The sequence below is a fragment of the Sporolactobacillus nakayamae genome (assembly GCF_900113325.1).
Lineage (GTDB): Bacteria > Bacillota > Bacilli > Bacillales > Sporolactobacillaceae > Sporolactobacillus > Sporolactobacillus nakayamae.
Window position 1 is genome coordinate 1 of record NZ_FOOY01000011.1, and the last position, 57671, is coordinate 57671.

General features: G+C 44.3%; 55 protein-coding genes, 1 pseudogene and 1 riboswitch (1 of these 57 running past the window's edge). Of the genes and pseudogenes, 45 read left to right on the forward strand and 11 right to left on the reverse strand.

The annotated features are described in order from the left end of the window. The first annotated feature begins 262 nt into the window (after window positions 1–262). From BM003_RS08590 to BM003_RS08635, 10 genes are all read left to right on the forward strand, one after another. Entirely contained in the window at window positions 263–958 is a 696-nt protein-coding gene (locus BM003_RS08590; protein WP_093672350.1) for an AzlC family ABC transporter permease, read from the forward strand. Beyond that, a complete protein-coding gene (locus BM003_RS08595; protein ID WP_093672129.1) occupies window positions 951–1268 on the forward strand; it encodes an AzlD domain-containing protein in 318 nt (105 codons plus the stop codon). Before BM003_RS08590 ends, BM003_RS08595 begins: the two co-directional genes overlap by 8 nt. Before the next feature lie 95 nt (window positions 1269–1363). Beyond that, complete coding sequence (locus tag BM003_RS17620) at window positions 1364–1480, forward strand: putative metal homeostasis protein (protein WP_093672131.1); 117 nt, start codon at window positions 1364–1366, stop codon at window positions 1478–1480. A gap of 31 nt (window positions 1481–1511) precedes the next feature. Continuing rightward, the gene (rpmF, locus tag BM003_RS08605) at window positions 1512–1688 is read left to right on the forward strand and encodes a 50S ribosomal protein L32 (protein ID WP_093672133.1); all 177 of its coding nucleotides are present in this window, start codon (window positions 1512–1514) and stop codon (window positions 1686–1688) included. Between the two features lie 151 nt (window positions 1689–1839). Continuing rightward, window positions 1840–4653, forward strand: coding sequence for a sigma-54-dependent transcriptional regulator (locus BM003_RS08610; RefSeq protein WP_177184720.1), 2814 nt, complete (start codon window positions 1840–1842; stop codon window positions 4651–4653). Between the two features lie 234 nt (window positions 4654–4887). Further along, window positions 4888–5337, forward strand: coding sequence for a PTS sugar transporter subunit IIA (locus tag BM003_RS08615; protein ID WP_093672137.1), 450 nt, complete (start codon window positions 4888–4890; stop codon window positions 5335–5337). Continuing rightward, complete coding sequence (locus BM003_RS08620; RefSeq protein ID WP_093672139.1) at window positions 5334–5825, forward strand: PTS sugar transporter subunit IIB; 492 nt, start codon at window positions 5334–5336, stop codon at window positions 5823–5825. Before BM003_RS08615 ends, BM003_RS08620 begins: the two co-directional genes overlap by 4 nt. A gap of 28 nt (window positions 5826–5853) precedes the next feature. Then, the gene (locus BM003_RS08625) at window positions 5854–6654 is read left to right on the forward strand and encodes a PTS mannose/fructose/sorbose transporter subunit IIC (RefSeq protein WP_093672141.1); all 801 of its coding nucleotides are present in this window, start codon (window positions 5854–5856) and stop codon (window positions 6652–6654) included. Between the two features lie 14 nt (window positions 6655–6668). Further along, entirely contained in the window at window positions 6669–7505 is an 837-nt protein-coding gene (locus BM003_RS08630) for a PTS system mannose/fructose/sorbose family transporter subunit IID (RefSeq protein WP_093672143.1), read from the forward strand. 77 nt (window positions 7506–7582) lie between these two features. Beyond that, window positions 7583–7960, forward strand: a complete 378-nt coding sequence (locus BM003_RS08635) for a hypothetical protein (RefSeq protein WP_093672145.1) — start codon at window positions 7583–7585, stop codon at window positions 7958–7960. A 133-nt stretch (window positions 7961–8093) separates the two neighbouring features. Here BM003_RS08635 and BM003_RS08640 read toward each other — a convergent pair whose 3' ends face one another. Continuing rightward, the gene (locus BM003_RS08640; RefSeq protein WP_177184721.1) at window positions 8094–9251 is read right to left on the reverse strand and encodes a PucR family transcriptional regulator; all 1158 of its coding nucleotides are present in this window, start codon (window positions 9249–9251) and stop codon (window positions 8094–8096) included. Window positions 9252–9476: 225 nt separating this feature from the next. Here BM003_RS08640 and codA point away from each other — a divergent pair, with 225 nt between their 5' ends. The 4 genes from codA to BM003_RS08660 all read left to right on the forward strand — a co-directional run bounded on the left by codA (window position 9477) and on the right by BM003_RS08660 (window position 15009). Further along, window positions 9477–10748 carry a cytosine deaminase gene (codA, locus tag BM003_RS08645; RefSeq protein ID WP_093672149.1) on the forward strand — a complete coding sequence of 424 codons (1272 nt, stop codon included), beginning with the start codon at window positions 9477–9479 and terminating at the stop codon, window positions 10746–10748. Beyond that, entirely contained in the window at window positions 10745–12154 is a 1410-nt protein-coding gene (locus BM003_RS08650) for a cytosine permease (protein ID WP_093672151.1), read from the forward strand. The genes codA and BM003_RS08650 overlap by 4 nt, the downstream gene beginning before the upstream one ends. 643 nt (window positions 12155–12797) lie before the next feature. After that, window positions 12798–14009: an MFS transporter gene (locus BM003_RS08655; protein ID WP_245734171.1), complete on the forward strand. Its 1212-nt coding sequence runs from the start codon at window positions 12798–12800 to the stop codon at window positions 14007–14009. A gap of 88 nt (window positions 14010–14097) precedes the next feature. Then, window positions 14098–15009, forward strand: a complete 912-nt coding sequence (locus tag BM003_RS08660) for a bifunctional helix-turn-helix transcriptional regulator/GNAT family N-acetyltransferase (RefSeq protein ID WP_177184722.1) — start codon at window positions 14098–14100, stop codon at window positions 15007–15009. Between the two features lie 9 nt (window positions 15010–15018). Here BM003_RS08660 and BM003_RS08665 read toward each other — a convergent pair whose 3' ends face one another. Continuing rightward, window positions 15019–15339 (reverse strand): helix-turn-helix domain-containing protein, encoded by a 321-nt coding sequence (locus BM003_RS08665; protein ID WP_093672157.1) that lies wholly within the window; start codon window positions 15337–15339, stop codon window positions 15019–15021. A gap of 119 nt (window positions 15340–15458) precedes the next feature. Here BM003_RS08665 and BM003_RS08670 point away from each other — a divergent pair, with 119 nt between their 5' ends. From BM003_RS08670 to BM003_RS08760, 19 genes are all read left to right on the forward strand, one after another. Further along, window positions 15459–16448 (forward strand): asparaginase, encoded by a 990-nt coding sequence (locus BM003_RS08670; protein WP_093672159.1) that lies wholly within the window; start codon window positions 15459–15461, stop codon window positions 16446–16448. A 55-nt stretch (window positions 16449–16503) separates the two neighbouring features. Next, on the forward strand, window positions 16504–17325 hold the full coding sequence (locus BM003_RS08675) for a YitT family protein (RefSeq protein WP_281242888.1): 822 nt from the start codon (window positions 16504–16506) through the stop codon (window positions 17323–17325). Window positions 17326–17907: 582 nt separating this feature from the next. Next, entirely contained in the window at window positions 17908–18141 is a 234-nt protein-coding gene (locus BM003_RS08680) for a glutaredoxin family protein (RefSeq protein WP_093672163.1), read from the forward strand. Window positions 18142–18319: 178 nt separating this feature from the next. Next, window positions 18320–20788, forward strand: a complete 2469-nt coding sequence (locus BM003_RS08685) for an FAD-dependent oxidoreductase (RefSeq protein ID WP_093672165.1) — start codon at window positions 18320–18322, stop codon at window positions 20786–20788. Window positions 20789–20940: 152 nt separating this feature from the next. After that, window positions 20941–21204 carry a metal-sensitive transcriptional regulator gene (locus BM003_RS08690; RefSeq protein ID WP_093672167.1) on the forward strand — a complete coding sequence of 88 codons (264 nt, stop codon included), beginning with the start codon at window positions 20941–20943 and terminating at the stop codon, window positions 21202–21204. Between the two features lie 46 nt (window positions 21205–21250). Then, window positions 21251–21571 carry a rhodanese-like domain-containing protein gene (locus BM003_RS08695; protein WP_093672169.1) on the forward strand — a complete coding sequence of 107 codons (321 nt, stop codon included), beginning with the start codon at window positions 21251–21253 and terminating at the stop codon, window positions 21569–21571. Between the two features lie 89 nt (window positions 21572–21660). Then, window positions 21661–21981 (forward strand): rhodanese-like domain-containing protein, encoded by a 321-nt coding sequence (locus BM003_RS08700; protein WP_093672171.1) that lies wholly within the window; start codon window positions 21661–21663, stop codon window positions 21979–21981. Continuing rightward, window positions 21978–23627 (forward strand): FAD-dependent oxidoreductase, encoded by a 1650-nt coding sequence (locus BM003_RS08705; protein WP_093672173.1) that lies wholly within the window; start codon window positions 21978–21980, stop codon window positions 23625–23627. The genes BM003_RS08700 and BM003_RS08705 overlap by 4 nt, the downstream gene beginning before the upstream one ends. A 260-nt stretch (window positions 23628–23887) precedes the next feature. Beyond that, window positions 23888–24691, forward strand: a complete 804-nt coding sequence (lgt, locus tag BM003_RS08710; protein WP_245734173.1) for a prolipoprotein diacylglyceryl transferase — start codon at window positions 23888–23890, stop codon at window positions 24689–24691. A gap of 305 nt (window positions 24692–24996) precedes the next feature. Further along, a complete protein-coding gene (locus BM003_RS08715) occupies window positions 24997–26559 on the forward strand; it encodes a ClC family H(+)/Cl(-) exchange transporter (RefSeq protein ID WP_093672177.1) in 1563 nt (520 codons plus the stop codon). A 32-nt stretch (window positions 26560–26591) separates the two neighbouring features. Beyond that, a riboswitch (Fluoride riboswitch) is annotated at window positions 26592–26658 on the forward strand. An 81-nt stretch (window positions 26659–26739) separates the two neighbouring features. Further along, a complete protein-coding gene (locus BM003_RS08720; protein ID WP_093672179.1) occupies window positions 26740–27357 on the forward strand; it encodes a DUF190 domain-containing protein in 618 nt (205 codons plus the stop codon). A gap of 28 nt (window positions 27358–27385) precedes the next feature. Continuing rightward, on the forward strand, window positions 27386–27787 hold the full coding sequence (gene crcB, locus BM003_RS08725) for a fluoride efflux transporter CrcB (protein ID WP_093672181.1): 402 nt from the start codon (window positions 27386–27388) through the stop codon (window positions 27785–27787). After that, window positions 27777–28148 (forward strand): fluoride efflux transporter FluC, encoded by a 372-nt coding sequence (locus BM003_RS08730; RefSeq protein ID WP_093672183.1) that lies wholly within the window; start codon window positions 27777–27779, stop codon window positions 28146–28148. The genes crcB and BM003_RS08730 overlap by 11 nt, the downstream gene beginning before the upstream one ends. 474 nt (window positions 28149–28622) lie before the next feature. Further along, a complete protein-coding gene (locus BM003_RS08735) occupies window positions 28623–29429 on the forward strand; it encodes an SDR family oxidoreductase (protein WP_093672185.1) in 807 nt (268 codons plus the stop codon). A 43-nt stretch (window positions 29430–29472) separates the two neighbouring features. Further along, on the forward strand, window positions 29473–31389 hold the full coding sequence (locus BM003_RS08740; protein ID WP_093672187.1) for a BglG family transcription antiterminator: 1917 nt from the start codon (window positions 29473–29475) through the stop codon (window positions 31387–31389). A gap of 20 nt (window positions 31390–31409) precedes the next feature. Further along, window positions 31410–31880 (forward strand): transcriptional regulator GutM, encoded by a 471-nt coding sequence (locus BM003_RS08745; RefSeq protein ID WP_093672189.1) that lies wholly within the window; start codon window positions 31410–31412, stop codon window positions 31878–31880. A gap of 5 nt (window positions 31881–31885) precedes the next feature. Next, window positions 31886–32440 (forward strand): PTS glucitol/sorbitol transporter subunit IIC, encoded by a 555-nt coding sequence (gene srlA, locus BM003_RS08750; RefSeq protein ID WP_093672191.1) that lies wholly within the window; start codon window positions 31886–31888, stop codon window positions 32438–32440. Window positions 32441–32453: 13 nt separating this feature from the next. Then, window positions 32454–33461 carry a PTS glucitol/sorbitol transporter subunit IIB gene (srlE, locus tag BM003_RS08755; protein ID WP_093672193.1) on the forward strand — a complete coding sequence of 336 codons (1008 nt, stop codon included), beginning with the start codon at window positions 32454–32456 and terminating at the stop codon, window positions 33459–33461. A 32-nt stretch (window positions 33462–33493) separates the two neighbouring features. Next, window positions 33494–33886 (forward strand): PTS glucitol/sorbitol transporter subunit IIA, encoded by a 393-nt coding sequence (locus tag BM003_RS08760; RefSeq protein WP_093672195.1) that lies wholly within the window; start codon window positions 33494–33496, stop codon window positions 33884–33886. Between the two features lie 864 nt (window positions 33887–34750). Here the strand turns inward: BM003_RS08760 and BM003_RS08765 are convergent. The 5 genes from BM003_RS08765 to BM003_RS08785 all read right to left on the reverse strand — a co-directional run bounded on the left by BM003_RS08765 (window position 34751) and on the right by BM003_RS08785 (window position 38617). Then, window positions 34751–35845 carry a metallophosphoesterase gene (locus BM003_RS08765; RefSeq protein WP_093672197.1) on the reverse strand — a complete coding sequence of 365 codons (1095 nt, stop codon included), beginning with the start codon at window positions 35843–35845 and terminating at the stop codon, window positions 34751–34753. Between the two features lie 165 nt (window positions 35846–36010). Continuing rightward, window positions 36011–36454: a ferritin family protein gene (locus BM003_RS08770; protein WP_177184723.1), complete on the reverse strand. Its 444-nt coding sequence runs from the start codon at window positions 36452–36454 to the stop codon at window positions 36011–36013. Window positions 36455–36544: 90 nt separating this feature from the next. After that, window positions 36545–37582 (reverse strand): DUF5808 domain-containing protein, encoded by a 1038-nt coding sequence (locus BM003_RS08775; protein WP_093672201.1) that lies wholly within the window; start codon window positions 37580–37582, stop codon window positions 36545–36547. Further along, window positions 37579–37968, reverse strand: coding sequence for a GntR family transcriptional regulator (locus BM003_RS08780; RefSeq protein WP_093672203.1), 390 nt, complete (start codon window positions 37966–37968; stop codon window positions 37579–37581). Before BM003_RS08780 ends, BM003_RS08775 begins: the two co-directional genes overlap by 4 nt. Before the next feature lie 298 nt (window positions 37969–38266). Next, window positions 38267–38617, reverse strand: coding sequence for a winged helix-turn-helix transcriptional regulator (locus BM003_RS08785; RefSeq protein ID WP_093672205.1), 351 nt, complete (start codon window positions 38615–38617; stop codon window positions 38267–38269). A gap of 118 nt (window positions 38618–38735) precedes the next feature. On the opposite strand from BM003_RS08785, the gene BM003_RS08790 reads away from it, so the two are divergent. Beyond that, complete coding sequence (locus BM003_RS08790) at window positions 38736–39755, forward strand: zinc-binding alcohol dehydrogenase family protein (protein WP_093672207.1); 1020 nt, start codon at window positions 38736–38738, stop codon at window positions 39753–39755. Window positions 39756–40104: 349 nt separating this feature from the next. Beyond that, window positions 40105–43134 carry an efflux RND transporter permease subunit gene (locus BM003_RS08795; RefSeq protein ID WP_093672209.1) on the forward strand — a complete coding sequence of 1010 codons (3030 nt, stop codon included), beginning with the start codon at window positions 40105–40107 and terminating at the stop codon, window positions 43132–43134. 144 nt (window positions 43135–43278) lie between these two features. On the opposite strand, the gene BM003_RS08800 is transcribed toward BM003_RS08795, so the two are convergent. Beyond that, window positions 43279–43920, reverse strand: coding sequence for a DUF421 domain-containing protein (locus BM003_RS08800; RefSeq protein ID WP_093672211.1), 642 nt, complete (start codon window positions 43918–43920; stop codon window positions 43279–43281). A gap of 155 nt (window positions 43921–44075) precedes the next feature. On the opposite strand from BM003_RS08800, the gene BM003_RS08805 reads away from it, so the two are divergent. The 8 genes and pseudogenes from BM003_RS08805 (at window position 44076) to aac(6') (ending at window position 53781) form a co-directional block, all read left to right on the forward strand. Beyond that, window positions 44076–44996 carry a ketopantoate reductase family protein gene (locus BM003_RS08805; RefSeq protein WP_093672212.1) on the forward strand — a complete coding sequence of 307 codons (921 nt, stop codon included), beginning with the start codon at window positions 44076–44078 and terminating at the stop codon, window positions 44994–44996. A gap of 91 nt (window positions 44997–45087) precedes the next feature. Beyond that, window positions 45088–46140, forward strand: coding sequence for a DUF1835 domain-containing protein (locus BM003_RS08810; protein WP_093672214.1), 1053 nt, complete (start codon window positions 45088–45090; stop codon window positions 46138–46140). Continuing rightward, window positions 46133–47161 carry an NADH:flavin oxidoreductase/NADH oxidase gene (locus BM003_RS08815; protein WP_093672216.1) on the forward strand — a complete coding sequence of 343 codons (1029 nt, stop codon included), beginning with the start codon at window positions 46133–46135 and terminating at the stop codon, window positions 47159–47161. Before BM003_RS08810 ends, BM003_RS08815 begins: the two co-directional genes overlap by 8 nt. A 330-nt stretch (window positions 47162–47491) precedes the next feature. Then, window positions 47492–48967, forward strand: coding sequence for an MDR family MFS transporter (locus BM003_RS08820; protein WP_093672218.1), 1476 nt, complete (start codon window positions 47492–47494; stop codon window positions 48965–48967). Between the two features lie 38 nt (window positions 48968–49005). Next, complete coding sequence (locus BM003_RS08825; protein ID WP_093672220.1) at window positions 49006–49608, forward strand: DUF4811 domain-containing protein; 603 nt, start codon at window positions 49006–49008, stop codon at window positions 49606–49608. A 560-nt stretch (window positions 49609–50168) separates the two neighbouring features. Next, on the forward strand, window positions 50169–51635 hold the full coding sequence (locus tag BM003_RS08835; protein ID WP_093672224.1) for an MDR family MFS transporter: 1467 nt from the start codon (window positions 50169–50171) through the stop codon (window positions 51633–51635). A gap of 146 nt (window positions 51636–51781) precedes the next feature. Further along, window positions 51782–53145, forward strand: a pseudogene (locus BM003_RS08840) (amino acid permease). A 198-nt stretch (window positions 53146–53343) separates the two neighbouring features. Further along, complete coding sequence (aac(6'), locus tag BM003_RS08845; RefSeq protein WP_177184724.1) at window positions 53344–53781, forward strand: aminoglycoside 6'-N-acetyltransferase; 438 nt, start codon at window positions 53344–53346, stop codon at window positions 53779–53781. Window positions 53782–53822: 41 nt separating this feature from the next. On the opposite strand, the gene BM003_RS08850 is transcribed toward aac(6'), so the two are convergent. Then, on the reverse strand, window positions 53823–54446 hold the full coding sequence (locus BM003_RS08850; protein WP_093672228.1) for a cupin domain-containing protein: 624 nt from the start codon (window positions 54444–54446) through the stop codon (window positions 53823–53825). A 79-nt stretch (window positions 54447–54525) separates the two neighbouring features. Then, the gene (locus BM003_RS08855) at window positions 54526–55404 is read right to left on the reverse strand and encodes a cation diffusion facilitator family transporter (protein WP_093672230.1); all 879 of its coding nucleotides are present in this window, start codon (window positions 55402–55404) and stop codon (window positions 54526–54528) included. 133 nt (window positions 55405–55537) lie between these two features. Here BM003_RS08855 and BM003_RS08860 point away from each other — a divergent pair, with 133 nt between their 5' ends. Both BM003_RS08860 and trpB read left to right on the forward strand, forming a co-directional pair. Beyond that, window positions 55538–55924 carry a DUF2500 domain-containing protein gene (locus tag BM003_RS08860; RefSeq protein ID WP_218143235.1) on the forward strand — a complete coding sequence of 129 codons (387 nt, stop codon included), beginning with the start codon at window positions 55538–55540 and terminating at the stop codon, window positions 55922–55924. Between the two features lie 140 nt (window positions 55925–56064). Continuing rightward, complete coding sequence (trpB, locus tag BM003_RS08865) at window positions 56065–57240, forward strand: tryptophan synthase subunit beta (protein ID WP_093672232.1); 1176 nt, start codon at window positions 56065–56067, stop codon at window positions 57238–57240. Window positions 57241–57619: 379 nt separating this feature from the next. Here trpB and BM003_RS08870 read toward each other — a convergent pair whose 3' ends face one another. Beyond that, a protein-coding gene (locus BM003_RS08870) for an AAA family ATPase (RefSeq protein ID WP_218143236.1) crosses the window boundary here: on the reverse strand, window positions 57620–57671 show its end. It continues 452 nt past the right edge of the window; only the last 52 of its 504 coding nucleotides appear in the window; its start codon lies off the right edge, out of view — the gene reads right to left on this strand; the stop codon is at window positions 57620–57622.

The window sequence follows — 57671 nt, forward strand, 5'->3', positions numbered from 1 at the left end:
TCAATTGAGGGCTGAATAAAAGCTAAGAACCGTCGGAACGACGGGGTTCGCCTGCTCAAAGAAATGAGCCGCTACCCAATGATAAGTCGTGTTGGGCAAGCTTATTGTTCGCAGGAACTTTTGATTGAGAGATCAGAAGCCCGCGACTTTAGTCGTGGGAGGTTCACGTGGTGATTATATTATAATGTACAATAAGTTAATTTTAGTATACTATTTTCAGATAATATTCACACGGAAAAAATAGAGAAGCGAGGGAATGAAGATGCTTCATCGAAAAAAGTCGGCGTTGAAAACAGCGGGCGCGGAGGCACTGCCGCTGGCTATTGCGATTGCTGCCTATGGCATGTCCTATGGTGTTCTTGCCACGCAAGTGAACTTTACTTTGCTTACGACCGTTGCTATGTCTGTGTTTGTGTTTTCCGGATCTGCTCAGTTGGTTGCAGTGGCAATGCTGGCCGGTGGGGCAGGGACAGCGAGCGTTCTGCTGACCGTTATTTTACTGAATCTGCGCAACCTTCTTTATGGAGCGGCATTATCGGAGGGGCTTGCACCCGCGAAAAAATGGACACGCCTGCTCGCTTTCGGTATATCGGATGAGCCGTTTGTCTTAGCGAGCGCGCGCTTCAAGAAAGTCGGCCCGGATCCTTTTTATTTCGCTGTCGTTGCCGGTATCTTTTACATTGCGTGGATCCTTGCGGCACTGTTCGGAGCGCTCATCGGCAATCAGCTTGATCCGCAGAAATGGGGTCTTGATCTCGCTTTTCCGGCAACGTTCGCGGCACTGCTTGTACCCGGATTGAAGGGAAAACCGGTCATTGGGACAGCGCTCGCCGCGGTGGTTATTGCGCTTGTCCTTGAATTTATTAAACCGGGGAATGAGCTCACGATTATTATGACCGGTCTTTTCGCACCGCTCGTCGGACTCTATTTACATAAAAGGGGGCGTGCGCATGCTTAATCAGTGGCTTTTGATCGGTGCGCTTGCGCTCGTCACCTATTTGTCTCGTGTGATCGGACTTGAATTTATGTCGCGCTGGAAAATGAATGCGACGCTTCGTCTGTATTTCACCTATGTCCCGATCGCAATTATTTCGGCACTGCTCGTGAAACAGATCGTGCTGCCCGTTCATGGCGGCTTAACTCTATCGATTCCTGTTTTACTCAGCTGCATCGGCACGGCTGCCATGATCCTGCTGACGAAACGTTTTTTGCCATCTGTAATGATCGGTGTACTGATCGGCGTGCTGTTCCGATATTTTTTTTCCTAATAAGCTATGGTTTAAGCTCAATCTATTGTGTTTTGGCTAAACGTACGTTAATATAAATCGTAACAATTACGATTTATATTAAGGAGGAACCTGTCATGGCAAACAAAACTAAACTTTCGAGTGCGCGCAGGGAACTGAAAAGTCCAAACAAAAAGACGCATCGACGCGCGCTCAAAATGATTAAGCAAATGAAACACTTGAAAAAAGGATGACCCCTTTAACGAATACTTGGGAGGTTTCAGCATGGCTGTACCAAAACGGAGAACATCGACGACACGAAGAAACAAGCGTAGAACGAACAAAGGCTTGAGTGTCCCGCCGCTTTCGCGTGATCCGCAAACAGGTGACTATCACCTTTCCCACCGCGTTGGTAAAGACGGTATGTATAAAGGCGAACAAGTGATTGAACAGAAAAAATAAGAGCACGCCAAGTAGAAAAGACGACCTGTATCTTCATTTTTGACGATACGGATCGTTTTTTCTTTTTACAAAAATTCGCATGAAAGCGTTTTTATTATATAATGAAGGAAAACATGTCAATCATGAAGAATTATTTAGAGAGGTGAACCCAATGGGACGGCGACGTGAAAGAATTTATAGTGAATTAGCCAAACGATGCGCTCAGTTTGATAAAAAGGCGCTTATGGAAACCTCAGGAATCACAGCTTCCGACCTTGCCGAGGTTCTTGACATCATGCGAAGCAATGTCAGTTCAGAACTGAATGAGCTGGTCAGAGAAAAGCGTGTCATCAAGTTTGTTACTCGCCCGGTACTGTACGTGCCGGCTGAACTCATACGATCACAATTTGGCGATGTGGTTAGAGAGTATGAGGTAAAGGCTGCTTCTCTCAAGGAATTATTGAATCAAGAGAACACTCATGATAAAAATGAGGATCCCTTTTCACATCTTATTGGTGCAGATAAAAGCTTAAAAAACAGCGTGAAGCAGGCAAAATCGGCGATTGTCTATCCGCCGAGAGGTTTGCATACGCTGATTCTTGGTCCCACAGGTTCCGGGAAGACGCTGTTTGCACATATGATGTATAATTATGCGCAATCCATCGGCCGAATCAATGAGAAAGCACCGTTTGTCGATTTTAACTGTGCGGATTATTACAATAATCCGCAGCTGCTGATTGGGCAGCTGTTCGGTTATATAAAAGGTGCGTTTACAGGTGCGGCACGTGATCAGGATGGAATAGTTGCCAAGGCAGACGGAGGAATTTTATTTCTTGATGAAATTCACCGTCTGCCCCCGGAAGGACAGGAAATGCTGTTCTATTTTATGGATACCGGCCGCTACAGTAAATTAGGCGAGACGGGGAATAAGCGAGAGGCACATGTTCTGATTATCGGGGCGACGACTGCTGATCCGGAATCGGCACTGCTGCAAACCTTCTTGAGACGAGTACCGGTCATGATCAACATTCCGAACTTCCAAAGCAGAAGTATAAGCGAGCAAATAGAGCTGACTAAATTCCTGCTTTCCAGAGAAGCACATCGCACAAGCCATAAGTTTCATGTAAGCTCCGATGTGATCAAGGCACTGATCGGCAGCGTCACCTTTGGAAATATCGGTCAGCTGAAATCGAATGTGCAGCTGATCTGCGCGCAAGGATTTCTCGACAGTATGAATAACGACTTTGTCCAGCTTGATGCAAAAATGCTGCCGGCGGAAATGCAGGAAGGCTTGCATCGAATCTCGCATCAGCCTCAAATCAACCAGCAACTGAATAAACAGCTCCCGCTATTTCTCATTGTAACCGGAAGCAAGGATCCATTGCTTACTGACATCGATCAGTATGAACCGCCTTTTGATTTATACAAAATGATTTCGGGAAAATACGATTCACTGACACAAGAAGGCTTGTCCACGCACGATGTGCGCAAGTTTATTGCCGAGGATATTAAAGATCAGGTAAAGAAATTTTATCAGAAGACAGCGAAAGATATGTTGACGGCGGTTGTGGATCAACGGATTCTGGGACTCTCGAAAGATCTGGAGGCAATCTGCACACAGGTACTTGGCGAACACTTAAGTAGTCAATTTGTTTCCCTATTATCTGTCCACCTTTCTTCATTTCTTGAGCATCCGTTGCGCAAAATTGACTGTTCTCCCGATGTGAAGCAGACGATGTTTACCTATGCGCAAAAGGATTATGAGGCGGCAGGAAATATAGCAAAACTAATTGATGAGCGGCTTCATGTGGAACTGCCTGAGGTAGAGATTATTTATATTGCTTTTCTGCTTGGTTCGTTCGTTGAACTGTCGCAGCAGCGCAATGTCGGTATCGTTGTTGCAGCGCATGGTCCGCATACGGCAAGCTCAATGGTAAGCGTTGTAAAAGAATTGATGGGGGATTATCCGATTGAAGCCGTGGACATGCCGCTCAGCTTGAATTTCGGCGATATCTTTGAAAACATTATTCAAGCTGTTCAATCCGTTGATCAAGGTGCGGGCGTCTTAATGATGGTCGATATGGGATCGCTTTACTATTTTGAAGAAAAAATTGCGCATGGTGCAAAGGTACGTGTCAAAGCGATCGATATGGTATCGACACCGATGATTCTGGACGCAGTTAAAAACGCCAACTACCTGCATATGGACTTAAAAGGAATTGTTGATTCACTCTTCAAACTGCGTCAAACGGTTGGCATGGAACGACAAACGACGAACAGTCTGCGTCAAAAAGCCATTTTGACCATCTGCACGACAGGAAGCGGTATCGCAAAGCGAATTAAAAATATTGTCAGCATGTATATTCGCAATATTACGGATGAAGAAATCAGTGTGATTCCCATCTCTATTGAAGGACTATATGACGTAGCACAGAGAATGCAGACGAAATATGATATTGTTGCGAGTATCGGCGCGAAGAACCCCAAGCTTGAAGGTGTTCCTTATATTACCCTGTCTCAATTTGTCGGCGGCGAAGGACAAGAAATACTCCAATCTATTTTAGCGGGGAAATCTCTGCCAATTAAGGATAATCCATCGCATGTTATTGTTAAAGGCGTTTGTGAAGACAGTTTGCAGGATATGCTGATGTATCTTAACCCAAGACGAGCAGTCGCAGCCATTCTTGAATTTAATGATGCAGTAGAAAAAGCGCTGCATCTTCATTTTAAAAATGCGACGCAGATCCGCATCATCATGCATTTGGCCTTCGCACTCGAACGTGAGGTTGCACACACACCGTTGAAATATGAAGGCGAGCTGAGCAGCGAAAAGAAACAGCTGTTTCATCAACTGGAGAAAACGCTAGAAGTGCTCAACTTCAAATTAAATATTCAACTGAGTGAAGGCGAATTTTATTATTTTATTGATATGTTGATTGATGAATTGGGGAAAAACGTATTATTTGCTCGTACTTCACAAATCTAGTGTGTTATTTTGAGTACCGTTCAAAACACAGTGTGTTGTTTTCGACGATTTCAATGATTAGTGAGTTATGAAACAGAACAGTGTATTATTTTTGAAATTTAGTGTGTTGGTTTTTGGAAGCATAATAGAAAAAACGTTTATCAGAGCCTATTTACGGCTCTTTTTTTTTAAAACACAAAATTGGCACGATACTTGCTTATATAAAAGTGTACAGAGAGAAAGGAGGAGAAAAAAGTGGTCGCAATCGTTATTGCTACACATGGAGATCTTTCAGATGCGTTAATGGGCACTGCTAAGATGATCTTCGGAAATATTGAAAATGTTGCTCAGGTCACATTTAAACCAGGGGAAGGTATTGAAAATCTGCTCGACAAATATCAGGCAGCCAGTGAAAGCTTGGAAGATGATCACATTCTGTTCCTTGTCGACCTGTTTGGTGGGAGCCCTTACAACGCGGCGAGCCGCTTTGTTGCAAGAAAGGAAAATATGGATATTGTAACCGGCGTTAACCTTCCGATGTTTGTGGAAGTTCTCGGTAAACGCTTGGCCGGCGGAACGCTTGAGGAACTCGTACAAACAGCCAAGACTGCCGGAGCGGACGGTATTAAATCATTCAAAGAAATTTTTTCACATCAAACATTAGCAAATAGTGCCAAAGAAGACGAGGGAGATGAGTTAGGATGAAAATTAAATGGTTACGTATTGACTCACGATTAATTCACGGACAGGTGGCAAACAACTGGGTAAACCATGTGGGTGCCGGAACGATCATTGCAGCAAATGACAGCGCTGCCAAAGATGATTTGAGAAAAACTTTGCTTCTGCAGGTAGCTCCGGGACGAACAAAGTCCTATGTCATGACGATTGATAAAACAGCGCGCTGCTATAAGAATCCATCCTATGAAAATTTGGATGTACTGCTGGTTGTTGAAACGCCTAAAGATGTACTTCGCCTGATGGATGCTGGTGTGGAAGTCACTCAGGTGAATGTCGGAGGAATTACCTTTAAAGAGGGCATGACGTTAATCTCTGAAGCAGTATCGGTCAGCCCGGAAGACGTTGAAGCGTTTAAAGAGTTAGACAAACGTGGTGTTAAGCTGATTCTTCAACAATTGCCGAACACAAACGCGTCTGACTTTATGAATCGGCTGAAAAGCAAAAATCTATTATAAAAACAAAATAGAGGGAGGGTTTTAGACTATGAATACCATGCAATTTATTTTAGTTATTCTTGTAGCACTTATCTGCGGGATGGCGAGTGTGCTCGATGAGCGCCAATTCCACCGCCCAATTGTCGCATGTACACTCATTGGACTCGTTTTAGGAGATTTGCATACCGGTATTATTCTAGGTGGTAGTCTTGAATTGATCGCACTCGGCTGGATGAACGTTGGTGCCGCAATGGCGCCGGACGCAGCACTAGCCTCAACAATTTCAGCAATCGTTGTTATTGTCGGTCACCAATCCATTGGTGAAGGAATTGCGATTGCTGTACCGCTTGCTGCAGCAGGCCAAGTATTAACCATTTTTGTTCGTACGATTACTGTGTTCTTCCAACATCAAGCCGATCACTTTGCGGCTGAGGCAAATTTTCGAGGGGTTGAATGGTGTCATATAGGAGGCTTGTTCCTGCAGGGCTTACGTGTTGCCATTCCAACTGGAGCAGTAGCTGCAATTGCCGGAACTAGTCTTGTCAGCCAGTGGCTGGATGCCATTCCTCCGGTCGTTACACACGGCCTGCAGGTTTCCGGCGGATTCATTGTTGTTGTCGGGTACGCGATGGTTATTAACATGATGAAGGCACGTTCGCTGATGCCATTCTTCTTCATTGGGTTTACCCTTGCTACATTTATGACAGGCATCAACCTTGTTGGTCTCGGTATTCTCGGTGCATGTGCCGCGGTTGTCTATGTTCAGTTGAACCCGGACTTCCATGACTCAATTAAAGCTCCAGCTGCTGCCACAAATGTCGGATCCGATGACGACGATGTATTAGGATAAGGAGGGTGAAAAAAATGACAGAAGTGAAAAAAGTAGAATCGTTAACGAAAAAAGATATCATCAGTACTTATTTTCGAAGCACATTTATGCTAGGTTCCTTCAACTTCGAACGTATGCAAGCGATTGGTGTCGCGGTGACAATGATTCCGGCGATCAAACGCTTTTACCATAAAAAAGAAGATCAGGCCGCTGCGTTGAAGCGTCACCTTGAATTCTTCAACACGACGCCATGGCCGGCATCAGCAATCTTTGGTGTTACCGCTGCTATGGAACAAAAAAAGGCAGAAGGCGGCGACATTGATGAAGCCGCAATTACCAACGTAAAAATCGGTTTGATGGGACCGCTCGCCGGTATCGGTGATCCAATTTTTTGGGGAACTGCGCGCCCGATCCTTGCAGCTCTTGGCGCTTCGCTTGCTATGAGCGGAAGTATTCTCGGACCGCTGCTCTTTTTCTTCGGAATTAACATCATCCGTATGTTGACGAGATGGTACGGATTTAAGGTCGGTTATACTCAAGGTACGGACATTGTTCAAGACGTTGCCGGCAACCGTCTTAAGAAATTAACGCAAATGGCTTCTGTACTTGGTTTGTTCGTCATGGGATCACTGGTATCAAAATGGACCAGCATTAAAATGCCGCTTGTTCTTGTATCGTACAAACAAGCAGGGAAAGTCGTTGACACAACCATGCAGGGGATTTTAGATTCACTGCTTCCAGGTCTTGTTGCCTTACTGATGACTTTCGGCTGCATGTGGCTGCTCAAGCACAAAGTCAATGCGATCTGGATCATCTTCGGTATGTTTGCAATCGGTATTCTCGGATACTGGGCTGGTATCTTCGGACTGTAAGATGGCTGATACGGTTGCGCGTCACTTGTGCATGATTCATTCATAACTTTTTTGTAAATCGGCTAGGAGGGATTTCGATGTTTAACAGCTTGAAAGCATTTCTACATCCAAACAATAGACCTGAAGGCTATGTGTACAGTTCTTCAAAGTGGGTGACGATCCTAATGGTGATCGGTATCCTGCTCTACACAATCACTGACGGGTGGGGGACCTTGGTCGCCTTATCGCTTGCGGTCGCCTTACTGATCGGACGATACATGCTGGCCAAACAAGCTGCAGGAGATTTTCTTGATATGCACCAAGCCAAAAAAGGCTACGCGAAAACAAGAAATAAAGATTATCTGCGCTTTATTAAAGCCCGCGGCGAGCAGATGCTCAATGACAACAAGGTACTCACGAAAGCTGCCAAGGAAGAAATTCATCAACTTCTAGCCTATGCAGAAAAATATCTCTGATTCTTGCAGCCGGTGACGCTGCCAATATAAGAATAAAAAACGTGAAGGAGCTTAGGTTCCTTCGCGTTTTTGTTTAAACCATGTGAGGTTGGAGAATATGCATAAAAAACGAAAATAAGTTAAATTATTGATGTCACTGTGTATCAAGTCTATTAGAATAAAATTGTCTGGTGAGTAGAGCTGTAGTCAAATTATAAATATCCTGAGGGTCTTTAAAATTACAATTCAGTAATTCCTCTATTTTTTCGATCCGATAGGTCAATGTGTTTCGATGAATAAATAGCAGCTCAGACGCACTTTTATAATTGCAATTTGATTTTAAAAAGCATTCTATTGTTTCCAACAATGCTGTTTGATGTTTTTGATCATATAAAATAATAGGTTCTAAAATATTTGAGAAATACTCATTTAAAGAGTCCAATCTACATTGTGCGAAAAGTTTAATGATACCGCTATTACGATATGAACAAATCGTTTGATTGTTTAATTGTCCTGCCCATAGGGCACACTTTGCTTCCATAACAGACTGGTTTAGGGAGGATTTTAAGGATAATTTATTACTATAACCAATAAATATGGTTGAATTATTGTGAGTTTTAACACGAAAATAACGAATGATATTTAAGAAAAATGTATGATCAATATTTGTATCTAGTTCTGCCAGAAAATAAATTAAACAGCCACTAATTGCGAATAAACCGGTTCTTAAGAAATTTTCTGAAATGAACTTTGCATAACTATGTGTCTGTTCATTTTTTGAACGGCCATTAATAATAATCAAAACATAATGATCGAATTTAGGTAAATGGATTTCACTAATTATTTCCCCAATAGTTCTATCTTTCTTATTTAGCTCTTTAATCATTTTTTCAAATAAACCGCGATCAATTTTGTTATCTTTATTATTTGCGTAGAGATAATCGGAAATGCTTTTTGTGACGTGAATCATTGGGATATCCCACGGCATGGAGAACAGCGGAATAGCAAACTTATTGCAAGCTGCAATTACTGAATTTGGTATTACTGGAATGTAATCTGGACTTGGAAGAATAATTATTCCGGAAATGTTACTAATATAGCATTTATAGATAAATTGTTTTAGACTATTTTCATTCATCTTCATACCTACACCGGTCATAAATAGAATCTCAGATCCTTGAACCCATTTTTCTACATCAAGATTTTGACATATATAGGGCCATCGGACCTGTCGATTTAATCCACTTTTCCCCGCAAGAAAATCAATTTTATTAAATGCTTCAATGCGCATAATATCCTTCACAGTAACCATAATCATTATCATCTCCTTGTATCCTATCCTAATTTAAATGACTTAGCTCAAAAATTTATGTGATATTAGTTATCATAACACGTTCAATTTTAAGCATAGGGGATACTATGCATCATTCATAACGAAATGGGTTAAAAATTGTAACATGATACTAAAGAAAAATATTTTTATAAATATTAGACTATTTATAAAATAATAAACAATAATTTGATAGGAGTTGAAAAAATGATTATTAAAAACTGTCGTTTAAGGAAAAAGAACGGTTTATGGGACATTGAAATTGAAAATGGCATTTTTTCAAAAATTTATACAGCTGGCAGCAACAAAGTGATTAATAATCATAGTGAAATTGTTGATCTTGGCGGAAAACTTGTTACCGCCCCTTTTGTAGAACCGCATATTCATTTAGATTATGTTTTTACGGCAGGGTATCCTCGGAATAATGAAACAGGAAGTTTGTTTGAAGCAATTCAAATTTGGGCAGATCGTAAAAAGCTGAAACCATTTACGAAGAAAGAAATAAAGGAAAATGCATGGAAAGCATTACGGTTATTAATTAAAAATGGGATCCAATTTGTGCGCACACATGTTGATATTTGTGATAAAAGTTTATTGGCATTAGAAGCCATTAAAGAAGTTCAAATAGAAGCCAAAGATATAATTAAGATTGAAATTGTCGCATTTCCTCAACAAGGTATCTATGGATACCCGGATGGAGAAAAGCTTCTTGAAGAAGCAATTCTACACGGTGCAGATGTAATTGGGGGTATCCCACATTATGAAATCACTAGAGAATATGGACTAAAGTCTCTCCGAAAAATCTTTGATCTTGCCATAAAATATGATAAAAAAATTGATGTCCATTGTGATGAAATTGATGATGAACAATCTCGTTTTATAGAAACACTAGCTGCAAATGCCTATGTAAATGGTTTAGGATCAAGAGTGACAGCTAGTCATACAACGGCAATGCACTCCTATAATAATGCCTATTGCTATAAATTATTTTCACTTCTGAAGAAATCGAATATTAACTTTATTTCCTGCCCAACTGAAAGTATTCATCTTCAAGGAAGATTTGATAGTTATCCAAAACGTAGAGGAATTACTCGGGTTAAGGAGCTGCATGATTGTGGATTAAACGTCTGTTTTGCAGAGGATTCGATCATGGATCCTTGGTATCCTGCCGGTTCTGGAAATATTATGAGAATTCTTGATATGGGACTGCATGTTTGTCAAATGATGGGCCATGAAGAAATCGCTAAATCTTTGGATTTAATTACAGATAATGGTGCGAAGACGCTGGGTATTGAAAGCGAGTATGGATTGGATGAAGGAAAACCAGCAAGTTTCATTGTAATAGATGATGAAAACGAATTTGATGCAGTACGTATGCTTAGTCCTGTCATTTTGTCTGTGCATAAAGGGAAGATTATTTATCATAGGCAACAGCACAAAATGCTGAAGATCAATGGTATGGAGGAGGTCACAATATGAGCGATAAAAAGATTATTGAATATTCAGCACTTGACCCTGTTCCAAAGAATCGTCGTACAATGAATTTTTTTGACATGCTGGCTACTTGGACGGGTGCCAATGCTAACAATGGGACTTGGTATGTTGGAGGGGTAGTTGGCGCTGCAGGATTCGGCGGTGCACTTATTGTTACTCTTGTTTCCAATCCGATTGCATATTTATTAATGGCGATTATTGGGTTTATGGGTTATAAAATCGGAACTTCAACAATGTCATTGGTACGCCCATCTCTTGGGATAAGAGGAAGCTATATTTTATCTATTTTTAATGCCTTACAGTACATTGGTTGGACAGCAATAAATACATTTTTGGCTGCAATTTCCATTAGCTTTATTCTGAGTGAACTAATCCAGGCTCCACCATATGGAGCATCCGGTGGTAATAAAACAATGCTTATTGGAATAGTCATTATGACTATTTTACATTTCTTATCCATAATGATGGGTCACAAGTCTGTAAAATTTGTAGAAAGAATTGGTATGGTTCTTATCTTAATTCTTGGTGTATGGGAGATGGTTGCGGTACTCAGTCAAGTTTCACTAGAACAAATCATACATTGGCAGCCTAAAGAAACATCACATATGCCAATAGGAACGGCAATGGACACCATGGCTGCATTCAGTCTTGGCTGGATTCCAGTCATTGCTGACTTTACACGCTATACAAAAAGAAAGGTGGATGCCACAATTGCACCACTGGTTGGCGCAAATATAGGATTGTTCTGGTTTGTTTTTGTCGGACTGGTTTCAACCATCGGAACAGCTTTGTCCACAGGTGTGTATGATCCGAATAATTCAGATCCGAGTACCATTGCAAGTAAGTTAGGACTTGGTGTCATTGCATTTCTAATTATAATATTTACAAGTACAACAGCAAATGCCATTGATTTAATGGGTGCGGGTATATCCATAACTAACTTGAATAAAAAGTTTAAATCCATACCAGCATTGTTTATTTCTACAATCTTGGCTGGAATACTTACTGTTGTACCCCTATATTTTGGCAATTTCCTTGGCGCTTTTGAAACGCTGCTCAATTATATCAATATGGTTTTTGGCCCTATTTTCGGAATTATGATTGTTGATTTCTTTTTACTAAAGAAGATAGACTATTGTGTAGAGGAGCTTGATAAAAAAGGTGGAAAATACTGGTATTTTCATGGATTCAATCTCGCATCTGTATTTTCTTGGGGTATCTGTATTGGATTTTATTTGATAGGAAATCGAATCGGACTATTCTCATCAACAATTGGTGTGACCTTTCCAACCATTGCACTGTCAGCAATTTTATACTATGTTATATCTAAATGTGTAAATAAATTTTCAAGTAATACCAAACAAGAGGGTATGTCTTTGGAAAATAAATAATTCGACTGCACTATGGATCTTTCTGAAGTTTACTAAGGAAAACTTATTTATTGTTTGTCATAATTACGACACAAAATCAATTTGTTTATAAGTCGTACTGCTCATTCTTCATTTTCAATTTTTTATTGGAAAAATGAGCAAGTGTACGACTTGTTTTTATTAGGAGCAGTTGATTTTCGTTGCTCGAGTAGTTGTTAATCAATTTATTAGGTGCAATTATTGATTTGATTTCTTTGGAATATGAATGGAATTTAGAAAAAATAAATGAGAGCAGAGCACTAATCCAATATATTTAGTGAAGAGCCAAAGTTATGAATGGTATCTTCCGCTTATAGATATAATTAAAGCGAAGAGTACAGTTTAAACCAACGTTTACTTAAACTCTAGCCTTGTCTGTATGATTCATGCGCGGTATGATGAAAATAATTGAAATTTGGAGGTGAGAAAGGTTTATGAAGCTGACTTTATCCTGTGTGCGCACATTGATTGCTGCTAAAAACGGGAGATTTGCGCCCTTTTTTAAGCAGCGATTGCGGGATAAAGCATGATCAATGTTCACTTTTGAAGATCAGGGCCAAATCAGGCGGGTGGGTTCACCAACATGCCGCAATCGCAAAAACACGAGCGATGCGGAGGATGGATCATGAACGACCTGATAAAAAATAAAAATTTTGTTTCACTCTTTTTTGGACGATTAATCTCCAATATCGGTGATAGTCTCTATTATATCGCTGCGATGTGGCTTGCCTATAATTTGGGCGGCTCCGCTTTCTACTCGGGGCTTGCCGGCTTTTTGACGCTCCTCCCGGAATGTCTCTCCTTTTTAGTTGGTCCAATTGTGGATCGGATGAATCTGAAAAAAGTGCTCGTCATTCCTTCGCTTTTTCAAGGGATGCTTCTTTTGCTTGTCCCCACTCTATACATGACTCATTTACTTACGGTTACCGGTGTGCTGATCATCATGCCCTTGATCGCTTTAATTGATTTATTTCCTTATCCTGCCGAAGGCGCGCTGATTCCAAGATTGGTGAAGAAAGAGCAACTGGTTGCGGCAAATAGTGCGATGAGCTTTTCCTATCAGGGAACGGATCTGATCTTCAGTATGTGCGGCGGCTTTCTGATTTTGTTCACCGGCGCGGTGAATCTGTATCTTATTGACACGTTTACTTTCTTTATTGCGGCAGCATTTTTTGCGACCATACGTTTAAAGGTGTCGAATCAAATAGCACAGCCTTCATTTAATTTTTCGTCTTACCGGGCGGATTTGGCTGCTGGGTTTCGCTTTGTAATGCAACCTTTGAATCTCAGCCTGTTGCTGCCGCTTTTGGGTATAAACTTTTTCTTAAGTGCCGTACTCGCGGCCCTGCCGTCGTTCGCAAATCAGCTAGGCGGCCCGGGGAAATATGGAATTCTGCTCACCTGTTACACATTGGGATTTTTGCTTGGAACGCTGACCTCATCCTTTATATCTCGAAAAATGACGATGGGTAAAGCGCTGATTTTCGGCTATGCCTGGTCCGGTATCTTGTGGCTGCTTGCTGCATGGGCAGCGGATCGTTTCTTTGTGCTTTGCTGCGTCTTTATTGTTCTGGCTAATTTCCCGGTCGGGGCAACGAATATCCTGTTCACTACCTTTTTTCAAGTGATGCCGCCTCAGGACATGATCGGACGTGTGTCTGCGGTTATTGAAACGCTGATTGCAGCCGCAATGCCGCTCGGAGCATTGTTCGGCGGCACAATCGCAGCTTGGCTTGGCAGTACGCCTCTGTTTCTCCTTCAGGGTGGGGTTGTTCTGGTCACGTCACTGGTTTGGATAGTGAATAAGAAGTTGCGGCAGATTCCACGATTGGAGTAAGGCGATGGATGACGAACAAGGGTTTATAGATAATTAGTTGACAAAGTCAATTAATTATCCTATATTACTGATCAAGGAGGGCATGGCAATGATCAGTCACAAAATAAAAACTAAAATCAGAACATTTAATCGATTTTATACAAATGTACTTGGATTGCTTGATCGGCACATTTTATCCAGTGCCTTTTCACTGACGGAGGCTCGGGTTCTGCTTGAAATTCAACTGATGCCGCAGTGTACCGCCAAGAAGATTATCGAAAAATTGACCATTGATGCAGGCTATTTAAGTCGTATTCTCAATACATTTGAACGCAAAGATTGGATCGTACGAGAAAATGATTCAAATGATCGGCGCAGCAGCATCATTCGTCTTGTACCAAAAGGAAAACAGGAGCTGGAGCGACTGTCGGAGAAGTCTGATCAGCAGATTGAACGACTTATTCATGGAATCAATGCCGCAGAGCAGAAACAATTGCTTGACGCTATGGAAACAATTTATGCTATTTTAGGCGGAAATAACGATCCCAAGCTGCGCTGTTTTCAAGCAAGCGATCACACATTCATTGTGAATGCCCATCGCAATTTATATGCACGCGAGTACGGGTTTAACGATAAGTTTGTTCAGTATGTCGCCGATGCAGTATCCGCCTTTATGGACTGCCATGATTCGGAAAAAGAAAAGATCTGGATTCTGGATGAGGGCAACGAGGCAAAGGGATGTATTGCAATCGTTCGCGAATCTGAAAGCATCGCGCAGTTGCGCTGGTTTTTGCTTGACCAATCGCTCAGAGGTAGGGGATATGGTCACAAGCTGCTCGACACCGCGATCCAATTTTGCCGTGAACAGGGCTATAAGAAAGTCATTCTTTGGACGGTCAGCGATTTGAAGGCAGCGCGTCATCTCTATGGCAGCAAAGGCTTTACCTGTGTTCAGCAACACCCGAATAAAACATGGACAAATCATGTGATTACGGAGGAAAAATGGGAACTGGTCTTTTGAAGAAAGAGATTAATTGAGGTTACGCCTCACTTTAATAAATGCGACAATTTCTTTTTGTTCCTCTTCTGTGAGTGCTTCCCCATCAATAATTAAGCAGCAGTTCGCTTCTTGGGGTTGATCGAGATGAATGTTTGGTTTATAAGGCCGATCAACTAATGTATCTAGAGAAGTCTTAAAAAAATCAGCTATCTTGATCAATGCGTCGATCGGCGGCTGACGGTAGCCGGTTTCATAGCTGGCGTATGTACTTTTAGCGATCCCGAGAATATCGGCCATGTTCTGGATCGTTAATTTTTTTTTCTTTCTTAATGCAATTAATTGATCAAGCATCCGAACACTCCCTCAGTAGTCAGTTTACCTCTAGATACACGTATAGTAAACATTTTGTTGAAAAATATAGAGAAAAAGTTATAATGATCGTATAAAATACACAAGACGAGGAATTATTAATGAAAAAAATTTTAGTTCTTGCTACAGGGGGAACGATTGCCTCAACGCCTCATCAGGATGGATTGGCACCGGGTATGACCATTGATCAACTAGCTGGTTATTTTGAGCACAATTCAGATGTTTCCGTTGATTTTCACGTGTTAATGAATAAGGACAGTACCAACATGCAGCCGGAAGACTGGCTCACTTTGGCTAAAACCATTGATGAAAATCAGCACTGCTACGACAGTTTTATTATCACGCATGGGACGGACACCATGGCCTATACGGCGGCAGCATTGTCGTATCTGCTCCATGGCCTGAAAAAAACAATTGTCATTACCGGTTCACAGGTTCCGGTCAGTTTTAAGCGTACCGATGCTAAGAAAAATATTAAGGACGCACTGACGTTTGCGCAAAAGGCAGATCTTTCCGGTGTATTCATTATTTTTGATGGAAAAGCGATTCTTGGGACGCGGGCAATTAAAATGAGAACAAAAAGCTACGACGCATTTGAAAGTATAAATTATCCTTATGTCGCTTCGATTGACGATGCAACGATTCGTATTCAGTTCAAGCCAAAAAACGATACAGATTCATTTTCCCGGAAAATCGATATCTGTCCGGATGTCTTTTTACTGAAAATTTTTCCGGGACTCTCTCCTGCCTTTTTCGACTTTCTTAAGAGTCATACAAAGGGACTGATTATTGAAAGCTTTGGAAATGGCGGCCTGCCCTTCGAAAAAAGAGATCTGGTCACCGGGGTCAGAAATTTGGTGCAGGAGGGCATCCCTGTGGTTATTACGACTCAATGCCTTGAAGAAGGCCAGAACATGGACCTTTATGAGGTAGGAAAACGGGTCGAAGAGGCCGGCGGGATCACAGCCGGTGATATGAACACAGAAGCGATCGTTGCGAAGCTAATGTGGATTCTTTCGCAAACCACTGATCTATCGGAAATCAAAAGAATGCTTCAGACACCGATCGCTCATGATTTGGATTATATTTAAAGTTTAAGGGAAGGCGAGTACAATTAAATCTTCTTTTTTTACGATTACGATCATAATTATCAGCTCGATTCTGTACGGTATCGGCATTAATTGGTTTCTAATTCCGGCCAATGTTTATTCGAGCGGATTCGGCGGTTTGTCCCAACTGATTGCAACAACCGTACACCAGTTTTATCCGGCATTATCAATTTCAAATATGGTCGGTGTGCTCTACCTCGTGTTTAATATACCTGTGCTCGTTTTGGCATGGCATGCACTTGGGCGGAAATTTGTCAGCTATACAATACTGAGCGTTATTTCATGCTCTGTTGCGCTTCACTTTATTCCAAACATTGATTTTTCATCCAATGTACTTTTGAATGCCATTTTCGGCGGCATTTTTTGTGCGTCCGGGGTTGCCCTGACGCTTCGATCAGGTGCGTCAACGGGCGGGCTCGATGTGATTTCGCTGGTTATGATTCGGAAAACCAATTTTTCATTTGGCCGGATCAGCCTGAGCTTCAACGTGATGATCACGGTCATTGCCGGGATTGCCTTCGGTGTAGAAAAATCGCTGTATACATTGATCAGCTTATATACGAATGCCAAAGTTGTCGACACCATTTATACAAGCAAATTCAAAATACAGCTCACGATGGTCATCGATGGAGACCGTCTGGATACGGTTAGGAGCCTCGTTCTAAAGCATACGAAACACGGCCTGACCTATACCGAGGCAAGAGGCGGCTACACCGATAATAAAAAACAGATCATTTATACCGTGATTACACGCGATGAACTTCCGCAACTGGCGGCACTCATCCATCAAGCCGATTCCTCATCATTTATCACCATTCAGAATGTTGGCGAAGTGAAAGGCAAATTTTTAATGCAGTAGCCGTTCGCTCCTTTCCTTAGAAAAGACGGCCATTTCTGAAAGGATGACTTCTCTTTTAGAAAATATACGATTTCTGCCTTGCTAGTATGAAGATATGGTCATAAGAGGCTAATTCCCAATCCGTTCTGATCGGTTGAGCGATTAGGTAGGCATCTGATCTGATAAATAGACGGAGAAATTCCGCTTAATTAGAAAATAAGCGAAAAAAAAGCTTGAATAGACGGAAAAATTCCGCTTATCGAATCGAAAAACGTGAAAATGGAGAGTTTTGTTTTGCATAAGCGGAAAAATTACCCTTATTTACCGGCGAATAAGTGCTATGGTGCATATAAACGGAAAAACTCCGCTTATTTTATTGCTAGGAAATTATAAAGATCGACTTGTGGCTAACTCTCCTTTAAACGATTCATTATACAATTAAGAAAAAGCTTATGAGCATAATACTTTTCTATATACCTATAGGGGTATACACTATAGGTGTAATAGAAGTTTAGATTTAGTCTTGAGGCAGTTTGCCGGTGATGAACCGTCAAACTTCTGATTTGTCAAGAGCTTAAAAAAATTAAAAAGGAGTGATGAATGATGAATGAAATTACTGTGTATACAACGAACACTTGTCCTTATTGCCATATGGTGAAAAATTTTCTGAAACAACAGGGACTATCATTTAAGGAAATCAATGTACAAGAAGATCAGATTGCGGGTCAACATCTTGTGGAAACAACCGGACAAATGGGTGTGCCACAAACAAATGTGAATGGTCAATGGGTACTCGGATTTGATCCTAATCGAATCATGAGTTTTGTTCACGCATAAGCTTGTTTGACCGTCAATAGGACGAAGAATCAATCATTGACCAAAAAGAGAAAGCGAACCCATCTTCTCGATTTTTGATTGGTGAGAAAAGCTTGAAAATATTATACCCCCATAGGTATAATATTGCTGAACGTTGGCGGATTCATCACCATGAATTCATGCACCGGGAGGGCTTATTGTGAAACAGCGAATCATTATTGTCGGCGGCGTTGCCGGTGGTGCGAGTGTAGCGACACGACTCAGGCGACTAAATGAAGAAAATGAAATTGTCATGTATGAAAAAGGCGCTTACATTTCTTTTGCTAATTGCGGGCTTCCATATTATGTCGGTGGAACAATCCGTGAAAAAGATGCGCTGCTTGTCGAATCGGTTGAGAACATGGTCAAGGAATTCAATATTGAGGTGCACAACAACACAGAAGTGGTTGATGTAGATCCGGAAAAACACATGATTACAGTAAAAAATGTGTTGACCGGTGAAGTGTCAACCGATCAATACGACCGTTTGATCCTTTCCACAGGGGCAAAACCGATTGTTCCTAAGATTCAAGGACTTGATCACGCGGATAATGTCTTTTCCGTACGGAATATACCGGATGTTGAACGAATAAAAAATTATATCGATGCCCATACAGTGCACAGAGCTGCGGTGATCGGTGGCGGTTTTATTGGGCTGGAAATGACTGAAAACCTTGCAGATCTCGGTTTGGAGGTCACACTGGTTGAAGCGAGTCCGCAAGTGATGGCTCCGCTTGATTTTGAAATGGCGCAATTTGTTCATGAGCAAATTGAACTTCATGGTGTTCAACTGATCTTAAATGATGGTGTCGCGCGTTTTTCAGACAATGGGCATACGGTAGTGCTGAGCAGCGGCAAAGAAATTGACACCGACCTGACCGTGATGGCAATTGGCGTCTTACCCGACAGTACGTTGGCGAAGAAAGCCGGTGTGAAGACAGGGATTAAGGGTGCAATCGTTGTTAACGAGCATTTTGAAACGAGTGTTCCGGATATTTTTGCGATTGGTGATGTGATTGAAGTTAAAGATTTCATCACCGGCACGCAAACGTTAATTCCTCTTGCCGGCCCGGCAAATCGTCAAGGACGGTTTCTCGCAGATTATCTTAATGGATTGGATGCGAAGAATCCGCCTGTGCAGGGAACAGCCGTGGCAAAAGTTTTTGCACTCACCGTGGCGACCACAGGGAAAAACGAGCGCCTTTTGAAACAGGCCGGTATAGCCTACCAGGTCGTTCATTTACACCCCAATTCCCATGCTGGCTATTATCCTGGCGCAGCACCGATTGAATTGAAAGTGATCTATGATGAACAGGGGAAAATTCTCGGTGCGCAAGCTATTGGTACAGAAGGGGCGGACAAACGCATCGACATGATTTCGGCAGTCATGCGTTTAAACGGATCAATTGAGGATCTTCAGTTGGTTGAAGTGGCGTATGCGCCACCGTATGCATCGGCAAAAGATCCGGTCAACTATGCAGGTTACATCGCTGCCGATCAGCGTCAAGGTTTAGTGAAGACAATTGAATGGCATGAGGTCGACGCACTGATTGAGAACCATGCGTATTTCTTGGATGTACGCGAATCATTTGAGCTTGCTGCCGGAACACTTCCGGGCAGTCATCATATTCCGCGAGGCGAATTAAGAGGGCGGCTGGCGGAACTTCCAAAGGGCCAGCCGATTTACGTTTATTGCTCTGTAGGGCTTCGCGGTTATAATGCGGCGCGCATTTTGGCACTGAATGGTTTTGATGTCTCTAATCTTGACGGCGGTTTAAAAACTTATGAACAGGCCAAATATGAGACGGGTCAATGGAAAGCACAGCTTCATCTTGCAGCTCAAAGTGAATCAGCTTCAACAACTGTGCAGCAAGCACCGCAATGTACAAAAATTGAAGTAGATGCTTGCGGGCTGCAGTGTCCTGGCCCCATTCTCAAGGTCAAGCAATCCATGGAGAAGATGAATATGGGAGACGTCCTACAAGTTCAGGCCTCTGATTTTGGCTTTCATAAGGATATTGTTGCCTGGGCCAATGCAACAGGTAATCAGTTGCTGACAAACAACATTGTTGGTAATAAGGTGGTTGCGACGCTGGCGAAAGGATCCAAGGCTAACCGTGATCATTCGGCTCAGGTCGTGCAAACGGCTCAGAATTTTGGCGGTGCTACGACGATGGTGGTTTTTGACGGTGATTTGGATAAAGCAATCGCAACGTTTATTATTGCGACCGGAGCGGCTGCGATGGGTAAGCCGGTCACGCTTTTCTTCACCTTCTGGGGGCTAAATATTATTAAGAAACATGCCAATCCGAAGATCAGCAAGTCGGGAACCGACAAACTGTTCAGTATGATGCTGCCAAAGAGCGCGGATCATCTGCCGCTCTCACGGATGAATATGGGCGGTATGGGACCGAAAATGATAAAAAAGGTCATGGCTGACAAGAATGTTGACAGTCTTGCTGTTATGATCGAACGTGCCAAACAGCTTGGTGTTAAAATGGTCGCTTGTACTATGAGTATGGAGTTAATGGGCATTGCACGTGAAGAAATCATCGATGGCGTTGAATTCGGCGGTGTGGCCAGCTATTTAGGCGAAGCGGCAAAATCAAATGTGAATCTATTTATTTAATCAGATCAAATCATTGAATAACTCCCCTCTTGATAGGGTCAGGTGATCGATTAAACGCGTAGGAGCAAGACTCCTGCGGGTTGCTCTGATTTACCTGGTTTTAAAAATATGTTAAAGAGTATACCAGTATCGATAAAAAAAGGAGGCAGCTCATGGAGTATACATCGCAAATGACCAATCGATTGAAACGGATTGATGGGCAAATCCGTGGAATTATTCACATGATGGAACAGGGGGAAGACTGCCGCAATGTGGTCACTCAGATGACGGCCGCACGATCAGCAATGGATCGTGCACTGGGTCTAGTCATTGGCAAGAATCTTGAAGCTTGCTTGCGGGAACAGATTGAAAACGGTGAAGGATCAGCTGAATCAATGATAAACGAAGCGGTACAAATGCTGGTGAAAAGCCGTTAAAGAACCAAGATAAAGTGAGTCCAACGGCGTAAGGAGGAAATCAGTCATGAGATGCATGTTCTTTTGCAAACCAAGAATCAAGAAGATAAGCACTTCAGAGCTAAAGGAAGTCTACTTGCCGAGTAAAAAGGGTCACTATTTTCTTGATGTACGCACAAAAGCAGAATTCAACGGTCAGTCAATTCCGGGGTTTGTCAATATTCCATTGCAAACCCTGCACAATCATCTCAATAAGATTCCGAAAGAAAAAGAAGTGGTTGTCATTTGTCAAAGTGGTATGAGAAGTTCGATGGCCTGTAAGATTTTGAAAAAAGCAGGTTATGAAAAAGTGACTAATGTGCGTGGCGGAATGAATCGCTGGTTTTAATTTTTTATTGGGGAAAATATACCTATATGGGTATTTGGATGCGCGGTTTTTGATAAAAAATAAAAAGTTGTTCCAAGGAGGAAACCTGCATGTATGAAGAGTGGACACCCGAAGAAGTTGAGCAACGGATACGCAGTCATGCGCCAGTAAGTATTATTGACGTTCGCGAACCATTTGAATTTGTTGAAGGGCACATTCCTGGTGCCAAGAATATTTCGGTTAATGGAATCCAGAACCGACTCGATGAAATCAACAAAAATCAAGAACATATCATTGTTTGTCATTCCGGAAGCAGAAGCGGTGTGGCTTCTGCCATTTTGTCCGCAAATGGATTTAAGGTCAAAAATATGACAGACGGGATGATGAACTGGCACGGACCGATCGAATTTTACGAGGGGGAAACTCAATGAAATACGTCATTATTGGAGGAGTTGCCGGCGGTATGTCGGCAGCCACACGTCTGCGCCGATTGAATGAAGATGCGGAGATTATTGTCTTGGAACGTGGTCCTTATGTTTCTTTTGCCAATTGTGGACTTCCTTATTTTATTGGCGGCGTGATTAAAGAACGTTCGAAGCTGCTCGTGCAAACGGCGGAAAAGCTGTATCAGCGCTTTCGTCTGGACGTGCGGCCAGAAAACGAAGTCACACATATCGATCGAAAACTAAAGAAGGTGATCATTAATCATCATGGAAAGACTTATGAAGAGACCTATGATGTGCTGATTCTCTCAACAGGCGCGCACCCGATGCGTCCGCCAATTGAAGGAATCGACCAAGCAGACAATTTGTTCACGCTGCGTGACGTTCCGGATGCTGAAGGCATTGTTCAATACCTGCAGCAGCATAAAGCGGATCGTGCGGTGATCGTTGGTGCCGGTTTTATCGGCATTGAAATGGCCGAGAATCTGGCAGAACGCGGACTTAAAGTGACGATCGTTGAACGAGAGCATCAAGTCCTTCCTCCGCTTGATCCGGAAATGGCGATTATGATTGAAGCTGAACTGAAAAAGCACAACATTGAGGTGCTCAAAGGAAAAACAGTAACGAGTTTTGAGAAAAAAGGCGCGGTTCTTGTTCTCGATGACGGCACGCGCAAGCAGACGGATCTGACGCTGTTATCGGTCGGTGTTGTTCCGGAGTCATCCTTAGCTGATCACGCGGGCTTGGCACTTGGCATTCGTCGAAGCATATCGGTGAATGATCAATTACAGACTAGTGATCCAAACATCTATGCGATTGGAGATGCAATAGAGGTTGCTCAAACGGTCGGCGGTCGGGCAGCAGTTATACCGCTTGCTTCTCCGGCCAATCGGCAGGGACGCATGGTTGCTGATATTTTAAGCGGGATGAAACGCAGTTACAAGGGCACTCTAGGTACATCCATAGTGAAAGTCTTTGATTGGTCTGCAGCTGTAACCGGATTGAGTGAGAAACTATTGCAGCGATTCAATATCCCCTACGAAGCGCTGCACACGAGCCCGCCGGATCATGCAACCTATTATCCGGGCAGTTCGCAGATGACGCTAAAGCTGCTCTTTGATCCTGAAACAGGGAAGATACTGGGTGCACAGGCGGTCGGCGAGAAGGGAATCGATAAGACTATTGATATACTTGCCACAGCAATTCATGGACAGATGACTGTCAATGATCTGACCGCGCTGGAACTCGCTTACGCTCCGCCATTTAGTTCGGCAAAAGCACCGATTAATTTGATCGGCTATGCTGCAGAAAATGTGATGGACGGCAATGTGCAGAATAGTCAATGGAACGAAGTCGATCAGTTGGTGAAGCAGGGAGCAATGCTGATTGATGTTCGAACGGAACAAGAATACGGGAGCGGAACCATTCAGGGGGCAGTGAATATTCCCTTAGACGATCTACGTGAACGGGTAAGTGAAATCCCGAAAGATCGTGATCTGATTGTGACGTGTCAGGTAGGGCTTCGCGGCTATCTTGCGGCGCGTATTCTTGCTCAGAAAGGCTATTCAGTAAAGAATCTGGATGGAGGCTATAAATTATACAAGAGTGTTTTTGCAAAAAAATACAGTAATTGATACAAAGGGTAAGCCATCATTCGATTGAATCAGCCGAGCTGACGGACCAGATGGGAATCCATTCTGAGCAATTAGCTATATCTGCCTATCAAGATGGATCGGTGTTACGAAAAATAGGAGGACACCTCTGGAGTACCGGAGGTGTCCTCCTTATCATTCATAGTGGGCCTTGCTAATATAAAAAAATAATATGATACAATTGATTTCGGTAAGTAAGCGAAAAATCATAAACAAAGATGTTGAAGTGGGGGAATAAATTTTTGACTGCTCAACCGTTAAACCCGATCGCTATTCATCTTGGCCCGATTCAAATTTATTGGTATGGTATTATTATTGCCTGTGGCGCGTTGCTTGGTTTGATAATTGCCGTGCGTGAAGGCAACAGACGTGGTATTCCCAAGGATACATATATCGACCTCATTATGTTTGCCGCACCGATTGCCGTCATTTGTGCCCGCATTTATTATGTCGCTTTTGAATGGTCTTTCTATTCGCAACATCCATCACAAATCGTAGCCATATGGAACGGTGGCATTGCCATTTATGGCGCTTTGATTGGAGGGGCAGTCACGACGATTGTATTTTGTCGTATGCGTCATCTGTCGTTCTGGAAGATTGCCGATGTTATTGCACCGAGTGTGATTCTCGGACAGGCACTTGGACGTTGGGGTAATTTTATGGATCAGCAGGCTCACGGTGGCCCGACGACCCGAGCCGCGCTTGAGCGTATGCATCTTCCGGATTTTATTGTCAATCAGATGCTGATTAACGGCACCTACTATGTTCCGACTTTTCTATATGAGTCGCTCTGGGATTTTGCAGGCTTTATCCTCCTCCTTATACTAAGGCGGGTGAATTTGCACCGTGATGAGCTTTTTATGTCCTATATCATTTGGTATTCGCTCGGCCGCTCGTACATTGAAGGTCTAAGGACAGACAGTCTGATGCTAGGGCCACTGCGTGTCTCTCAATGGCTGGCAGTCGTACTGATCATTATCGGTGTCGGGCTGATCCTGTTCTGGAGAGTGAAAAAAGAGAAACGTCCGTATTATCTAGATACTTGATCATTTCATGAGTTAATAGCACAATCGGTTATATTCTTATAAATGTAAGGTTAATCTTTTGATTGATAGTTATTAGACGATCAAATAAACCTGCTCTTGCAGTTAAATAGATTAAAAAATAGCCATAAAATCTGAACTGACTCCGTCAAGTCAGTCATGAATGTTTCTTTGGGCAAGGGACCCTCACCTAATCTTTTTGTGGATTAAATGCCGATAAATTTTTTCTGTCCCAAGGCAGGTGAAGAATTATAATGAAGCTAATGAAATTGAACTAATGATACAAGTAATTGAAGAGAAGTGATGAAATGAAACCATTGAACGAAAGAAAAATTCGAGGAAATTTTGATGCGACTCGACTGTTATTCGTAATGGAAGGACTGCTTGTCGGTTTGCTGGCAGGCGGAGCGGTCAGTTTATTCCGCTTGTTCATTGAATCATCCTTACATTTTTGGCAATATCTCTATCGGATGGTGCCGACACATCTTTGGTTAATTGCTGTCTTTATTCTCATTAATGGCATCCTTGCGTTAATTATTGGCATATTCGTTCGTTCTGAACCCAATATTATGGGCTCAGGGATTCCTCAGGTAGAAGGGCAGCTTGCCGGTGATATAAAAATGAATTGGTGGCAGATTTTATGGAGAAAATGGATTACCGGGGTACTTGGCATTGGTTCAGGGTTATTTCTGGGTCGAGAAGGTCCTTCTATTCAATTAGGTGCCGCGATTGGTCAGGGCGTGTCGGAACGAATAAACTCAAATGAATCGTCGCGGCGGATTTTTATTGCGTGCGGTTCTGCGGCTGGTTTATCCGCAGCTTTTAATGCGCCGATAGCCGGAACGTTGTTTGTATTGGAAGAGGTCTATCACAATTTTTCTCCTCTTGTATGGATGACGTCTTTGGCGGGAGCCATTGGTGCGGATTTTATCTCGTCAAACTTTTTTGGACTTGTTCCGGTGCTTCAACTTCACTATCAGGCAAGTTTCCCGCTTTATTTGTATGGGCACCTTATTTTACTAGGCATGGTACTGGGTGTTCTTGGTTTTGTTTATCAAAAGGTATTGCTTTTTATGCCTCGTGCCTATGCGGCAGTTGCTCCAAAACTGCCCCGTCATTTTCATGGAATCATACCCATGCTGCTTGTGATCCCCATTGGAATTTTTTTGCCGCAAACGCTTGGCGGTGGAAATCAGTTGATTTTAGATGTTAACAACCTTCCATCGGTTGTTTGGATTCTTTTCTCATTGTTTGCACTTCGTTTTATTTTTTCGATGCTCTCCTACGGATCGGGTCTTCCCGGTGGTATTTTCTTGCCTATTTTGACTCTTGGCGCGCTGATTGGGGTTGTCTATGGTACATTAATGGCGCAGCTCGGATTGATGCCGAAGATTTATATTATGAACTGCGTCATTTTTGCCATGGCCGGTTATTTTGCGGGGATTGGCAAAGCACCATTTACGGCAATTATTTTAATTACTGAAATGGTGGGAAATCTTGGGCACTTGATGCCGCTTGCGGTAACCTCAATTGTTGCCTATATTATTGTCGATGTACTAGGCGGCAGGCCAATCTATGAATCACTTCTCGCACGGTTGAATCTGGGGAAAAAGTTAAATCAGCTGAGCGGTAAAAATGACCGATTGGAGTTTCCGGTGTTTGCCGGCAGCCAATTGGAAAAAAAACTCATTCGTGATATCCATTGGCCCAATAACGTCTTGCTCATTGGTATTCGTCGTGGTGAGCGTGAAGTGATTCCTCATGGAGATACGTTAATTCGTTCAGGGGATACACTGATTCTGTTGACGGATCGCAATGAGCGCAGCAAGGTAAAGCGGACGTTGCATGAAATGAACACATTGGGTATGTGACCCGGTTCATTATTTGTGCTACAATTTAGTTAATTAAATTCGGTGATGATGTTCGCCATTAACCGCTGTACATTTGCAGCTGATAACGTCTGTCTCATTCTCCGTACGATGGGGAATCATTGAGGCAGGCGTTTTTTAATTGGTACCATTTAAATAAGTTAAAAAAAGAGGCGGTAAGAGATGAAACAGTTGCTGAGAATGGTAGTTAGCGAAGAGATGGAAGTGAAACAATGGCTACTTCGTTTCCTATGGGGAAAGGGGTTACCGGGGCTAACCATTCGACAAAGTGAGATGAGTCTTGATGAAAGGGGTCTACGGCACGTCAGTGTTCTGGAGGACCAATTATATAATGATTTGGCACTTATTATTGAGACAGTAGCGGATGAAACGCTGATCACATCGATATTGCTGCAATTAAAAAAACGGCTGAAGCATGGGCAAATTTGCGTCACAAACGGTTTGGAGGGTGATAAAATGAACGAACATCGCTATTATACAGTGAAGGTGTATACGAAAGAAGATAATACATGGTTCAAAAAGGAAGAATACGAAAAGGTATTGCTTTTCTTTCAAGAAAAGAACGCGATATGGACATCCATGACTAAGGGAATTGCCGGCTATGGCAAGGATCGAGTGATTCATACTCAGAAAATGTTTTCATTGAGCGGCAAAATACCGGTTGTGATTGAATGCGTTGTTAAGGGTGACTACTTGAATGAATTGCTTGCCGAATTAAAAACAATTGTTGAAGAAGGAACCATTTTTACAACGCCGGTTCATTTAATTGAAAATAAATAGAAATTAGTAAAATGGGGAGGATTTTTAGGTGTATTATGTATTTCTTGTGATTTTCGGCATACTTGGGGCGATTTCTCGCTATTCAATTAGTCTCGTGATTCACGACACGGCGTTTCCATTGGCAACGCTCTTGATCAATGTCTTTGGCTGTTTTTTACTTGCATTCATCACTCAGTTTTTGTCACGCATCCCGAAACTGTCAAGCCGATTTGTAACAGCGATTGGAACCGGATTCGTTGGTTCTTTCACCACCTTTTCAACGTTTACACTTGAGTCGATGCACTTAATTCAAACCGGACAACTATTCGCTGCCTTCCTGTATCTTTTGATCAGCGGATTTGGCGGATTTATGGCATGCGTGCTCGGTTACCAATTTAGTAAGTGGCTTCTGATTCGTGTACGAAAGGGCGTGCTCCGACATGCTGATTAATTATTTAATGGTTGGGCTAGGCGCTTCATTTGGCGTTCTTGCTCGAGTGATGCTTTCCAATGAAATAAAGCGCAGATGGACGCGTGTGTTTCCATTGGCAACATTCATCGTTAACTTGAGCGGTGCGTTTGCGCTGGGTTTGCTCAACGGAGTTGGTGTAAGTCCGACGCTTTCGCTGCTTCTCGGTACGGGATTTATGGGTGCCTATACCACATTTTCTACCTTTAATGTGGAAAATGTTGAGTTGCGCAGACGGAAACATTATTGGTCGCTCTTTTGTTATACAGGTGGCTCCTACGTGTTTGGCCTATGTGCGGTTTATGCGGGTATACTGATTGGGAATGTTGTGCAAAGAGGATAATTGAAAGGTAGTGCCGGAGAAGTTAAGAAAGCTTCTTCGGCACTTGAACGTTTAGCGTTCGTGACAGTCTCCGGGTAATTAGTAGGTCCGCCTTCTTTAGACGAATAGATCGCAGACACAGGTACTGTTGATGATCATTGACTGCTTTCCCTTGTAAATCGGCCATTCCGAGAAGGTTAGGCAAAAATGATAATAAAAGCGATTTTAAATTCGCTAATCAGTGTGATTGCGTCTTAATAACGAACAGTCTTCATTCATTTGCAGCCTGAGATCCAGCAAAATTTTCATTACGCGTATTCATACAATTCATTTCCAACACATGAGAAAAAGTCCGTATTAATTATTAATGTAAGCGCTATTATAATTAAACCGTAAAGAGAATAGAAGCATGAATCAAGATAATGTTAATCAATTTGTTAAAAGTGATTAACATGAATATTCAAAAAAAGTTTTAAAATAGAGGAGAGATTGAAAATGGTTAATTCTTCATGGCTTGGATTAGAAAACAAGGTAATTATTGTGACAGGCGGCGCATCCGGAATTGGCAAACATATTGCGCGTACACTTAAGGATACAGGCGCCCAGGTTGTCGTTGGCGATCTGAATGCAGAGACCGGCTCGCAGGATGAAGAGGGAATTTATTATGTTCAGCTCGATGTTACCAAAAAGGCGAGTGTAGAGCAATTGGTTGACCATGTAGTCGCTAAATTCGGAACCATTGATGGACTTGTCAATAATGCGGGGATCAATCTTCCAAGATTACTTGTCGATTTTAAAGGTGAAAAGCCGGAATATGAGTTGGATGAAAAAGCATTTGACCTCATGATCGGCGTGAATCAAAAAGGTGTATTCTTCATGACTCAGGCCGTTGTTCGAGAATTTCTGAAGAAAGGCTCCGGTGTCGTGGTGAATACGTCTTCTGAAGCCGGTATGGAAGGATCAAATGGTCAAAGCTGTTATTCTGCAACAAAAGCGGCAGTTAACGGATTTACGCGTTCATGGGCAAAAGAGCTTGGCAGCCATCATATCCGTGTCGTAGCGGTTGCACCCGGAATTAATGAAAAAACAGGATTAACAACAGACGCGTACAATGAAGCGCTTGCCTATACAAGAAACATCACAGTTGATCAGTTGGGGACGGATTATGCAAAAGCGATACCTCTAGGGAGACCGGGTCGTTTAGACGATATAGGCAATCTGGTTACCTACCTGCTTTCCGATCGTGCTGATTATATTACCGGAACGACAATTAATATTACAGGCGGAAAATCGAGAGGCTGATCATCGTCCGCCTCTCTGAGTTCAGCAATAAGAGGGGAATAAAATGAGCAGATATACGCAAACCGATCGTCTCTCAATTATTGTGGGTGAACTCCGAAAAAAAGAATTTGTATCGATAGAAGATTTGACTAAAAAACTGTCTGTGACGGAACGAACAATACGAAATGATGTCACAGTGCTTAATCATGAATTCTGCAAGACAGCCGAAATTCAATTAAATAAAGGACAGTATGCGATACATGTCTATCGCGATCAGGCTTACCGGAGCATTGCAGAAGCATTAACTAAAGATCAAAAAACATCGGATTCGCCTGAAAATAGAGCGAAAAGTTTAATTGCACAGCTGCTGGCGGCCAATGAGCCGATAACGATGGATGATCTATCTGAACAATTAAATGTTAGCCGTTCAACATTGGTCAATGATTTGACACGAATGCGTGTGACGCTTGATCCCTACGAATTAGTAATTAAGGGAAAACCTAATCAGGGTATCCAATTGCAGGGATCAGAGTGGCATAAGCGGCTCTATATTCTGCAAAACAACGATCATGTACTCGACCAGCCATTGGACGATAAAATGCATGAGTTGGTCCACCAATTCGCCGTCACGTTTTCGCTTGCGGAAACAACCGAACGTGAATTCGTACGGTATGTCAGTGTCGTCCTCAGGCGCTCGGCACAGAATCCGTTGGTACAGAACAGCGATGACTTCGATCAATCCTATATTATGAAAACGAAAGAATATGGAAGGGTAAATACACTGGCAGATCAGTTGGAGAAACGCTGCGGAAGCCTTTCAACTGCGGAACGTGCTTTTCTAACCATTCCGGTATTGGGCAGGCGTTCACCGGTACATCTTCCGACAGACACAATGGCTCCATTGCCTGAATCAATTTTGCAGCTTATTAATGATATTGAGGAGCAAGTGGTTAAGCAATTGAACATTACCATTGATTTTACGAATATTACAAATGAGTTGGGCTATCATCTGCTATTTATGTTAAATCGCCTGATATTTGGTGTAAAAATTTATAACTCATTGATGAACGAGGTCCAAGAAAAATACCCGCTCGCCTGTGAAATTGCAACTATCGCTCATGATGTGATTAAAAGAAAGTACCAAATTGACGTGTCGGAAGCAGAACTCAGCTACCTCGCTTATTATTTTGGTATTGCTGTAAAGGAAAGTCAGATGCATAAACGGCAGCAATTAGAGCGAATTGCAATCGTTTGTGATACGGGACGCGGATCTGCCCGAATCATCTCAATGCAATTAAAAGAAATATTGCCTGAACATGTAGCGATACAACTTTTTTCTTCACGAACGGCAACAAAGGAATTAATGAACACATTTGATTTAGTCTTTTCAACAGTATCATTACCCGATCATATAAAACCACCGATTATTGAAGTAAAGGATATCTTTGATGAGCGAGCGCTTGCTCAAAAAATCAGTAAACTATGTGTACTTGATCATCTGCACATAACAGGCAATCAACAAGAAGAATCGATTATTTGCCGATTATTGAATACGGATCGCTTCTTTCTCCTATCAGATCGCAGGCCGTATTATGAAAATCTGAAACGGATGATTCATCACTTGGAAGAGGTAAATACAGTAGACGCTCAATTTAAGGAGCGTTTAATCAAGAGAGAGAAAATGAGATCCACTGTTTTTGACCATGGTATTGCGTTTCCCCACACTGTAAATATGGGGAATTCGGATATTGTTCTGGCTGTAGGCGTTTATCCGGAGAAACACCAAGAAGAGCATCGTGAAATCCGAATTGTTTTCCTGCTCGGGATACCTGAAAACAATCAGAATGAAACTCTGCTCGTCCAACTGTACGAAGAAATGATAGCGCTTGCAAAAAATGATGATTGGCTTCATGATTTGTCTAAAGAAACAACGTGTTCAGATTTTAGGCTGCTCGTGAAGCGTCAGCTGCTTCATCACTAATCAGAAGGGAGTGAAGCCCTATGTTTTACTTTACTTTAATGATTTTTATCGGCGGAGCTTTCTTATTGCAAATTTTCCTTGGTTATTTTCAAATCAAGCATTTTTCCAATGTATTTGTGGAGATGCGCCGAAAAGGGAAGGTAGCCATTGGGCGGAAAAAAGGACATTTCAAGTCCGGAACCATTGTCTTTTTTACCGTTGATCAAGACGGTAATATCGTGGATGCGCGGAAGATGCAGGGGGTCACGATACTAGCCCGCTTTCATGAAATGAATGAATTTCTTCATGAGAATATTCAGCGCTTGCCGGAAGTGAAGGTCAAACGATGCAACAAATTGCTCCAGAAAGCCATTGCTGATAGTGTGCATAATTACACGGTTGTCGCAAATGGCGGGGTAATCAAGGAGTCTCCGAGAACTCCGGTGGCAGGTGCGTCATTAATGATCAAGAGCTTATTTCAGAAAGCGCGAAAATCAAATAATCAGGGGTGAGTAAAATGGATCTATTAGTAGGTGCTGCAAAAGGATTTATCTATCTTTTTCAAATGGGCGGCAAGACGTTTATGTCGTGGATGACCAGTATTGTGCCGCTTGTACTCATGCTTCTCGTTGCGATGAACGCTTTAATTGGTTTAATTGGCGCTGATCGGATTAACAAGCTGGCGGCCAAATCCGCAAGCAATCCGCTCCTTCGGTACATGGTTCTGCCTTTCCTTGGCGCGTTTATGCTGGCCAATCCAATGGTGCATTCGCTCGGACGGTTTATGCCTGAATACTACAAACCAAGTTATTTTGCGTCGGCGGCTTATTTCTGTCATACAAGCAACGGCGTGTTCCCACATATTAACGCTGCCGAACTCTTTATTTGGCTTGGCATCGCTCAAGGGGTTCAGCAATTGGGCTTGGACACGACGCCTCTTGCGATTCGATACTTGCTTGTCGGGCTCGTCGCTAATTTCTTCTGTGGATGGATTACCGACTTTATGACCGGATGGGTATCAAAACAGCAAAATGTGACACTAAGTAAAACAGCGAATCTAAAAAATAGTTGAGAGGGTGAATAACATGTACAAATCAGCTCGAGTTGTCAAAGGATCCGGCGGTTATGGCGGACCGCTAACGATTACACCTATCGAAGGAAAAGATAAAATTGTCTATATTGTCGGGGGCGGCAATAAGCCTGCGATTGTTGATAAACTTGCTGAAATTACCGGTGGGGTTCCAGTTAACGGATTTAAAACAAGTGTCCCTGATGAAGAGACTGCTGTCGTTATCGTGGATTGCGGCGGAACACTCCGATGCGGCATCTATCCGAAAAAAGGCATTCCAACGATTAATGTCATGCCAACCGGTAAAAGCGGACCGCTCGCTCAATACATTAATGAGCATATCTATGTGTCCAATGTTGGTGTTGATCAAATCTCTGCATGGGAAGGTGGGGCAGATTCATCCAAAACGAGTGAAGCAGTACCATCAGACACGCAGAAGACTTATAAGTACAGCTCAGATAAGAAAATATCCGAGACTTTGGCCGCAAGCGAACATCAAGACCTGTTTACAAAAATTGGGCTAGGTGCCGGAAAAGTCATCAGTACCCTGTATCAGGCAGGTCGTGACGCCGTTCAGACCATGATTAATACAATCCTTCCTTTTATGGCGTTTGTGGCGATGATTATTGGTATTATTCAAGGCTCCGGGGTCGGCAATTGGTTTGGTAAAGTGATGTCTCCGCTTGCGGGAAATATATGGGGCTTGATGCTGATTGGATTTATTTGCTCGCTTCCGTTCCTTTCACCGCTGCTTGGCCCTGGCGGAGTCATCGGGCAAGTCATCGGGACTTTGATTGGTGTAGAAATTGGTAAAGGAAATATTCCACCGCAATTAGCATTGCCGGCACTTTTTGCGATTAACACGCAGAATGCTTGCGACTTTGTTCCGGTCGGATTAGGCCTTGCCGAAGCGAAACCGGAAACAGTAGAGGTCGGTGTTCCAGCTGTACTCTATTCACGTTTTTTAACCGGTGTGCCGCGTGTTGTTCTTGCTTGGCTGTGCAGCTTCGGACTCTACGTTTGAAACAACCGTTTGCGCTTAAAGGAGGGTGAAAAATGTTCGGTATGAAAAAAAAATCAGCGGATGATATTGAGATCTACAAAACGGAAATTAAAAGTATTGGAAAGCTAGCAAAAGATTTTCTTCAGGAAAAAATGCTTATTTTGTTTGGCAATGAGGCACCTGATGGATTAAAAGACTATTGCTTCGGCATCGATGTAAAATCGGTTCATGATGCGATTCAAACAGGCCAATATTTATCTATAGACGACAGCAGATTCAAGATAACAGCCGTTGGACGCCTCGTTCAGAAAAATCTCGCTGATCTTGGCCATATCACCATGCGATTCGACGGCAGTACGAAGGCAGATCTAGCGGGAACCCTATATCTTGAAAACAAACCCATTCCCAACATTGACATCGGAACGCAGATTGCGATTGAGTGGTAACCGATTGAAAAGCGAGCACCTGTTAGGCGGAAAACGACTTACCGCCGTACAGGTGTTTTTGCAGATAAAGAAAATTTATCGTTTTGCCTTGCTGGGACGACGATAAACGTCATAAGATTCCGCTGGGCGATCAAGTTAGCGCCCAATCTGAGAAATAGACGGAGAAATTCCGCTAATTTTGAAAATGAACGAAAAAATAGCTTAAATAGACGGAAAAATTACCCTTATTTACCTGTGAAACAAGCGCCAGGATGCATATAAGCGGAAAATCTCCGCTTATTTTATTCCGGCTGCGTTACTATTAAGGATCAAAATGATTTATTAGAAAACTTGGCTTCGCCAAGCCCCTGGCGAAGGCGAAGACTTAGTTGCGCTTACACTCGTTTCCTTGAATCTTTAATTTTTTTTATACTTTTTTATCAGTGTTAGAAAACTTGGCTTCGCCAAGCCCCTGGCGAAGGCGAAGACTTAGTTGCGACGGCCATGGACGGCCTAGTGTCCGGTGAGCCGCAGGACGCGGCGTTTTTTCGGACCGCTTACACTCGTTTCCTTTAAATGTTTTCTTATACTTTCCTACCAGTGTGAACTAGAAATGTCTGTTCAAGACAAGGTTGATGATTTAAAACGGTATATGGAGCAAAGGAACTTCCGTATGTAAGGGAACGTTCGCTAAGTGTAAGGGAACTTTCGCTAAGCACGCATACGTCCTGTATGCAACGCGAAAGTCATCACATCCTGTGAAAGCACGTCCTGTATGCAACGCGAAAGTCATCACATCCTGTGAAAGCACGTCCTGCATGCAATGCGAAAGTCACCGCATCCTGCGGAAGTAAGGACCACCCGTTGTTTTTGCAAGAAACTAGTTCACAAACACTTCTTCGGTACCCAGCCGACCGCTCCGTCTTTTTTGACGAGTGTGTAGCCCGCGCATGTATCATTGATGACGGCAACCTGATCGTTCTTCGCAACTGTCAAACCACTCGCGCTGACATCGTTGTCTGCGAAAAGCGCGCCCAGCTTTTTCACCAAATAGTCATTTTTAAGCCATTGCTTGAGCCCCAAATTCACATTTTCACAGAGGCTGAAGTATTTTCCGGCCTCAAGCAGCTTAACTTCATAGTTGGGATAATTCAGCGTGCCGATGAAATCCGCTGGAGCGGTATACGCTTTTCTAATCGTTGCGAATTGGTGAAAATGATCTGCATAGGTGTAGGAAAACTGATCGCCCCGCGGATCGCGTTCAATGATCAGCGCGTTCAACTGTCCGTCGAAGCGTACCTGATTCCCGCCGTCGATGCAGATTATTCGTTTAGCGGGATCAATGATCGGGTTATGGCAGGTGAGCGTTTCCGCACGATAATTGACAACCGGCCAGTGTCCGACGACAACGGTCTTTGCGCAGTGGTGCTCGCGGGTATAAAAATGAGGGAGCTCAGTGGCTGAGCGGTGGCTGGTTTCGCGCCAATTCTTACTATCGTCGATACCTGCGTGAATAAAGAGATAACGATCCGCTTCCAGAGCGGTCGGCAGAGAAAAGAGCCAGTCTATTTCAGCGCCACAATGAGCTCTATAGAAATTGCTGAGCGCGAAAACCGAGTCAAAATCGGCATAGGTGTGTCCGTGCTCCTGCAGCCACTCATTCATGATCGAATGTGGATTGCGCTCCAAATGATCAAAGAATGTCGGATCATGATCGAAAGCATGATGAATCAACCGATCACAGTTGCCTTCCGTTATATAGGCGTTGCCGTTTTCCTTTGTCAGTTTTCTCGCAAAGCGGATCACGCCTAAACTGTCCGGTCCTCGCTCGCATAAATCGCCATTGATGATGAGCGTATCGTCTGTTGTATAGTGAACTTTTTTAAGCAGCGTCTGAAAAAGCTGCAGATCGCCGTGGATGTCGGATATAACGATCACTCGTCCAGTTTCCGGGAGCGTGATGTTCTGAATGTGAAGCATGGAAATTCTCCTTCTGCAAAAAAAGCCAAGATGAAAATTCTTCCTCAATAGCTCTCATTATAGCTTAATTGACGAGTGGAGGTATGTAGAAACACCTGCAAAAAAATACCTGCCGTATTCCGTGTCGGCAGGACTAAGGCAGGCTGTTCTGGATTCGTGATGTTGTTAAGCTAGATTGGTTGTCATGAACCCAAATCGGACGGCGTGTTTGATCTCATCTGAAAATGCTCGTAATAAAATGTTTCGAACAGTCGGATCCGAATGCGTTAAATAGAGATTCCGGTACGTCTCATAATCTTCCAGTTCATCACGATAAGCGATTCGCAAACCTTCTGAGAAAGATCGAAACTGAACCGGTGTGATTTGAAAGACAGGCTGGTTGCCGGTCAACTGGGCATAGAGCCAACTGAATAATTGAAAATGATCGTGCTCATCTTGACGAATACTAAGGATATCTGCTTTCATTTCTGCGTTTGGCGCTGCTTCAGCCAAACGTCCATAAAAATCGACAGCCGTTGCCTCACCCTTCACGGCATCAAGAACGGCAGACGCAAATGAAGAACCGTCACCTTGGCTGATCTGCCGATATTGCTGATCATCGTAATACAACCCCAGGTCACCACCTAATGATTGATCTCATCATAGACTATGACGATCATTCAAATAGGTGAATACACATACTGAGAACGATCGGCGACCTTAACGGTTGCTGATCACGATAATGAGTATAATACCGATTAAAACAATCCAGGCAATTGGACGAGCCATATTTACTGTGTAGCCGATCCCGACCCTTTTTTCCACAAAAAGTGATGGATCGGAACGATTGAAATAGAAGAGCCCCCAGATCCACTTAGCATCGTCATCAAGGATTGTTCCGGATGAGCGCATGTTTCGTACAAAGCGGTTAAATAACACGAACATTGTGACGAGAAAGCCAAGATCAATAAGCGAAATGGCGAGATACCACAGCGAGTGGATGGGCGTGATGAAACTAATGACGCTGAGCAGGAAAAGCAGCTCAGTCATCAGACAGAAACCAATCAGCAAGATGCCCATCATTTTTCGATACTGCGCATAACCCGGAGCAGCATTCGGATTACCTTTTACCGATGCCGGGGCACGCCGGATTAACAGAATAAGGATACCCAGCAGCACTTCAATAAAGACGGGCGACAATACGCTCCGCCATGATTTAGGTGCCCATTGATCAGGGCCGGCGATTCCAAAGTGCGTCGGAATTGAGTCGGCCATGTACGGATACCCAAACCATACGACAGCGAGTGTAGCTATGAACAGTGGAATCAAGATGAGAAACCAACGGAGTGACAACACGGTTTCTCGATCACTTTTTCCAACGTCAACAATGACTTTATCCGTGGTCAGCTTGGCATTCGGTGTCATGGTCTGCTTCAGTATCCGTGTCCGCCTGTTGGCAAGAACGTAAACGAACGATTCGATGAGAATGAGTGCAACCATGATGCAATTAAAGACAATTGCCAGCGATCCTTTTGCTAAGAAATAGGGAAGGAAAAAGAGAATGAGCAAAAGGACAAGTGCGGTGCAGATCGCCTCGTTCAGGTAGCGTCGACGGATCATGGCAGCTTGAGCATGCTGCCAGACGTCATCATCCGCAAAAACGACACCAAACAAAACATTTTTACGTGAAAGCCAAGGCTGAGCAACAAATAGTGCAGAGACTAAGAGATAGGTCCCTATCAAAACAAAGATATTCATGACTCATTCCCCTCCAATTCGTCATACATGTGATCGATCATTTGATGCAGCACAGCTCGATCAACGCGGCGTGTAACGGCTTCGGAGACGATTGTCTTCAATGGATCACCGCAGTTTTTCAAGAATTCAGCCGCATTTTTTGCTGCATTTCCGGCTTTAATAAAGGTTCCGCGCCGCCGCTGAATTTCAATAAACCCTTCACTCTGAAGTAATTGGTAGGCTTTATTGACGGTGTGAAGATTAACCCCAATTTCTGCTCCCAGAGTACGAACAGATGGCAGCGAATCGCCGTCCTTCAAAGTACCGGAAGCAATTCCGGTGACGATTCCATTACGTATTTGCGTATAAATCGGCTGATCCGATCCGAAATCAATGGAAAGAAGCACGTTGCTCTGTCTCCTTTTTTGTTCTATCTGTTATATACTATATATAACACAAGCTAGACGAATCGTCTATGACATTATTAATTATTACTGGAAGCCTGCTTGGGGAAAAATGATTGCTTGATTCAATTGACAATTATCCGAAATTTAAAATACTTCTAAAATCGAGAGTGCGGGGATGTAGGAGCAGTTAAAGTGAGACGCATTGAAATGTACAGTAAGTTTCAGCGTGTTTTGAGTGGATTTTTAAGCAAAAAATAAATAAGGCGTTGTTTGTGCTCAGTAAAGAGCTTAACAGGCCTTATTTTTCTAAGAGATCCTGATGGGTTTGCTCGTAGTGATCGCCCCAGCGTTTCATTTCTTGAATAATCGGCTTCAGTGTTTCGCCAAACGCAGTCAGTGAGTATTCCGTTTTTGGTGGGACAACTGGAAAAACTTCGCGGTGAATGACGCCGTCTTTTTCCAATTCGCGCAGCTGCAGCGTCAGCATGCGCTGGCTCACACCGGGCATCAGGCGGCGCATCTCGTTAAATCGCCGCTTTTCCGTTATTAGATGATAAAGAATAACACCTTTCCATTTCCCACCGATGATATCAAGCGTTGTTTCAATAGGGCAATGCTTGCATGCATAGCCTGTTTTTCGATTGCGCATGGATAATCCTCCTCAGTTACATTCTTGTTTCTACGTTACGCCATTGTGCGTTCTAGTCGCGTTGCTTTAGTGTCATTATACTATTAAGTGTAATCAATCCCACAACGGAGGCATTAAGATGAAAGCATTTGGCACACATGAAGTAACAGATAGTTCAAATTCAGACAGTATTGTTTCCATAGAAATCCCCAATCAAGAACCGACGGGGCATGATCTTCTTGTTCAGGTAAAGGCTGTATCCGTTAATCCGGTCGACACGAAAGTGCGAAACGCGCGGAACGGACGAACGAACGGCGCGCGTATTGTCGGCTACGATGCGAGCGGTATCGTTATAGCGGTAGGAGAAAAGGTGACGCTTTTCAAACCGGGTGATGAAGTCTATTATGCGGGCGATATTACGCGAAAAGGAACGAATGCCGAGCAGCATCTTGTTGATGAGCGGATTGTTGCTGTGAAACCGAAAACCTTGGATTATCTAACTGCAGCCGGGATGCCTTTGACCAGTATTACTGCCTATGAAGCATTATTTGATCGGTTGCCATTCAGTGCGGAAAATCATGAAGAAAACGTTGGCAGGCGGCTATTAATCATCAATGGTGCAGGAGGCGTCGGATCGATTGCGATTCAGTTGGCCAAATGGGCGGGACTTCACGTCACAGCAACCGCCTCGCGCCCGGAAACAGTTCAATGGGTGAAAAATCTCGGTGCGGATGAAGTTATTAATCATCGAAAGCCATTCAAAGAAGAGTTCGAAAAACTTCCATTTGATACGGTTGATGCCATATTGTGTCTGAACAATACGAAGGAACACTGGCAGAACATGTATGACGTGATCAAGCCCCAAGGTCGCATCTGCTCGATTGTGGAAATTGGAGAGGGCATCAATCTCGATTTGATTAAGTCTAAAAGTATTACGTTCAGCTGGGAGTCCATGTTCACGCGGTCGATGTTTGAAGCCGAGGACATGATTGAGCAGCATAATCTCCTGACAAAGGTTGCAGAGTTATTGGACAGCGGTGTCATTAAACAAACGGTAACGAAAAAATTGACGCCGCTAAATGCAGAAAATCTCCGAGAAGCACACAGGCTCGTTGAAAGCGGGCGAATGATCGGCAAAGTGGTTATCGGGGAAAATTAATACGATGAATGAGCTGTCCTCAGAAAAGCTGGGGGCAGTTTTTTGATAGGTGCGCCTTATTTGTTTTGTCATACAGGAGAGTAAAATAATGGATATTCGTGGTATGATTGGCTTAAAGCTTCACGAATCCCGCTCATTTCTTAACCAAAATTTAAACCAGATCATCCATTAAATTCACCTTCTTAATTTAGTATAGAGAAAGTAAATCTTTTCCGCGAATTTTATTTTTTCCCATGCCCACTACATCTTAAGTCTTACAGCAAACTACCATTCAAGTCCGTATCAGGACGCATGCCTCAACTGTAAAATTAAAGAAAATAATACAGCAATTATCTTGAGGAGGAAATTTATGGGTTCGATAATCAAATTTTCATTAAGAAATGTGGCAGTGATTATCATCGCGATGATCTTAATCGTTATCGGCGGATTGTATTCGGTTAAGACGATGAAAATGGAGTCGATGCCGAATGTTGATATTCCCTATTTGGTCGTTCAGATTCCTTATCCCGGTGCCACACCGGAACAATCGTTAAACGATATCGGCAAGCCGCTTGAGCGTTCACTTTCAGGGATCGATCAAGTCAAGAACGTCTATATCGAGAGCTACAGTAATGTGGCAGTTGCTGTCTTGGAATTCGATATGGATAAGAAAATGGACGAGGCGAAGAAAGATGTGACGTCTGCGATCGACTCAACGGATCTTCCCGATGATGCGGGAAAACCGGTGCTTCAGGAGCAAGGACCGTCGGCCGCGCCGGTATTCAGCTTCGCACTCTCATCGAAAGATGCAGATCAGTCGGATTTGACCCAATTTATTGATGAGCAAATCAAGCCTGCTTTTTCAAAAATTGATGGAGCGGGGACGGTAGATGTTTACGGTGAGACGGACAAGCAGATCCATATTGAGCTGAATACGAAGAAAATGAAGCAGTATGGCATCACCTATGATGCGGTGAAGCAGGCAGTTCAAGCAAATAATTTTTCATTTCCGGCCGGTCAGGTTTCCATAAATGATCAGACGCTCAATGTTCAGAGCGACGCGACGCTGCAATCTCTGAAGGATATCCGTTCCATTGTGCTGCTTTCGAGCGGGCCAAATGGTGTCCAGAAGATGAAACTCTCGGATTTGGCAAAAGTATCGTATGGAGAAAAGTCGGAAACGGTCTATACGCGGTTAAACCAGAAACCGGCTGTGCTTGTCGAACTTAAAGCGCAGTCCGGAGCCAACGCGGTGGAGGTTGTGAAACAAGCAAAGCAAAAACTATCGAATGTATCACTGCCTCAAGGTTACACGTTGACAAACCTCTATGACAGTTCAAAAGATGTGCAGGATTCAGTGTTCAGCATGCTTCGCGAGGTATTGCTGGGCACATTATTCGCCGTGATCGTCACGTTTGTTTTTTTACGAAATATTCGTGCAACCATCGTTGCGGTGCTCTCGATTCCGCTCTCGATTCTCGCGTCGATGATTGTTATGAATTACATCGACTACAGCATGAATATGATGACACTCGCGGGTATCGCTGTCGCGGTCGGGCGCGTGATTGATGATTCGATCGTTATTATCGAGAATATTTACCGGCGCACATTAAAAAGTAAGCAGCGCGATGAGAGCCTTGTGCTGAATGCGGCAAAAGAGGTCGGCGGCGCCGTTCTCGCATCAACGCTGACGACAATTGCGGTTTTTGGCCCGCTTTCTTTTGTGCCCGGAATTGTGGGCAAATTCTTTGCGCCATTCGGAATTACCGTTATCGTCGCTCTGGCATTTTCATTCATCGTGTCGGTGACGGTTGTGCCGCTGCTGGCAAAGTTCTTCTTGCTGAATATGAAATTCAAAGAACCGAAGATCAGCATTTTTCACAAGGCATATCGATCAGCCCTGAATTGGTCGTTAACCCATAAAATCATTACCATTGTGCTTGCGGCACTTGTATTGGCAGGATCAGTTGAGCTCGTTCCAACCATTCCAAAGAACTTTTTACCTGAAGAAAAAGCGACATCCTACACATTAAGTGCTGAGCTTCCAATTGGGACATCGCTCGCGGAATCTAATAAAACGGCCGAGCAGCTCGAGAATATTTTGAAAAAAGAAGAACATGTGACGTACATTCAAACCTATGTCTCCGGTGACCGTGTCAACATGACCGTAGATTTATCAGATGATGTGACGGTGAAACAGAGCAAGACGTTTGAGAAGGAAACGCGAAAAGCTGTGGAGGTATTAGACAACAGTGTGAATGTGACCTTGTCGCCGATCGGCATGACTGGCGACACCGGATTCGCGCTCATTGTCGAAGGTGGAAACAAAGCGCAGCTCGCAAAGGCGAGCGATCAAATCGTCAAGAAGCTAGAAGACGTAAAAGGGCTGACCAATGTGAAGACGAATCTTGCCGGGGTCGAGCCTCAGATCAAATTGACGATTGATAAAAATAAGGCGGCAAATAAAGGCTTGAATCCGATCATGGTTGCCGCTTATGTACGCAGTGTGCTGTCCGGCGACAGTGCCGGAAACGCTCAGGTGGACGGCAAGACGGCAACGATTAATTTGTCGCTGGCGCATGATCCATTGAAATCGATTAAGGATATTTCCAATTTGCAGATGACGAACACGTTAGGGCAGCAGGTTAAGATTTCCGATGTGGCGACTTTAAAACGGCAGCCGGGACCATCTGGATTGTACCGCTTGAACGGTCAGGAATATGTCCAGATCAGCGGTCGGTTCACGACAGACAATATATCGGATGTCCAGGCGACGATTGACAGCCGAATCAAATCATTGGATCTTCCGAAGTCGGTGAAGACTCGATCAGAAGGTTCATCTCAAGCGATGAATGAAGGATTCAGCAACATGATGATTGCAATGGGCATCGCTGTTGTGCTTGTGTTCATGGTGATGTTGCTGACATTCGGCAATTTGCTCGCTCCAGTTGCCATTCTTTCATCACTGCCTTTTATCTTCACAGGTGGGCTATTCGGTCTCTTTATCAGTAAAAAAGCGCTCGGAATGCCGGCTCTGGTTGGGTTCCTGATGCTGATTGGTATAGTGGTCACCAACGCGATCGTGCTGATGGATCGCGTGATGCAGAATCGGAAGAAGGGCATGCAGATCAATGACGCCCTGATTGAGGCGGGCATGACACGCGTTCGGCCAATTCTGATGACCGCACTTGCGACAATCGGCGCGCTTCTGCCGCTTGCCATCTCAACAGAAGGCGGCCTCATCTCAAATGCACTCGCAATTGTCGTCATTGCCGGGCTGATCACGTCTACTCTTCTGACACTGATCATTGTGCCGACCGTGTATGATCTGCTTGTTTCTATTAAAGAGCGAATTTTTGGAGGTAAACGTAAACTCGATCAAAATGAAGAGACTGATTAAGTTCCAGTATAAAAATGTCGCGGAGAATCAGCCGCGGCATTTTTTTGTACCCATACTGAGCGTGATTGACGAGAACAGCCGAGGTTGAACCAAAGGAGTTCGAAGTTCAACCTAAGAACAGGAAGGTTGAACCGAACGAGGCATTCAGCGTAATTTTCGCGTCAGGCGCCGTTTGTGACCTTGTTCAATCTCAGTAAATAGATTGGTATCCGGCTGCTTTTTCGATTGTGCGGACGGCAGCTGAACATTGAGCGCGCGAGCGATGGCGTTCAAGTCGCCGCGCAGCTCAGCGATATCTGCTTTTGTCGCCGGTCTCTGATCGGAAACAAGCAAATAGCCGATCTGCCCGCTCTGTTCCACTGTCGCCGTTTCGACATCCTCAATCCGCTCAATGCCCATTTGACGCAGCTGCATTTCGATATGATCAACGGTCATTTTCATTTTCCTCAATCGATTTATCCGCAGTTTCCCATTCTTTATAATGATTTTGGCGTGCCCGGAAAAAAGAGATTCTGCCCAGTCCCATTTTAATTGAATAAAGTCAATCACAAAAAGAGTGAGCACAAAAATTATGCCGATGACAAAGGAAAGGGTAATACTTTTTCCACTGATTGGTTGGACAAGCAATGTCCCAATAGAAATCATGATGACTGTTTGAGGAATGGTCATTTGCGAGATCGATTTTCGACCCGAAATCCGAATCAACATAATACCAAACAGAATAATAACGACGGCTTTCCAAAGCCAGCTTGGGTGAAAATCAATAAAACGCATGATAAAATTCACGAGACTCCAACCCTCCGTATCATTTTCATGGATAGTTTGGCAATTGACGCCATTTTCTATGTATGGCTGATTAGTTGTGAGCTTAAGTGGCGTCCGTTTATAATGGATGTAACATAACTTTACAGAAAAATTAAACGGGGCATGGAGGAAGAGGAATGGAGATTAAGACGGTAGCGATTGTTGGGCTCGGTGCATTGGGGATTATGTACGGAAAACAATTGGCGGATCATCTAGGCAAAGACGCGGTACGGATTGTGGCCGATCACGATCGGATCGAGCGCTACAAAAAAGAAGGCATTTACTGCAATGGTGAGCGTTGTGACTTTCACTATGTGGACGCAAACGAACAAGAAGACCCTGCTGATCTGCTCATTTTCGCGGTGAAATACACCGGGCTTAAAGGCGCGATTGAGAGTGCCGGAAACCAAATCGGCAAACAGACGATCCTGCTTTCCGTATTGAACGGCATTTCCAGTGAACAAATGATCGGTGAGGCATTCGGCTTTGATCAACTGCTTTATTGTATTGTTGCCGGAATGGATGCTTCAAAAATCGGTAATGAATTAAGCTACTCAAATATTGGCTTCGTTAGTTTTGGAGAGGCCGACGATACGCGCAGTGAAAAGGTGGACGCGCTTGCTCGCTTATTTGAGAAAACGGAGATTCCCTATGAGATTCCTGAACGGATGCTCCATAAAATGTGGAGCAAACTGATGGTCAATACAGGCGTGAATCAGTCAACCGCAGTATTCGAAACCAATTACGGCGGCGTGCAGGTGCCGGGCAAGCCGCGCGAAACGGTCATTGCCGCGATGAAGGAAGTGGTCAAAGTTGCCAATGCTGAAGGCGTGCTGCTGCACGAAGAGGAAATTGCCGGATGGTTGGAAATCAATGATTCTCTAAACCCTAAAGGCATGCCGTCAATGCGGCAGGATACGTTGCAGCACCGTCCGACCGAGGTCGACCTGTTTGCGGGCACCATTCGCAAGCTGGGCAAAAAGCATGGAATCCCAACGCCGGTTAATGATTTTCTTTATGACCGTATTCGCACCATTGAAGCGAGCTATGCGAACTAAAAGATCACTAAACTGAATGTCTTCACAGCATTCAGTTTTTTTAAGAAGCACTTAACGATTTTGTTAGAATTTGAATGGAGGCGATTTGTCCGTGTATGAGAAGCTGGTGGAAGCCATTGACCAACTAAATGAGCGAGAGAGCAAGCGGATGTTGTTACATCTGTTTCGGGAAGCAGAAATGGCCGAGCATGATCTGGACGAACAGCGGCTTCGATCTGTTTTTCAACGCATGTATGAAGATCTGCTCCGCTTGCAACCGGAGCAGCCGCTGACTGAGGCGGCGTTGAATCACTGGCATATTGTGTTCGGCGATTCGGTTGCCGGGAGTTTGAAGGTTGGGCTGGGCAGTATCCATGCTCGGCGCGAACGGATACGTGTCATCACAACGGACCTTTCAAAAGGACCGTTAACGCATTTAGATGAAGCGGACGGAGTGCGTAATCGAATGGCCTGGATCAAAGAGTTGATGGATGGCTATCCTTATGATGACGATTCGATTCATTCGTTGGCAGATCAACTGGACGCGATCAGGGCCATTCCTGAGCGGGTGCCAATTACGATTTGGGCTTCGGACAATGCTTGGGAGCAGTGCGGGCTCGATCTCGTAGTCTATCTTTTACGCGGCCGGATGAATCCAATTCATGTCATCAATCCTTCTGTCTATGAAAAACAGTTGTCTGAGGAGCTTGGGGAAGAGCGACACTCGGCATATAGCGGCGAATCGCCTTCGGAAATGCTAGTGATGCTGTTCAAAAAATATGCGCAGAATCCACCGTTGAACGAAAACGAGCGTCGCCAATTGGAAAACGAATGGCAGCGCCTGTCCGATGATTCCGCGGTTCTGCGCATTTGGGCAGACGGCCGCGTGCAGCCTGTGACACGGGAATATTTTGATGATGATATTTTACGGTGCGCACGCCGGCTTGCAAGGCAAGAGGAGTATAGCCGCGATGGCTTTCTCTGCCTTCGTTTAATTGGTGAAGTGATCGGTGAGGTTCATGAAAAGCAGTGGGTCGGCGATACATTTATTTATTGGCGCATTAAAGCACTGGTTGATGCAGGAAAAATGACGGTGGTAAAGTCACCCAATAAGCTGATGCATCAACAATTAGTCCTTAATAATAGGAGTGACTTAAATGATTGATCTTTTTACACCATGGACGTTCAAGGGCTTGGAACTCAAGAATCGTGTTGTTATGCCGCCGATGTGCCAATATTCTGTTGAAAAAAAGGACGGCATTGCGACGGATTGGCATTATGTACACTATGTCAGCCGGGCGATCGGCGGCGCTGGACTCATTATTATTGAAATGACGGATATTGATCCTGACGGACGAATTACCGACAATGACCTTGGTCTCTGGTCTGACGAACAAATTCCTGCACTGGCGCGAATCGTTGAGGCTTGCCATAAGTACGGTGCAAAGGTTGCCATTCAGATCGCGCATGCCGGGCGCAAAGCGCAGGATGCTCCGATTCCAGTCGCCCCGTCGGCGATCGCGTTCAATGATCAGTATAAAACGCCGCGTGCGTTAACCACTGATGAAGTGAAGGCTCTGCCTGAAAAATATGCGCAGGCAGTGAAGCGAGCGGTTCAAGCGGGATTCGACGCAATCGAACTACACGGCGCGCATGGTTATCTTATTCATGAATTTCAATCGGCTTTTACGAATAAACGAACCGATGAATACGGCAAAGATCTTACCAGGTTCGGGACTGAAGTGTCGCAGGCAGCGAAAAGCGAGATGTCGGCTGGAATGCCGCTGATCATGCGCATCTCCGCAATTGAATATGTGAATGGAGGGTACGGACTGGAGCACAGCACCGCTTTGGCGAAAGCATACAAAGAAGCGGGTGTTGATCTGTTCCATGTCAGTGCCGGCGGCGAAGGTCCAATAGCCGCAGCCGGAAAACCGGGCACGCATGCCGCCTATCAAGTGCCGTTTGCACGCGCGATCAAAAAGGCAGTGGGTACGTCGGTGATTGCGGTCGGCCGTTTGGATGATCCGGTGCTGGCGAATGCGGTGATTGGCAATGAGGATGCCGAACTTGTTGCGGTCGGCCGCGGCATGTTGAGAAATCCGTACTGGACATTGGAAGCGGCTGCCAAGCTTCATAAAGAAACAAATGTGCCGAATCAGTATCTAACCGGATTCGCGCACTGATAAAAATGGAATGAAAGGCTTTCTCCTGACTGAGGAGGAAGCCTTTTTTTCGTTTATTCATAGATATAGATTCATTCATCATTCATATATATGGGCGCTCAATACATGAACAGTACATAATCATGCAACCAATGGGTACGGAAGAGCAGTTCAATAAAAAGAGATAGAGGGGGCGCATTGACCGAAATAATTTTTCTTAACTGAAGAAAAATTGATAGCATTCATAGTAAGTTCATAAATGAGGGATACCCTTAATCATGGATCATTCAGCCAATAGATGAGATGAATCGCGAGTAGAATTCATCTGAATAAAGAAAAGGAGTTAGATGCATGACCAAAAAAAATACGACCGTTGACATCAACGGAAAACCGTATAATCGAACCTTTTTAATGATTATATTGCTGACCGGTGCGTTCTGTACGATTTTGAACCAGACATTACTTGCGACGGCACTCCCTGATATCATGAAAGATTTTGATATTACCGCGGCGACCGGGCAGTGGCTCACCTCCGGATTTTTGTTGATGAACGGCGTGATGATTCCGGTCACCGCGCTACTTATTAATAAAATCAATTCAAAAGCACTGTACATCGGCGCCTTGACCGTTTTCCTGCTTGGGACGATCGCGGCCGCAGTTGCACCGAATTTTTCGATGCTGTTAACCGGACGAATTATTCAGGCTGCGGGTGCAGGAATTATGATGCCGCTGATGCAGACGATTTCGCTATTAATTGTGCCTAGAGAAAAACGCGGCATTATCATGGGTCTAGGCGGACTTGTTGTCGCTTTTGCGCCGGCGATCGGTCCGACACTTTCCGGATGGATTGTCGACAGCTACAACTGGCGCGTGCTTTTCTACATGATGATTCCGATTGTCATTCTAGTGATTGTGCTTGCCTTTGCTGCCATGAAAAAAGTTGTGCCTCTGACGGATCCGCGAATTGACTACTTGTCCATTGTCTTGTCGACGATCGGATTTGGCGGCATACTCTATGGATTCAGCAGTGTGGGCAACTACGGATGGTCGGATGGGCGAGTGGTATGGCCGCTTATTGCCGGCTGTGTCTTTATCGTTCTCTTCATTTGGCGGCAGCTGGTTGTGGAAGAACCGATGTTGGAAATGAAAGTATTTAAATCGCCGATCTTTACGCTTTCGGTTGTCATCAGCAGCATTGTTATGATGGCGATGATCGGCGCAGAGCTGGTCCTTCCGCTTTATATCCAGAACCTTAGGGGCGAGAGCGCTTTGCATTCGGGGCTGATGCTGCTTCCCGGTGCTATCATCATGGGCTTGATGAGTCCGATAACCGGCTTAATTTTTGACCGGATCGGCTCGCGTAAACTGGCGATTACCGGAATTTTTCTTCTGACAGTTGGCACATTGCCGTTCATGTTCCTGACGCAGCATACAAGCTACACATCTATTATTGTTCTGTATGCCGTGCGCTTTTTAGGAATTTCTATGGTCATGATGCCGGTAACAACTGCCGGGATGAACGCGCTGCCTGACTCGCTGATGAGCCATGGCACCGCGGTCAGCAATACGATCCGTACGGTGGCGGGTTCCATTGGAACGGCTGTTCTGATCAGTATTCTAACTAATGTGACCAAAAACAATGCGCCAAGCACCAGCTTGAAGCACAGCGATCCGGCCCAATTCATGCATCAATCGATTGATGCTGCTCTAAAAGGCATGAACACTGCGTTCATGGTTGCTATTCTTTTCTGTCTGCTGACGCTCGTCCTTACCTTTTTCATCAAGGGCAAGGAGAAACATGCAGCGACCGCTCAAGACGCTGATTAATTAATAGATCTGATTTTATGAAAATAGGAAGTGATGGTGTGATTCTATATACGTTAATCATAAGTGTTATACTCTTCGTTATCTTTATCTTCACGAGCGGATCGAGGAAGTATGCAAAGTATCGATGGCTTCACTATAGTTTGGCAGGACTTGCGCTGATCGTGTTTCTCGGCAGCGAGACACTGCTCATCATGAATGAGCACGGTCATTTCGGTATGAAAACAAAGGTGTATACTCAAAAAATTTCGCTGTACTCTGCAACCGGTGCCGCGGCGAATTCGCAGGTTCCGTTTATGCTGCTTCATCAAGATGCAGGCAAGGACCGGATCTACATCTATAATACGGAGAAACAGGGCAAACCGAAGATGAAACACACACAGATTACTGACAAAAATGCGGTAAAGACTACGAATCAGACGGCTTATCTTGCCATCGAGAAGAAGCGGCGCGTATTCAAAAACAGTTTTTATAAGAATTTGTTTGCGTACAGTGGAAATAAAAATGTACTCGTTTCAACACGCAATGTTTTCTATCTGCCTGCAAATCATCAGGTGATGAGTGTGAACGAGATGAAGAAGATGCAAAAAGAGATGCTGGAAAAACAGAAAAAAATGCAGGAACAGCAATCTAAGAAAAAATAAAGTGATTCTGAAGGACGGCTCGAAATTCATTCGAATGATCGAGACCGTCTTTTTTGCCGGGAATCAAAACGGAGGTGCGAGGGCGTTTGCGGGGTCAGCCCCGCAGATTACTGCCTGTCTGATGAGGCTCGCGGTGCGCCCACGGCAAGCGAGCTGCTGAAGTGTCGCTCAAATCACAAGATTCGGATGGACGATTAGGTAAGCCGCCCAAATCTGAAAAATAAGCGGAAAAATTCCGCTTATTTACAAAATGAACCCAAAAATCGCTTAAATAGACGGAGAAATTCCGCTTATCGAATCGAAAAACGTGAAAATAGAGGGTTTTTCCGTGCATAAGCGGAAAAATTCCCCTTATTTACCTGTAAATCAAGCACCATGATGCAAATAGCCGGAAAATCTCCGCTTATTTTCTTCCGGCCGCGTTACTAAATTAAGGACCGGGCGCTTTATGCCCGGTTTTTTGCATTTTATTAGAAAATGAGTGAACAGGTGCCGGCTGAGCCATACTAATCGGCAGAAGTGACGAAATTCGAGCGGAATTTTTAAAGGAGAATGATGCAATGACTTTGAATACATGCAGCCTCGATTGTGACGGAAGACCGTACAATCGACCCTTTTTGGTCGTTATTCTGCTCATCGGCACTTTTTGCGTTGTGGCCAACCATACGGCCATCACAACCGCGCTCCCGGGTATTATGCGCGATTTTCATATTGATGCGGATACCGGGCAGTGGCTGACCTCCGGATTTCTGTTGATGAATGGGATCATGATTCCGGTTACGGGGATGCTGATGCATCGAGTCAATTCCAAAAAGCTGTATATAGCTGCGATGCTGATCTTTCTATCGGGGACCTTGCTGGCGGTGCTCGCACCTAATTTCCCAATTTTATTGATCGGACGCCTCATCCAGGCAGTTGCGACGGGAATCATGATCCCGCTGATGCAGACCATCCTTCTACTCATCTTTCCAAGGAGAAAGAGGGGGGTAGCAATGGGATTGGATGGCCTTGTGCTTGCTTTTGCGCGTGTTATCGGACCAACAGGCGGCGGCTTGATTATCGACCATTTTAATTGGCGCGTCCTTTTCTGCGCCTTTATCCCTGTTGCACTATTGGCGGCTTTCCTTGCGCCGGCAGCCATGCGAAAGATTGTTCCTCTTGAACAGAAAAGCATTGACTATGTCTCGCTTGTACTGTCGACTTTGGGCTTCGGTGGTTTGCTTTATGGATTCAGCAGTGTTGGTCATCACGGCTGGGCGTCGCCAATTGTACTTGGAGGGCTTGCGGTTGGCGCAATCGGTGTTATTGGATTTATTTATCGTGAGCTGACCATAGACAATCCCATGCTGAATCTGCGTGTTTTTCGATCGCCGCTGTTCAGTATTTCTGTTATTGTCGGCGGAACATTGATGGTCGTCATGTTCGGCGCGGAGCTTGTGCTGCCGCTTTATATCCAGAATGTGCGGGGGGAAAGTGCCTTTTTTTCCGGTCTGGTGATGCTTCCCGGCGCTGCTGTCATGGGACTCATGTCTCCGGTATCCGGTTTCATTTTTGATAAAATAGGTATTCGCCAGCTTGCCATTACAGGTATGGGGCTGTTGACGCTGGGGACGATTCCGTTCGTTTTTCTTACCATGAGCACACAATTAGGTGCAATCATCATTCTCTATGCCGTACGCTTTCTTGGCATTTCCCTGGTCATGATGCCGATGACCACTGCAGGCATGAATACATTGCCCAATGCGCTTATGAGCGATGGAGCGGCGGTCACCAATACGCTACGCACCATTATCGGATCAATCGGCACCGCCATTCTGATTAGTGTCATGTCTGATGTAACCAAGAGTGAGCTGCCGGAACAGAACATGTACGGATCGGATCCCGCCTTATTCCATTTACTTAAAATTGATGCGGCACTTAATGGCGTGAATGCCGCATTTCTTGTCGCCATTGGCTTTTGCGCAGTGACTTGGGCGCTGACTTTTTTTATTAAAGACGGCCGGCACAACACGCGTTCTATTCGGTGAGTGGTAGGCAAAATGCTCAACGAAAGTAAATATATGGAAATGGGACAATGTTGACACGCTATAGGAAACACGTATAATTGAAAACGCTATGGGATTTATCGCATTAAAGCGCACCTGCAAAACATAGAGAGAAAGGATAGGAAAAAATGGCTGCAACAGAAGGAAAAAAGGAATCACTCAGGCGCGGATTGCTGCCGCGCCACATAATGCTTATGGCTATGGCCGGAATGATCGGCACCGGTATTTTTAAAGGGAGCGGTGATACACTAAACATTGCCGGTCCGAGTGTCACAATCGCGTACTTAGTATGTGGATTAATTTTGTTTATTGTTATGGTCGCGCTTGCGGAGATGGCGATTGCCTATCCGGGATTGAACACCAGCATCTGATGCATAAAGCGTTCGGCTTCCGCACGTCAATCATGATCGGCTGGTTGTACTGGATCAACTGGATGATCGTGACGGTTGTTGAAATCTTGGCCGCAGGCAGTTTTCTTCAGTATTGGTTTCCGCAAATACCTTTGTGGGTGCTTGCCGGACTGTGTGGTCTATTTATCGTTGGCATTAACCTTTTCCAAGTGAGTCTTTATGGTGAATTCGAATTCTGGTTCGCCGGAATTAAAATAGGCGCGATTATTGTATTTATTATTCTTGGGCTGTTGATCCTTTTCGGCATTGTCCCAAGCCCTGCCGATCCGATGAAGAACCTGTTTGGACACGGCGGCTTTTTCCCGCACGGGTTCGGCGGCATGATCTCTGCACTTCTTGTTGTTATTTTCTCATACGGCGGATCGGAACTGATCGGTTTGACGGTAACGGAGGCCAAGGACGTGGAGCATGTTCTGCCGAAGGTCATAAAGAGCGTTGTATCGCGGGTGATCATGTTCTATATTCTGCCGATTATCATTATTTGCGGCATGATGCCGTGGAGCAGTGTTTCAGCGACCGAAAGCAGTCCGTTCGTTCAAGTATTTGAAACGGTTGGTCTGCCGGGCGTGCCGCATCTGATGAACTTTGTGCTGATGACAGCCGTACTTTCGGCAGCGAATTCGGGGATTTACGCGACGACGCGGACGCTGTATGCAATGGCTGAACGCGGTGAGGCGCCGGGCTTTGTGCGCAAACTTTCAAAAAGTGGTGTGCCGCTTGGCGGGATCGCGCTGACGACAAGTTTTCTAGCCGTCGGTGTTGTGCTGGCGTACCTATCGCCAAGCCAAATTATCAATCAATTAATGAGCATTCCAGGGTTTACCATTTGTCTTGTCTGGATCGCCATCTGTGCAGCTGAATTGAAGCTGCGCCCGAGCTATAAACAGCTTCCATTTTTCAAAATGGCCGGATTTCCCTACATGACCATTGTCGGCTTAGTTGCGCTGTCGTTAATCTTCGTAACATTCGTGATCAATGCAGCCAATCTTGTGGGGACGGTGACCTGCCTTGCGATCATGGCAATCTTGATTGCTGTTTCGTTCCTCGTTAAGCCAAATGAGAATTCGCATGAAAGTATGTAAGATTAAGATTTATAAAGATGCTGTAAAGATGCTGTCCTTTATGGGGCAGCATCTTTTTGAGTTAGACCGAATCCATGAAAAATCCACAATGTTACGGAATTCACGGCCTCGTGCAGAAAAAATCTTATTTTTCGCTTTCGCTTATCTGATTTCACTGTAAAATAAAGAGAGAAGATATGCCGCATGAAGGAGCTGCTCATGGAAATTTTTAAAGGAACGATCAATCAATTGGATGCGCTTGTCGATTTGGAACTCGAACTGTGGCCGGGTCATACGCGTAAAGAATTACTGGAGGAAACGCAGACGCTGCTTCAATCTGCTGATCATGTGTTTTACATGATAAAGCAGGAGCGAGCATTCATCGCGTTTATTCATATGTCGCTTCGGAATGACTATGTTGAGGGAGCAGTTGAGAGCCAGGCCGGATATATAGAAGGAATTTACGTGAAGCCTGAATGCAGACGTAATGGCGTCGCGCACAATTTAGTGGAAGCGGCAGAGCTTTGGGCGAAAGCTAAAGGATGCAAACAGCTCGGTTCTGATACAGAGTTGTCAAACCAGGCGGGCTTTGCTTTCCACGTTGGTGCCGGCTTTCGCGAAGCTAATCGAACAATTTCGTTTATTAAAGATCTGTAGTCCAAAGGCGCGCATCATCTCGTGATGACTCGCGCCTTTTGTCATGAGAACGAATTCGGATTCTTCGCAGTGGAACCGGCAAAATAGCTCTGGTGCTGTTGTCTATTCGGTTGCATAGGATTTGCATTCGGCATACCTGCATTTGCGCAGTCTGTCGGAGGACCGAGAATGGTTGACTTGTGAATTGGCGCGACGGTTCGCGTATAGGCCGCCGGATCAATACAATAAGCGCGGTTCATCACCTCTGCAGGTGTGAATCGGAGAAAATCAGAGCCGAAGACAACATCAGGTGTGGGCACGTCAAAAATAGTGAGCAGATGGACATCATCGGTCAATGCGATAATCCAATGAAACCAGCCCTTCGGCAGCATCGAAACTTCGCCGGGACCAATTTGATAACTCATCAGCTTTTGCGTAAAGGGATTGAAAACGGAAGTGATCACAGATCCACGAATCATGAAGATCATTTCAGAAGCGTTCGTGTGCCAATGCGGTTGAATGATGATGCCGCGGGTCATATGAGCATTAAAAAAACCGTTTTTTATTTCCGGAAATTGCGGACCGAACAATTGGCTGATGTAATTGTTCGCGTCACGCTGTTCTGCCATCTTTTTTGTCGAGTCGGCAGACAAGCGGAAAGAAGGATCAGATGGATTTAGTTGCATGTGCGTCATCCTCCATTTTAATGGACTAAACGCTATACCCTATGACAAGGCATGATGGAGGGTTCCTGCACGGGCATGATCAATCCGGCTCGTTTGGCTCAACGTGTACATGCACTTCGAAGACATCATATTTGTCCATCAGCATCGTCTCAACATGTGAGGAAATGCGATGTGCTTCTCTTAAACCCATATCCGGATTCACAACGATGACCAAATCGATAACCGTATTGTTGCCATATTTTCTGCCGCGGATGTCGCGCACGCCTTCAACACCGGCAACTGAATGGACAATCTGATTAAATGAGTTCAAGGTTGAGTCATCAAAACCGTCGGACAAGTAATAGGACGACTCTCTGAAAATATCCCAGGCCGTTTTGCAGATCAGGAAGCCGATCAAAAGAGCGACAACCGAATCAAGCCATGGGAGATGGAGCTGTGCGCCGACAATACCGACGCTCGCGCCGACACTGACCCATGCGTCAGACAGATTGTCTTTAGCGGCCGCCAAAACCGATGCACTTTTTGTTCGTATCGATAATCGTTTATTATACGTATATACCGCAAACATGACTGCAGCGCAAAATAAACCAATCCAGGCAGATACAAGGTCCGGCGTTTCCTCATGACCTGCAACTACTGATTTTGCCCCGTCAAATAAAACTTGAATACCGACAGCCATCATGACAAAGGAAGCAAATAATGAGGCGATTGTTTCACTCTTCCAGTGGCCGTACGGATGGTCACTGTCGGCGGGACGCTGGGAGAGCCGCAAGCCGATCAGCACGGCGACCGACGCAACAATATCGGTCACATTATTAAATCCATCGGCACTCAGCGCTCGCGACCCCATGGTCAAACCGACAAACAATTTCAACGCAGATAAAACGAGATAGGTCACAATACTAATGATCGCGCCGCGCTCGCTCAATTTTAAATTCATGTATTTATCTTGTATCATTACAAACACCTGACTTTCTTTTCGCTGAAGTCATTTACAGGCAGATTTTTCATATAATGATGACAATTTTAACACGATACGGATACGTTACTCAAAAATAAAAAAAAGCGAAGCCATTCAGGGAGGGTCGTTCATGTCCAGTGACTCATTTAATGCCGGTTTTCAGGGCATGCAGATTTTAGTTTATATTGGATTTTTCGTCGTTATTACCGTCATTGTCGCAAGCGCCATAAAGAGAATGGCAACGTGGTCTTCGAATCAGCAAAAACCGCGGCTGCGTGTACATGCCTTGGTTGTGGGGAAACGAACACAGACGTCGGGCGGAAATCAAACCATGGTGTCTACACACTATTATGCCACATTTGAAGTGGAAAGCGGAGATCGGATCGAGTTTCGTCTACACGGTTCTGACTATGGCTATTTGGTTGAAGGAGATCGTGGAATGCTTGATTTTCAAGGAACCATTTTTCAAGGCTTTACCCGTGAATCAAAGAAAGCAGATGTACAGAATCATGATTAATGCATTATGTTTGGAAAATTTGTGTCAGTCAATTAATTTAGCTTGACTTCACGAACTGTTTATCGGAAACTTATGGGGCACCACATTTTCGGCATCTTCCATAGGGCGGATGCGAAAAAAAGAATGGGAGTTGAGTAGAGATGAGTAAGAGCACGAGTGTAGTAACAGAGGCAGGAACATTTGGTGAATTCGGCGGGAGCTATGTCCCGGAAGAGCTGCAGAGGGTCTTGGCGAAAATTGCTGAGGCATTCGACAGGTACAAGGATGATCCTGAGTTTAACAAAGAGCTGCGTTATTATTTGAAAGACTATGTGGGGCGCGAAAATCCACTGACGTTTGCGAAGAATCTGACGGAACAAGCGGGCGGCGCGAAAATCTATCTGAAAAGAGAAGATTTGAACCACACTGGCGCGCACAAGATTAATAATACCATCGGACAAATTCTGCTTGCGAAGCGCATGGGCGCCAAGCGGATCATTGCCGAAACCGGCGCGGGTCAGCATGGTGTCGCGACCGCGACTGTAGCCGCTCTGTTTGGACTGCCGTGCACGATTTACATGGGAAAATATGATACGGAACGCCAAGCATTGAACGTCTTCAGGATGGAATTGCTTGGCGCTAAAGTCGTTCCGGTGGAAAAAGGGCAAGGACGCCTGAAAGACGCGGTCGACGAAGCACTTGGCGACCTCGTGCAGAATCACGAGACGACATACTATTTACTGGGCTCGGCCGTCGGACCGCATCCTTATCCGACGATGGTTCACCATTTCCAATCCGTGATCAGTGAGGAATCGAAGCGTCAGATTCTAGAAAAAGAAGGCAAACTACCGGCTGCGGTTGTTGCCTGTGTCGGAGGAGGCAGCAACGCGATCGGGGCGTTCGCGCATTACATTGACGAACCGAGCGTTCGCCTTGTCGGGGTTGAGCCGGTCGAGGCGGCAAGTATTGCTGAAGGCGTACCCGCGGTTATCCATGGGTTCAAATGCTACGCATTGGTCGACGAAAACAATAATCCGAAACCAACCTATTCCATTGCCGCAGGCTTGGACTATCCGGGCGTCGGACCAGAGCACAGCTACCTGAAGGCATCCGGACGCGGCGAATACGTGACGGTAACCGGTCAGGAAGCGCTTGACGCATTCTTGAATCTTTCTAAAGTTGAAGGAATCATTCCGGCACTGGAAAGCGCGCATGCAGTTGCTTACGCAATGAAGCTGGCAAAGACGCTGCCGAAGGACGAAAGCATCATTGTCAACCTTTCCGGGCGCGGCGACAAAGATGTGAAGCAAGTATATGAGATGTTGCAGAAAAAATGAGAATGACGATGCAATCTGAAAAATAGATGTGTGAAACAAAGAAGGCGGCTTGGCATTTAAAATGCTTAAGCCGCCTTTTTTAAACAGGTAAAGAACGTTTATCGTTTGGCCTTGCTGGGACGACGTCATAAAATTCCGCTGGACGATCAGGTAAGCGTCAAATCTGAGAAATAGGCGGAGAAATTCCGCCTAATTCGAAAATGAAGGAGAAAATAGCTTAAATAGACGGAGAAATTCCGCCTATCGAATCAAAAAACGTGAAAATGACGGGTTTTGCAGTGCATAACCGGAAAAATTCCGCTTATTTACCTGTGAACCAAGCGCCAGGATGCATATAACCGGAAAATCTCCGCTTATTTTACCCGGTTTTTCTTAAGCTTTATTTGTGAATGGCTTTAGCGATTGCTTCTAGTTCATCAACAACAGCGTGA

Bases quoted from the DNA above. Each gene is read 5' to 3' on its own strand.
- BM003_RS08790 (WP_093672207.1), top strand. From the start codon at position 38,736: ATGAAAGCATTTGGCACACATGAAGTAACAGATAGTTCAAATTCAGAC.
- codA (WP_093672149.1), top strand. From the start codon at position 9,477: ATGATTATTAAAAACTGTCGTTTAAGGAAAAAGAACGGTTTATGGGAC.
- BM003_RS08640 (WP_177184721.1), bottom strand. From the start codon at position 9,251: ATGGTTACTGTGAAGGATATTATGCGCATTGAAGCATTTAATAAAATT.
- BM003_RS08690 (WP_093672167.1), top strand. From the start codon at position 20,941: ATGGAGTATACATCGCAAATGACCAATCGATTGAAACGGATTGATGGG.
- BM003_RS08760 (WP_093672195.1), top strand. From the start codon at position 33,494: ATGTTCGGTATGAAAAAAAAATCAGCGGATGATATTGAGATCTACAAA.
- BM003_RS08850 (WP_093672228.1), bottom strand. From the start codon at position 54,446: ATGCAACTAAATCCATCTGATCCTTCTTTCCGCTTGTCTGCCGACTCG.
- BM003_RS08855 (WP_093672230.1), bottom strand. From the start codon at position 55,404: ATGATACAAGATAAATACATGAATTTAAAATTGAGCGAGCGCGGCGCG.
- BM003_RS08660 (WP_177184722.1), top strand. From the start codon at position 14,098: ATGATCAGTCACAAAATAAAAACTAAAATCAGAACATTTAATCGATTT.
- srlA (WP_093672191.1), top strand. From the start codon at position 31,886: ATGGATCTATTAGTAGGTGCTGCAAAAGGATTTATCTATCTTTTTCAA.
- BM003_RS08730 (WP_093672183.1), top strand. From the start codon at position 27,777: ATGCTGATTAATTATTTAATGGTTGGGCTAGGCGCTTCATTTGGCGTT.
- BM003_RS08745 (WP_093672189.1), top strand. From the start codon at position 31,410: ATGTTTTACTTTACTTTAATGATTTTTATCGGCGGAGCTTTCTTATTG.
- BM003_RS08740 (WP_093672187.1), top strand. From the start codon at position 29,473: ATGAGCAGATATACGCAAACCGATCGTCTCTCAATTATTGTGGGTGAA.
- BM003_RS08820 (WP_093672218.1), top strand. From the start codon at position 47,492: ATGACCAAAAAAAATACGACCGTTGACATCAACGGAAAACCGTATAAT.
- BM003_RS08620 (WP_093672139.1), top strand. From the start codon at position 5,334: ATGAAAATTAAATGGTTACGTATTGACTCACGATTAATTCACGGACAG.
- BM003_RS08670 (WP_093672159.1), top strand. From the start codon at position 15,459: ATGAAAAAAATTTTAGTTCTTGCTACAGGGGGAACGATTGCCTCAACG.
- BM003_RS08655 (WP_245734171.1), top strand. From the start codon at position 12,798: ATGAACGACCTGATAAAAAATAAAAATTTTGTTTCACTCTTTTTTGGA.
- BM003_RS08665 (WP_093672157.1), bottom strand. From the start codon at position 15,339: ATGCTTGATCAATTAATTGCATTAAGAAAGAAAAAAAAATTAACGATC.
- BM003_RS08705 (WP_093672173.1), top strand. From the start codon at position 21,978: ATGAAATACGTCATTATTGGAGGAGTTGCCGGCGGTATGTCGGCAGCC.
- trpB (WP_093672232.1), top strand. From the start codon at position 56,065: ATGAGTAAGAGCACGAGTGTAGTAACAGAGGCAGGAACATTTGGTGAA.
- BM003_RS08775 (WP_093672201.1), bottom strand. From the start codon at position 37,582: ATGAATATCTTTGTTTTGATAGGGACCTATCTCTTAGTCTCTGCACTA.
- BM003_RS08680 (WP_093672163.1), top strand. From the start codon at position 17,908: ATGAATGAAATTACTGTGTATACAACGAACACTTGTCCTTATTGCCAT.
- BM003_RS08765 (WP_093672197.1), bottom strand. From the start codon at position 35,845: ATGCTTCACATTCAGAACATCACGCTCCCGGAAACTGGACGAGTGATC.
- BM003_RS08795 (WP_093672209.1), top strand. From the start codon at position 40,105: ATGGGTTCGATAATCAAATTTTCATTAAGAAATGTGGCAGTGATTATC.
- BM003_RS08720 (WP_093672179.1), top strand. From the start codon at position 26,740: ATGAAACAGTTGCTGAGAATGGTAGTTAGCGAAGAGATGGAAGTGAAA.
- BM003_RS08700 (WP_093672171.1), top strand. From the start codon at position 21,661: ATGTATGAAGAGTGGACACCCGAAGAAGTTGAGCAACGGATACGCAGT.
- rpmF (WP_093672133.1), top strand. From the start codon at position 1,512: ATGGCTGTACCAAAACGGAGAACATCGACGACACGAAGAAACAAGCGT.
- BM003_RS08610 (WP_177184720.1), top strand. From the start codon at position 1,840: ATGGGACGGCGACGTGAAAGAATTTATAGTGAATTAGCCAAACGATGC.
- BM003_RS08860 (WP_218143235.1), top strand. From the start codon at position 55,538: ATGTCCAGTGACTCATTTAATGCCGGTTTTCAGGGCATGCAGATTTTA.
- BM003_RS08625 (WP_093672141.1), top strand. From the start codon at position 5,854: ATGAATACCATGCAATTTATTTTAGTTATTCTTGTAGCACTTATCTGC.
- BM003_RS08695 (WP_093672169.1), top strand. From the start codon at position 21,251: ATGAGATGCATGTTCTTTTGCAAACCAAGAATCAAGAAGATAAGCACT.
- BM003_RS08785 (WP_093672205.1), bottom strand. From the start codon at position 38,617: ATGCGCAATCGAAAAACAGGCTATGCATGCAAGCATTGCCCTATTGAA.
- BM003_RS08835 (WP_093672224.1), top strand. From the start codon at position 50,169: ATGACTTTGAATACATGCAGCCTCGATTGTGACGGAAGACCGTACAAT.
- BM003_RS08715 (WP_093672177.1), top strand. From the start codon at position 24,997: ATGAAACCATTGAACGAAAGAAAAATTCGAGGAAATTTTGATGCGACT.
- BM003_RS08635 (WP_093672145.1), top strand. From the start codon at position 7,583: ATGTTTAACAGCTTGAAAGCATTTCTACATCCAAACAATAGACCTGAA.
- BM003_RS08735 (WP_093672185.1), top strand. From the start codon at position 28,623: ATGGTTAATTCTTCATGGCTTGGATTAGAAAACAAGGTAATTATTGTG.
- BM003_RS08650 (WP_093672151.1), top strand. From the start codon at position 10,745: ATGAGCGATAAAAAGATTATTGAATATTCAGCACTTGACCCTGTTCCA.
- BM003_RS17620 (WP_093672131.1), top strand. From the start codon at position 1,364: ATGGCAAACAAAACTAAACTTTCGAGTGCGCGCAGGGAACTGAAAAGT.
- BM003_RS08630 (WP_093672143.1), top strand. From the start codon at position 6,669: ATGACAGAAGTGAAAAAAGTAGAATCGTTAACGAAAAAAGATATCATC.
- BM003_RS08805 (WP_093672212.1), top strand. From the start codon at position 44,076: ATGGAGATTAAGACGGTAGCGATTGTTGGGCTCGGTGCATTGGGGATT.
- BM003_RS08815 (WP_093672216.1), top strand. From the start codon at position 46,133: ATGATTGATCTTTTTACACCATGGACGTTCAAGGGCTTGGAACTCAAG.
- BM003_RS08595 (WP_093672129.1), top strand. From the start codon at position 951: ATGCTTAATCAGTGGCTTTTGATCGGTGCGCTTGCGCTCGTCACCTAT.
- BM003_RS08590 (WP_093672350.1), top strand. From the start codon at position 263: ATGCTTCATCGAAAAAAGTCGGCGTTGAAAACAGCGGGCGCGGAGGCA.
- srlE (WP_093672193.1), top strand. From the start codon at position 32,454: ATGTACAAATCAGCTCGAGTTGTCAAAGGATCCGGCGGTTATGGCGGA.